Annotated in this window: 49 protein-coding genes and 5 tRNA genes (1 of these 54 only partly in view); 24 read left to right on the forward strand and 30 right to left on the reverse strand. The window is 58.9% G+C overall.

What is annotated here, in order from left to right; genetic code table 11:
- From ACT7DV_RS14185 to tkt, 14 genes are all read right to left on the reverse strand, one after another.
- Positions 1-547 carry the 5' portion of a potassium channel family protein gene (locus ACT7DV_RS14185; RefSeq protein WP_444663504.1) on the reverse strand. Its footprint begins 149 nt before the window's first position, so the window shows 547 of its 696 coding nt (coding positions 1-547); it begins with the start codon at positions 545-547; its stop codon lies beyond the left edge, outside the window.
- On the reverse strand, positions 540-1,907 hold the full coding sequence (locus tag ACT7DV_RS14190; protein ID WP_444663506.1) for a TrkH family potassium uptake protein: 1,368 nt from the start codon (positions 1,905-1,907) through the stop codon (positions 540-542). Before ACT7DV_RS14190 ends, ACT7DV_RS14185 begins: the two co-directional genes overlap by 8 nt.
- 304 nt (positions 1,908-2,211) lie before the next feature.
- Entirely contained in the window at positions 2,212-4,308 is a 2,097-nt protein-coding gene (gene glgX, locus ACT7DV_RS14195) for a glycogen debranching protein GlgX (protein WP_444663508.1), read from the reverse strand.
- Positions 4,308-5,753: a glycogen synthase GlgA gene (gene glgA, locus ACT7DV_RS14200; protein WP_444663510.1), complete on the reverse strand. Its 1,446-nt coding sequence runs from the start codon at positions 5,751-5,753 to the stop codon at positions 4,308-4,310. The genes glgX and glgA overlap by 1 nt, the downstream gene beginning before the upstream one ends.
- Complete coding sequence (gene glgC / locus ACT7DV_RS14205; RefSeq protein ID WP_444663512.1) at positions 5,746-7,095, reverse strand: glucose-1-phosphate adenylyltransferase; 1,350 nt, start codon at positions 7,093-7,095, stop codon at positions 5,746-5,748. Before glgC ends, glgA begins: the two co-directional genes overlap by 8 nt.
- A complete protein-coding gene (gene glgB / locus ACT7DV_RS14210) occupies positions 7,092-9,284 on the reverse strand; it encodes a 1,4-alpha-glucan branching protein GlgB (RefSeq protein ID WP_444663514.1) in 2,193 nt (730 codons plus the stop codon). The genes glgC and glgB overlap by 4 nt, the downstream gene beginning before the upstream one ends.
- A gap of 110 nt (positions 9,285-9,394) precedes the next feature.
- Positions 9,395-11,833, reverse strand: coding sequence for a glycogen/starch/alpha-glucan phosphorylase (locus tag ACT7DV_RS14215; protein ID WP_444663516.1), 2,439 nt, complete (start codon positions 11,831-11,833; stop codon positions 9,395-9,397).
- Between the two features lie 235 nt (positions 11,834-12,068).
- Entirely contained in the window at positions 12,069-13,055 is a 987-nt protein-coding gene (locus ACT7DV_RS14220) for an NAD(P)/FAD-dependent oxidoreductase (protein WP_444663518.1), read from the reverse strand.
- A gap of 81 nt (positions 13,056-13,136) precedes the next feature.
- On the reverse strand, positions 13,137-13,877 hold the full coding sequence (gene pgl, locus ACT7DV_RS14225; RefSeq protein WP_444663520.1) for a 6-phosphogluconolactonase: 741 nt from the start codon (positions 13,875-13,877) through the stop codon (positions 13,137-13,139).
- On the reverse strand, positions 13,867-14,808 hold the full coding sequence (locus tag ACT7DV_RS14230) for a glucose-6-phosphate dehydrogenase assembly protein OpcA (protein WP_444663522.1): 942 nt from the start codon (positions 14,806-14,808) through the stop codon (positions 13,867-13,869). Before ACT7DV_RS14230 ends, pgl begins: the two co-directional genes overlap by 11 nt.
- Positions 14,805-16,325, reverse strand: coding sequence for a glucose-6-phosphate dehydrogenase (gene zwf, locus ACT7DV_RS14235; protein ID WP_060701834.1), 1,521 nt, complete (start codon positions 16,323-16,325; stop codon positions 14,805-14,807). Before zwf ends, ACT7DV_RS14230 begins: the two co-directional genes overlap by 4 nt.
- A gap of 7 nt (positions 16,326-16,332) precedes the next feature.
- Positions 16,333-17,907: a glucose-6-phosphate isomerase gene (locus ACT7DV_RS14240; RefSeq protein WP_444663524.1), complete on the reverse strand. Its 1,575-nt coding sequence runs from the start codon at positions 17,905-17,907 to the stop codon at positions 16,333-16,335.
- Positions 17,908-19,011 carry a transaldolase gene (tal, locus tag ACT7DV_RS14245; protein WP_444663526.1) on the reverse strand — a complete coding sequence of 368 codons (1,104 nt, stop codon included), beginning with the start codon at positions 19,009-19,011 and terminating at the stop codon, positions 17,908-17,910.
- 18 nt (positions 19,012-19,029) lie between these two features.
- Positions 19,030-21,144 carry a transketolase gene (tkt, locus tag ACT7DV_RS14250; protein WP_444663528.1) on the reverse strand — a complete coding sequence of 705 codons (2,115 nt, stop codon included), beginning with the start codon at positions 21,142-21,144 and terminating at the stop codon, positions 19,030-19,032.
- A gap of 785 nt (positions 21,145-21,929) precedes the next feature.
- Between tkt and ACT7DV_RS14255 the strand changes: the two genes are divergently transcribed.
- Positions 21,930-22,877 carry a heme o synthase gene (locus ACT7DV_RS14255; RefSeq protein WP_444664860.1) on the forward strand — a complete coding sequence of 316 codons (948 nt, stop codon included), beginning with the start codon at positions 21,930-21,932 and terminating at the stop codon, positions 22,875-22,877.
- A 481-nt stretch (positions 22,878-23,358) separates the two neighbouring features.
- Here ACT7DV_RS14255 and ACT7DV_RS14260 read toward each other — a convergent pair whose 3' ends face one another.
- From ACT7DV_RS14260 to ACT7DV_RS14270, 3 genes are read right to left on the reverse strand one after another with little or no spacing between them, the layout of a single operon-like run.
- Positions 23,359-24,297 carry a COX15/CtaA family protein gene (locus ACT7DV_RS14260; protein WP_444663530.1) on the reverse strand — a complete coding sequence of 313 codons (939 nt, stop codon included), beginning with the start codon at positions 24,295-24,297 and terminating at the stop codon, positions 23,359-23,361.
- A 30-nt stretch (positions 24,298-24,327) separates the two neighbouring features.
- A complete protein-coding gene (locus ACT7DV_RS14265; RefSeq protein WP_444663532.1) occupies positions 24,328-25,089 on the reverse strand; it encodes an ABC transporter permease in 762 nt (253 codons plus the stop codon).
- Positions 25,086-26,042, reverse strand: coding sequence for an ABC transporter ATP-binding protein (locus ACT7DV_RS14270; RefSeq protein ID WP_444663534.1), 957 nt, complete (start codon positions 26,040-26,042; stop codon positions 25,086-25,088). The genes ACT7DV_RS14265 and ACT7DV_RS14270 overlap by 4 nt, the downstream gene beginning before the upstream one ends.
- 189 nt (positions 26,043-26,231) lie before the next feature.
- Between ACT7DV_RS14270 and ACT7DV_RS14275 the strand changes: the two genes are divergently transcribed.
- The 6 genes from ACT7DV_RS14275 to ACT7DV_RS14300 all read left to right on the forward strand — a co-directional run bounded on the left by ACT7DV_RS14275 (position 26,232) and on the right by ACT7DV_RS14300 (position 31,505).
- Positions 26,232-27,017 (forward strand): helix-turn-helix transcriptional regulator, encoded by a 786-nt coding sequence (locus ACT7DV_RS14275; protein WP_444663536.1) that lies wholly within the window; start codon positions 26,232-26,234, stop codon positions 27,015-27,017.
- Positions 27,014-28,474, forward strand: coding sequence for a Fe-S cluster assembly protein SufB (sufB, locus tag ACT7DV_RS14280; RefSeq protein ID WP_060701825.1), 1,461 nt, complete (start codon positions 27,014-27,016; stop codon positions 28,472-28,474). The genes ACT7DV_RS14275 and sufB overlap by 4 nt, the downstream gene beginning before the upstream one ends.
- A gap of 2 nt (positions 28,475-28,476) precedes the next feature.
- Positions 28,477-29,757 (forward strand): Fe-S cluster assembly protein SufD, encoded by a 1,281-nt coding sequence (gene sufD, locus ACT7DV_RS14285; RefSeq protein WP_444663538.1) that lies wholly within the window; start codon positions 28,477-28,479, stop codon positions 29,755-29,757.
- Positions 29,758-29,818: 61 nt separating this feature from the next.
- Entirely contained in the window at positions 29,819-30,577 is a 759-nt protein-coding gene (gene sufC / locus ACT7DV_RS14290) for a Fe-S cluster assembly ATPase SufC (RefSeq protein ID WP_060701824.1), read from the forward strand.
- A 10-nt stretch (positions 30,578-30,587) separates the two neighbouring features.
- A complete protein-coding gene (locus ACT7DV_RS14295) occupies positions 30,588-30,932 on the forward strand; it encodes a metal-sulfur cluster assembly factor (RefSeq protein ID WP_060701823.1) in 345 nt (114 codons plus the stop codon).
- A gap of 228 nt (positions 30,933-31,160) precedes the next feature.
- A complete protein-coding gene (locus ACT7DV_RS14300) occupies positions 31,161-31,505 on the forward strand; it encodes a metal-sulfur cluster assembly factor (RefSeq protein WP_444663541.1) in 345 nt (114 codons plus the stop codon).
- Between the two features lie 18 nt (positions 31,506-31,523).
- On the opposite strand, the gene ACT7DV_RS14305 is transcribed toward ACT7DV_RS14300, so the two are convergent.
- The 6 genes from ACT7DV_RS14305 to ACT7DV_RS14330 form a co-directional block, all read right to left on the reverse strand.
- The gene (locus ACT7DV_RS14305; RefSeq protein ID WP_444663543.1) at positions 31,524-32,687 is read right to left on the reverse strand and encodes a thiolase family protein; all 1,164 of its coding nucleotides are present in this window, start codon (positions 32,685-32,687) and stop codon (positions 31,524-31,526) included.
- The gene (locus tag ACT7DV_RS14310) at positions 32,684-34,120 is read right to left on the reverse strand and encodes a class I adenylate-forming enzyme family protein (RefSeq protein ID WP_444663545.1); all 1,437 of its coding nucleotides are present in this window, start codon (positions 34,118-34,120) and stop codon (positions 32,684-32,686) included. The genes ACT7DV_RS14305 and ACT7DV_RS14310 overlap by 4 nt, the downstream gene beginning before the upstream one ends.
- Positions 34,121-34,124: 4 nt before the next feature.
- Entirely contained in the window at positions 34,125-34,700 is a 576-nt protein-coding gene (locus tag ACT7DV_RS14315; RefSeq protein WP_444663547.1) for a biotin transporter BioY, read from the reverse strand.
- A 39-nt stretch (positions 34,701-34,739) separates the two neighbouring features.
- Positions 34,740-35,363 carry an energy-coupling factor transporter transmembrane component T gene (locus ACT7DV_RS14320; protein ID WP_084793208.1) on the reverse strand — a complete coding sequence of 208 codons (624 nt, stop codon included), beginning with the start codon at positions 35,361-35,363 and terminating at the stop codon, positions 34,740-34,742.
- Entirely contained in the window at positions 35,348-36,037 is a 690-nt protein-coding gene (locus ACT7DV_RS14325; RefSeq protein ID WP_257745205.1) for an energy-coupling factor ABC transporter ATP-binding protein, read from the reverse strand. The genes ACT7DV_RS14320 and ACT7DV_RS14325 overlap by 16 nt, the downstream gene beginning before the upstream one ends.
- A 149-nt stretch (positions 36,038-36,186) precedes the next feature.
- Positions 36,187-36,909: a LysE family translocator gene (locus tag ACT7DV_RS14330; RefSeq protein WP_146275284.1), complete on the reverse strand. Its 723-nt coding sequence runs from the start codon at positions 36,907-36,909 to the stop codon at positions 36,187-36,189.
- Positions 36,910-37,065: 156 nt separating this feature from the next.
- Between ACT7DV_RS14330 and ACT7DV_RS14335 the strand changes: the two genes are divergently transcribed.
- Positions 37,066-37,512, forward strand: a complete 447-nt coding sequence (locus ACT7DV_RS14335; protein ID WP_060703400.1) for an Lrp/AsnC family transcriptional regulator — start codon at positions 37,066-37,068, stop codon at positions 37,510-37,512.
- An 11-nt stretch (positions 37,513-37,523) separates the two neighbouring features.
- On the opposite strand, the gene ACT7DV_RS14340 is transcribed toward ACT7DV_RS14335, so the two are convergent.
- The gene (locus ACT7DV_RS14340) at positions 37,524-38,555 is read right to left on the reverse strand and encodes an MFS transporter (protein ID WP_444663551.1); all 1,032 of its coding nucleotides are present in this window, start codon (positions 38,553-38,555) and stop codon (positions 37,524-37,526) included.
- A 1,195-nt stretch (positions 38,556-39,750) separates the two neighbouring features.
- Positions 39,751-39,824, reverse strand: a tRNA-Arg gene (locus ACT7DV_RS14345).
- Positions 39,825-40,001: 177 nt separating this feature from the next.
- On the opposite strand from ACT7DV_RS14345, the gene ACT7DV_RS14350 reads away from it, so the two are divergent.
- The 3 genes from ACT7DV_RS14350 (at position 40,002) to ettA (ending at position 43,159) form a co-directional block, all read left to right on the forward strand.
- A complete protein-coding gene (locus tag ACT7DV_RS14350) occupies positions 40,002-40,838 on the forward strand; it encodes a lysostaphin resistance A-like protein (RefSeq protein WP_444663553.1) in 837 nt (278 codons plus the stop codon).
- Between the two features lie 76 nt (positions 40,839-40,914).
- The gene (locus tag ACT7DV_RS14355; RefSeq protein ID WP_444663555.1) at positions 40,915-41,364 is read left to right on the forward strand and encodes a single-stranded DNA-binding protein; all 450 of its coding nucleotides are present in this window, start codon (positions 40,915-40,917) and stop codon (positions 41,362-41,364) included.
- 112 nt (positions 41,365-41,476) lie between these two features.
- Positions 41,477-43,159: an energy-dependent translational throttle protein EttA gene (gene ettA / locus ACT7DV_RS14360; RefSeq protein WP_060701813.1), complete on the forward strand. Its 1,683-nt coding sequence runs from the start codon at positions 41,477-41,479 to the stop codon at positions 43,157-43,159.
- Positions 43,160-43,230: 71 nt separating this feature from the next.
- Here the strand turns inward: ettA and ACT7DV_RS14365 are convergent, their stop codons facing one another.
- The gene (locus tag ACT7DV_RS14365) at positions 43,231-43,734 is read right to left on the reverse strand and encodes a flavin reductase family protein (protein WP_444663557.1); all 504 of its coding nucleotides are present in this window, start codon (positions 43,732-43,734) and stop codon (positions 43,231-43,233) included.
- Between the two features lie 135 nt (positions 43,735-43,869).
- Between ACT7DV_RS14365 and soxR the strand changes: the two genes are divergently transcribed.
- Positions 43,870-44,355 (forward strand): redox-sensitive transcriptional activator SoxR, encoded by a 486-nt coding sequence (gene soxR, locus ACT7DV_RS14370; RefSeq protein ID WP_444663559.1) that lies wholly within the window; start codon positions 43,870-43,872, stop codon positions 44,353-44,355.
- A gap of 93 nt (positions 44,356-44,448) precedes the next feature.
- Positions 44,449-46,185, forward strand: a complete 1,737-nt coding sequence (locus tag ACT7DV_RS14375) for an MOSC domain-containing protein (RefSeq protein WP_444663561.1) — start codon at positions 44,449-44,451, stop codon at positions 46,183-46,185.
- Between the two features lie 35 nt (positions 46,186-46,220).
- Here ACT7DV_RS14375 and ACT7DV_RS14380 read toward each other — a convergent pair whose 3' ends face one another.
- Positions 46,221-47,111: an acyl-CoA thioesterase gene (locus ACT7DV_RS14380; protein ID WP_444663563.1), complete on the reverse strand. Its 891-nt coding sequence runs from the start codon at positions 47,109-47,111 to the stop codon at positions 46,221-46,223.
- Positions 47,112-47,284: 173 nt separating this feature from the next.
- Here ACT7DV_RS14380 and ACT7DV_RS14385 point away from each other — a divergent pair, with 173 nt between their 5' ends.
- Positions 47,285-47,944 carry a hypothetical protein gene (locus ACT7DV_RS14385; protein ID WP_444663565.1) on the forward strand — a complete coding sequence of 220 codons (660 nt, stop codon included), beginning with the start codon at positions 47,285-47,287 and terminating at the stop codon, positions 47,942-47,944.
- Positions 47,945-48,007: 63 nt separating this feature from the next.
- Here ACT7DV_RS14385 and ACT7DV_RS14390 read toward each other — a convergent pair whose 3' ends face one another.
- The 3 genes from ACT7DV_RS14390 to pepN all read right to left on the reverse strand — a co-directional run bounded on the left by ACT7DV_RS14390 (position 48,008) and on the right by pepN (position 51,634).
- Positions 48,008-48,508 carry a globin gene (locus ACT7DV_RS14390; protein WP_444663567.1) on the reverse strand — a complete coding sequence of 167 codons (501 nt, stop codon included), beginning with the start codon at positions 48,506-48,508 and terminating at the stop codon, positions 48,008-48,010.
- Positions 48,501-48,995, reverse strand: a complete 495-nt coding sequence (locus ACT7DV_RS14395) for an OsmC family protein (RefSeq protein ID WP_444663569.1) — start codon at positions 48,993-48,995, stop codon at positions 48,501-48,503. Before ACT7DV_RS14395 ends, ACT7DV_RS14390 begins: the two co-directional genes overlap by 8 nt.
- A gap of 98 nt (positions 48,996-49,093) precedes the next feature.
- Positions 49,094-51,634, reverse strand: a complete 2,541-nt coding sequence (gene pepN, locus ACT7DV_RS14400; RefSeq protein ID WP_444663570.1) for an aminopeptidase N — start codon at positions 51,632-51,634, stop codon at positions 49,094-49,096.
- On the opposite strand from pepN, the gene ACT7DV_RS14405 reads away from it, so the two are divergent.
- The 10 genes from ACT7DV_RS14405 (at position 51,633) to ACT7DV_RS14450 (ending at position 57,567) form a co-directional block, all read left to right on the forward strand.
- The gene (locus tag ACT7DV_RS14405) at positions 51,633-51,959 is read left to right on the forward strand and encodes a hypothetical protein (protein ID WP_444663572.1); all 327 of its coding nucleotides are present in this window, start codon (positions 51,633-51,635) and stop codon (positions 51,957-51,959) included. The two genes, pepN and ACT7DV_RS14405, sit on opposite strands and share 2 nt — an antisense overlap.
- Positions 51,922-52,395, forward strand: coding sequence for a ribose-5-phosphate isomerase (locus tag ACT7DV_RS14410; protein WP_060701806.1), 474 nt, complete (start codon positions 51,922-51,924; stop codon positions 52,393-52,395). Before ACT7DV_RS14405 ends, ACT7DV_RS14410 begins: the two co-directional genes overlap by 38 nt.
- A 2-nt stretch (positions 52,396-52,397) precedes the next feature.
- Positions 52,398-53,381, forward strand: coding sequence for an Fpg/Nei family DNA glycosylase (locus ACT7DV_RS14415; protein ID WP_444663574.1), 984 nt, complete (start codon positions 52,398-52,400; stop codon positions 53,379-53,381).
- Positions 53,382-53,551: 170 nt separating this feature from the next.
- Positions 53,552-53,625: transfer RNA gene (locus tag ACT7DV_RS14420), tRNA-Gly, on the forward strand.
- A 448-nt stretch (positions 53,626-54,073) separates the two neighbouring features.
- Positions 54,074-54,148: transfer RNA gene (locus tag ACT7DV_RS14425), tRNA-Pro, on the forward strand.
- A gap of 143 nt (positions 54,149-54,291) precedes the next feature.
- Positions 54,292-54,366: transfer RNA gene (locus ACT7DV_RS14430), tRNA-Pro, on the forward strand.
- Positions 54,367-54,523: 157 nt separating this feature from the next.
- Positions 54,524-54,598: transfer RNA gene (locus ACT7DV_RS14435), tRNA-Pro, on the forward strand.
- A gap of 87 nt (positions 54,599-54,685) precedes the next feature.
- Positions 54,686-56,017 (forward strand): trigger factor, encoded by a 1,332-nt coding sequence (gene tig / locus ACT7DV_RS14440; protein ID WP_444663576.1) that lies wholly within the window; start codon positions 54,686-54,688, stop codon positions 56,015-56,017.
- A 247-nt stretch (positions 56,018-56,264) separates the two neighbouring features.
- Positions 56,265-56,861 (forward strand): ATP-dependent Clp protease proteolytic subunit, encoded by a 597-nt coding sequence (locus tag ACT7DV_RS14445; protein ID WP_060701803.1) that lies wholly within the window; start codon positions 56,265-56,267, stop codon positions 56,859-56,861.
- Positions 56,862-56,907: 46 nt separating this feature from the next.
- Entirely contained in the window at positions 56,908-57,567 is a 660-nt protein-coding gene (locus tag ACT7DV_RS14450; RefSeq protein ID WP_146275271.1) for an ATP-dependent Clp protease proteolytic subunit, read from the forward strand.
- Positions 57,568-57,671 lie beyond the last annotated feature (104 nt).

A 57,671-nucleotide genomic window follows, 5' to 3' on the forward strand; every position in this document is an offset into this window, starting at 1 on the left:
GCACCCCGGCATCGCTGAGCTTGACGCCGTGCAGCTGCGCGGGCGCAGTCATCTTCACCATGGCATACCCCGGATCAACCTCCAAATAATCCATCAGCGAGCCGCGGACCAGGTGGGCCACCCGCTTGCCCATGTCCTTTTCCGGATACACGATGTGGTGGATGCCCAGCTGCTCCAGGATCAACCCATGCCGGTCATCCTGCGCCTTCGCCCAGATCTGCGGAATGCCCATGCTCACCAATAGCGAGCAGCACAGGATGGATGATTGCAGGTGGCTGCCCACGGCTACCACTACGCAGTCAAATTCCTGGATGGACAGCTGTTCCAGTGTTTCGCGATTGGATGCGTCGGCACGCACCACTTGGGTCAGCTCCCCGTTCAGGGCCTGGACATTCTGTTCCAGCGTATCGATGCCCAGCACGTTCGTGCCGGATTTCATCAGTTCCAAGGCCAGGGACTCGCCGAAGCGGCCCAAGCCGATCACCGCAACGGAATCGGCGTTGGCCAGTCCTCTGGTGTCATTGCGAAAATTCAGTAGCTTAGCCAATGGCTGGCCTTTCCTTAGGTAGTTCGAATAGGGCCTTGCGGTCGCGCAGGGCCAGGGCCGACCCGAGCAATAGCACGCCGACGCGGCCCAGGTACATCAGGGCGATAAGAATCCCCTTGGCGGCATCGGGCAGGTCTGGGGTGATTCCGGTGGACAGTCCCACTGTGGCGAAAGCGGAGGTGGCCTCGAAGAGGCAGCGATCCAGCGTGTACCCGGTGAGCAGCAGCAGCCCCATGGTTCCGGTGAACACCGCTGCCACGCCCATCAGGGCCACGGTGATTGCCTGGCGGTGCACCGAACGAGACAGCCTCTTGCCCAGCACATTCACGGCCGTCTCGCCGCGCAACTCGGTGATGATGATGAACAGCAGAACGGCCGCGGTGGTGATCTTGATGCCGCCGGCGGTGCCGGCCGGACCGCCTCCGATGAACATCAGGACATCCATCCCCAGCCATGAGGCAGGGTGCATGGCACCGATGTCGATGGAGTTGAATCCGGCCGTACGGGTCTGCACGGATTGGAAGAAGCCAGCCAGGATCCGCTCCTGCGGGTCGAGCCGTCCGAGGGTGTCCTGGTTGTTCCATTCCATGGCCGTGATGAACACGGTGCCCAGGACCAGCAACAGGACCGTCATCAGCAGCACCAGTCTGGTATTCATGCTCCACTTCAAGGAGTTGTTCCAATGGCGCCTGAGCTGGACGAGCACCGGGAATCCCAGCCCGCCGAGGATAATGGCCAGGCTGATCGGCAGGCACAGCCAGGGGTCCGCAACAAAATCCATCAGGTTATTCGAATACAGCGCGAAACCGGCGTTGTTGAACGAGGAGACCGCATGGAAGGCGCCGTGCCATAAGGCCTTGAGCGGGTCATAGCCGTATCCGGCCCAGAACCTCACCCCGAGGAGCAGGGCCACAATCGACTCGATGATCAGGGATACCTTGATGATGACCATGGCGGCGGAACGGACGTCTGAGCCGCTGACCGCATTGCTTTCACGCTGGGTTGAGAGCCTGGTCAGGTACCCGATGCGCCCCATGACCAGCATGCTGAGCAAGGAGGCAATCAGCATCAAGCCGAGCCCGCCGACCTGAATCAGCAGCAGAATGACGATCTGGCCGAAGGGCGTGAAGTCGGTAGCGGTGTCAAGCACGGTCAGGCCGGTCACGCAGACTGCCGAGGTGGTGGTGAAGATGCCGTCGATCAGCGGGGTGAACTCGCCGTTGGCGTTGGACAGCGGCGAGGAAAGCAGCAGGCCGCCGAGGAGAATTGCGGCAGCAAACATGAATGCGACCAAGCGCGCAGGCTTGGCCGAGGCGTTGTGGCCCAGCGGAGCCAGGGGCCGAAGTTTGGTGAAGGGCATTTACGTCGCAATGATAGAAGCAGCGTCTCGCGAAAGTGCGGGATGCGTAGTGCGAATTGAAATACTACGCCCACGCAAAGACCAGTCAATGGTGATGTCCCGCACATTTTGTGTTCGATCTCGCGTTTTTGCGGACGCAGGCGGCGCAACTGCCCAGCTTCCGCAAGCTGGGGCGGGGTGGCATGGCAAGCAGCTTCATGGATCTGGGCACGTCTTGAGCAACGCGTATCCGGACCAGGCGGGAATGACCGGGGGAGTTGCGCCAGGGGGATGCCCCACTCGGATCCAGTTCTAATCCTGTGCGCTACCCGCCGCAGCTGAGCACCACAACAGATTGGGCCTTGGCGGCATATCGTTCTGATACGGTGCCTGCTGGCTGTCCGGGCGCGGCGCTATCAAATTCGAGCTGCCAGGGGGCTGCGCCGCCAGTGCCGGGCAATTGGAATTCGCAGTCCCCGCCGAGGTTGAAAATGATCAGGACGCTTCCGTCGTGGGCTTCACCGCGCGGGTCGCGGGCGCCGCCGCGCAGCTGGAGGGCCAGCGAACGAAAGCCCGGATTCTGCCAGTGCTCGGCATCAGGTGTGGATCCATCCGGGCACAACCAAGCCACATCGGGCAGACCGTCGGCGCGCACCTGCCCATGCAGGAAGCCGCGCTGGCGCAGCAGCGGGAGGCGGCGGCGCACATCAACGAGCCGACGCACATAGTCCATCAGCTCCCGATCCGGGGCCGACCAGTCGAGCCAGCCCAATTCATTGTCCTGGGCATAGGCGTTGTTGTTGCCGCGCTGGCTGTTGCCCAGTTCATCGCCGGCCAAAAGCATGGGGACGCCCTGGGCAAGGAGCAGCGTGGCGAGCATGCCGCGGACGCGCAGGCCGCGGGCCTCAGCGATGGCTGGGTCGTTGGCGGGGCCTTCCACCCCGAAATTATCGGAGTGGTTTTCATCGTGGCCGTCCCGGTTGTCCTCGCCATTGGCCTCATTGTGCTTGCGCGAGTAGGTGACCGTGTCGTGCAGCGTGAACCCGTCATGGGCGCTGATGAAGTTGATACCTGCCGCGGTGCTGCGCCCGGAGTTCTCGAAGAGGTTCGCGGATCCAAGCAGCAACGCACCGAAATTGGCTTGTCCCAGCACATCGCCGCGCCAGGCCCGGCGCACCCCGTCACGGAACTGGTCGTTCCACTGGGCAAAAGGGGCAGGGAAATTCCCCAGCTGGTAGCCGCCCGGGCCCAGATCCCAGGGTTCGGCGATCAGCTTGAGCGTGGCGAGCACCGGATCCTGGGCGATGGCCTGCAGGAAGGCGCCTTGCGCGTCGAAGCCCTGCCGGCCGCGGGCGACCGCTGTGGCCAAATCAAAGCGGAAGCCGTCGACGCCGAAAGTCTGCGCCCAATAGCGAAGGCTGTCCAGCACCATGCGCAGCACCATGGGGGAATGGACTGCCAGGGTATTGCCCGTGCCGCTGTCGTTGGCATAGTGGCCTTTGTCCTCGAGTAGGCGGTAATACCCGGTGTTATCAAGGCCGCGCAGGTTCAGGGTAGGACCATCGGCCCCGCCTTCGCCGCTATGGTTGTAGACCACGTCGAGAATGACCTCGATGCCGGCTTCATGGAGGGCATGAACCAGTTGGCGAAGCTCGGCCACGGCATCGTGCTGGGCGTAGCGCGGTTCCGGGGCGAACCAGGCCACCGGCTGATATCCCCAGTAGTTGTGCAGATCCTTCTCCACAATATGCTCGTCGTCGAAGAAGGCCTGCACCGGCAGAAGCTCAACGGCCGTGACCCCCAGGCGGCGGAGGTGCTCGATCACCGCCTGATGGCCCATGCCGGCATAGGTTCCGCGCAGCTGGACCGGAACCCCGGGATGCGCCGCCGAGATCCCTTTCAGATGGGTTTCGTAGATCACCAGATCAGGCAGGTCGTGTCCGGGTCGGTTGCTCGCTGGGTCCGGCCCTGCCGGCGGTCCGGCAACGATGCCCTTGGGCACCACCGCTGCACTGTCGCGCAGGTCCGGCTGGGAGCCGGGGTCCTCGTTGTCTGCGCGCTGGGTGCCTTTCATCAGCTCGTGATAGCGCACCGGGCGGTCCAAGGCCCGGGCGTAGGGGTCGATGAGCAGCTTGTTGACGTTGAAGCGCAGTCCATCGGTGGGGCGGAACTCGCCGTCGGCGCGCAGCCCATAGCGAGTCCCAGCGCCCAGGCCGGAAAAATGGGCGTGCCAAATGCCGTCCTGGCGATAGGGGATGGCAAGGCGCTGTTCGGATTGCGGGTCCCCTTCCGGGAACAGGCAAAAGTACAGGGCGCTGGCCGCGGGAGCATAGACGGCAACGTTCACCCCGGCAGAATCCACGGTGACACCCAGCGGCCAGGGACGGCCGGCGGAAGTCGCCCCCGCCGGGGCTCCGGCCATCAGATGAGCTCCGTGAACAGCTGGGCATAGATGGCCGCCGACGTGCCCCAGTCCACCGGGGTATGCAGCGCTTGGGCGCGCAGCCGCTCCCACGCGTCGCGATCCGCATACAGGTCCACCGAACGGCCGAGGGCAAATCCCAAGCCGCCCGCGTCAATGTCACTGAAGGTGAAGCCCGTGGCGGATCCGTCGGCCAGATGCTCCGGCGTAGCGTCCACCACGGTGTCGCGCAGACCGCCTGTGGCGGCCACCAGGGGGATGGCGCCGTAGCGCAGCCCGATCAGCTGGGTCAGCCCGCAAGGCTCAAACCGCGAGGGCACCAGCACCAAATCCGCGCCGGCATATAACCGGTGGCTCATTGGCTCGTCGTAGCCGATGTGCAGGCCCACGGATTGCGGATAGCGGGCCGCCAGCTCGCCCAGCGCGTACTCGTAGCCGGGGTCCCCGGAGCCGAGCACCACCACAGCGCCACCGGATTCGATGAACGCCGGCAGCTTCTCCAGGAGCAGGTCCACGCCCTTTTGATGGGTGAGCCTGGTGACCACGACCGCCAGCGGGCCGGCAGGTTCTTCAAGGCCGAATTCCTCGATGAGCGCTTGCCGGTTTGCGGCCTTGGCGCCAGGATCTGCCGCGGAATAATTGGCTATCGCCGGATCAGTGGCAGGGTTCCAGACCTCGGTGTCGATGCCGTTGAGGATCCCGCTCAGTTCCCCGCGTTCGCCGCGCATGGACACGACCCCCTGGAGCCCGAAGCCAAACTCCTCGCGGGTCAGCTCCTGGGCATAGCTCGGGCTCACGGTACTCACCTTCGAGGCATGGACGAGGCCCGCCTTCAGGGTGCTGACCAGCCCGTGGTACTCCAAGGCGTCCGGATGGAAATCCCATGTCGGAAGGTGCAAAGCATCCAGCTGGTCAGGGCCGAAGATTCCCTGGAAGGCGATATTGTGGATGGTCAGCAGGCTGGGCGTCTGGGCGCCGGCGTACTTCAGGTACGAGGGCACCAGCCCGGCCTGCCAATCGTGGGCATGCACCACATCCGGCCGCCAGCGGTCGGAAGTCCCTTCGATGGCCAGGCGGGCACCCACCCAGGACAGCGCCGCAAAACGCACGTGGTTGTCGTGGTGGTCGTGCCCATCGACCATATATGGTCCGCCGGGCCGGTCGTAGAGATGCGGGGCATCCAGCAGCAGGAGGTCCAGCCCCTCGTAGCGGCAGGAACGGACCGAGGCCGGGCCGCCGAAAAGGTTCTCCTCGCGCCAAATCCGCCGGGTGCGGCCCACCCGCTCGAGCAGGCCCGGATAGGCAGGCATCAGGATGCGGCTGCGCCATCCCAGCGGTTCCAGTGCCGCCGGCAGGGCGCCAACCACATCGGCGAGGCCGCCGGTTTTCACCAGCGGAGCGCATTCCGAGGCGACAGACAGCACGCGGAGCTGTCGTTTAGCCATTGGGTTCCCACTTTCCCTCCAGCGCATCGGCGCCCAATTCCAGGCGGCCGTCGAGCACTGCGGCCCGGCGGTCGAGCATGGGCTGCGTAATGAGCACCACGCCGGAATCCGTGCGGCGGAACCATTTCGAATCCTCGACCGGGTCCTGGCCGACGATCAGGCCCTCGGGAATGCGCACCCGGCTGTCGATCACGCACTTGGCCAGCTCGGCATTGCGCCCCACATCGACGTTCGGCAGCGACACGACCTGGTCCAGCTTCGAGAAGGAGTGGGCCCGGTTGCCGGTGAACAACAGCGATTTGTGGACTTCGGCACCGGAAAGGATGCAGTTGCCCGAGATCAGCGATTCGATCGCATGCCCTCGCCGGGCCTCGTCATCGTGGATGAATTTTGCCGGAGGCGTCAACTCCGCGTAGGTCCAGATGGGCCAGCTGTTGTCGTACAGATCCAGCGAGGGGACGACCTCGGTCAGGTCAAGATTCGCCCGCCAGAACGAATCGATGGTGCCCACATCGCGCCAGTACGGCTCGGTCTCCAGCCCGCTCATCACGCAGGAGTCGGTGAACTTGTGGGCGTAGGCGCTGCCGTTCTTCACGATGGCGGGGATGAGATCGTGGCCGAAGTCGTGGCTTGAGCTCGGGTCTGCGGCATCGTCCAGCAGCAACTCGCGCAGGAACTTCCAGTTGAATACGTAGATGCCCATGGAGGCCAGTGCCATCTCCGGATCGCCGGGCATCCCGGGAGGATCCGCCGGCTTTTCCAGGAAGTCGACGATTCGGCCGTTCCCGTTCACGTGCATGACGCCAAAGCCGGTGGCCTCGGCGCGGGGAACGGTCAGGCAGCCGATGGTCACATCAGCCTGCGTGTTCACATGCTGGCGCAGCATGATCTCGTAGTCCATCTTGTAGACGTGGTCCCCGGCCAGGATGATCACGTACTCGATGTCGTAGTCGTCGACGATATCGATATTCTGCGTGACAGCATCCGCGGTGCCCAGGTACCACTTGTTTTCCTGGACGCGCTGGCTGGCAGGAAGAATGTCGAGGTACTCGTTGCGCTCGGCCCGGAAGAAGCCCCAGCCGCGCTGCATATGGCGGATCAGCGAGTGCGCCTTGTACTGGGTGGCCACCGCCATCTTGCGAACCCCTGAATTCAGGGCGTTCGAGAGCGGGAAATCGATAATGCGCGACTTGCCGCCGAAGTGGACCGCCGGTTTTGCACGGCGGTCGGTGAGCTCTTCGAGCCGGCTGCCTCGGCCGCCGGCCAGAACAAAGGCCATCGCCTGGCTGGAGAGGCGCGGCGGCGCCCCGATCAGGTGGCGGGTATCGGGAGCAGTATTCATGAGCGTTCCTCCACAAAATAGATTGCCGATAAAGGTGGGAGCGTAAGTAGTGCTGACTGTGCCTCGCCGCCAGCGGGGACAGCTTCGGTTTCGATGGCTCCGCCGTGGCCGCGATTGGACCCGTGATAGCACTCGGAATCGGTGTTCAAGGCCTCGACCCAGCGTCCAGCCACCGGGAACCCGATGCGGAATCCGGTGCGTTCAACCGGGGTCAGGTTCAGGACGATGACCACATGGGGGTCGCCAGGCTCGCCGCGGCGCAGCCAGGCGAAGACCTGGTGCTCCACGTCGTCGACGAGCAGCCACTGGAATCCTTCGGATTGGGTGTCGCGCCGGTGCAGGGCGGGCTGTTCGCGGTAGAGCCGGTTCAGGTCGCGCACCAGTGCGAGCACCCCCGCATGGCCGGGATCATCGAGCACGCCCCAGTCGAGTTCGCCCTGGTAGTTCCATTCGCTGTGCTGCCCGAATTCTTGGCCCATGAACAGCAGCTTCTTGCCGGGGTAGCCCCACATGTAGCCATAGAAGGCCTTGAGGTTGCCGAGCTTGTCGGCATGGCTTCCGGGCATCCGCGAGTACATCGACCCCTTGCCATGCACCACCTCGTCATGGCTGATCGGCAGCAGGAAATTCTCGCTGAAGGCGTAGGTGATGCCAAAGGTCAGCTGGTTATGGTGGTGCTTGCGGTAGACCGGATCCTTGCCGAAGTACTCCAGCGAATCATTCATCCAGCCCAGGTTCCACTTGTAGCCAAAGCCCAGGCCCCCGGCATCCACCGGGCGGGTGACCCCGGGATAGGCGGTGGAGTCTTCTGCAATCATGGCGATGCCCGGATGCTGCCCGTAGCTGGCCATGTTGGTCTGCTTGAGGAAGTCGAGCGCCTCGTAGTTCTCGTTGCCGCCGTCCTTGTTGGCGATCCACTGGCCCTCGGCACGCGAGTAGTCGCGGTTGATCATCGAGGCGACCGCGTCCACGCGCAACCCGTCGAGGTGGTATTCCCCGAGCCAGTACAGCGCGTTGGCCACCAGGAAGTTGCGCACCTCGGGCCGTCCGTAGTTGTAGATCAGCGTGTTCCAGTCCGGATGGAACCCCTCGCGCGGATCGAGGTGCTCGTAGAGGGCGGTGCCGTCAAAACGGCCTAGGCCGTGCTGGTCGGTGGGGAAGTGCCCGGGCACCCAGTCGGCGATCACCCCGAGCCCGCGGGCGTGCGCGGCGTCGACAAAAGCGGCGAAGTCCTGCGGGGTACCGTAGCGGATGGTCGGAGCGAAGAGCCCTATGGGCTGGTAGCCCCAGGACCCGTCAAAGGGGTGTTCGCTGACCGGCATGACCTCGATATGGGTGAAACCCAGATCCGCGGCGTAGTCCACGAGCTGCGAAGCCAGCTGCAGGTAGCTCAGCGATTCGTTGTCGCTGCCGCTGCGGCGCCAGGAACCCAGATGCACCTCGTAGATGCTGATCGGGGCGTCGACGGAGTTGATTTCCGCGCGCCGCTTCACCCACTGCTGGTCCTGCCACTGGTGGGCGCCCAGATGCCGCACCACCGAACCGGTGGCTGGCGGGTGCTCGGAGCCGAAGCCGACGGGGTCCGCCTTCAGCGGCATCAGCGTGCCTTCTGGGCCGAGGATTTCGTACTTGTAGACCACGCCTTCATCCAGCCCGGGAAGGAAGAGCTCCCAGACGCCGGTGGCGCCGCGCGACCGCATCGGGTGCGCGGTGCCGTTCCAGGCGTTGAAATCGCCTACTACCGAGACCCTTTGGGCGTTGGGTGCCCAGAGCGCAAAGTGGACGCCGGTTACCTTTTCGTGGGTAACCAGGTGAGCGCCGAGCGCGTTCCACAAGCTCTGGTGCTCGCCCTCGCCGATGAGATGCTCATCGAGCTGGCCCATGACTGGGCCAAAGCGGTAGGGGTCGTCGCGTTCTTCCAGCTGCCCCGAAGCCCAGCGGATGCGCAACCGGTAATACGGCAAGGCCGGACCGGTGAACAGCGCCGGGTCGGTTGCATCTGCAAGAACCTGGATTTCATCGGTGGCGTTGAACAGCCATAGCTGCTCGGCTCCCGGAAGGCGCACGACCACATTTTTGCCGTCGTCGGTGGGGCCGAGCGCAGCGAAGGGATCCGGGTGCCGCCCCTGGGCCAACAGGCGTACCTGCTGGGCGTCGAGCACCGAAAGCGTCTTGTCCTCGTCTGTCACTGGGACTCCTTGCTGTTTCGAATGCTCTCATCCAAGCACAACCGGGGCACCCTGACCTCAAGATGACGCAGGTCAAAGCTGTATGACTTGCCGTGACCGAATGTGCCGGGCTAAAGAGCGGATTCCACGTTCCAAATTTGCGACATATACTCGCGAATTGAGCGATCGGAGCTGAAATATCCCATGCGGGCGATGTTGAGGATGGCCATCCGCTGCCAGCGTGCAGGGTCGCCGTAGCAGGCGGCCACTTCGCTTTGCGCACGGTCGTAGTCCTCGAAGTCCGAGGCCACCAGGAACCAGTCGCTGTTCCACATCGCATCAAGCAATCCATCGTAGCGATGGCGGTCATCGGGGCTGAATACGCCCTCCGCAATGGCTTGGAGCACATCGCGCAGGGTTTGGCTGGCTTCCAGCGCGGTGCGTGCGTGACCGGGCTGGGCACGGCGCTCGGCGACCTGTTCGGTCGTGAGCCCGAAGAGGAAGAAGTTCTCCGCTCCGACGTGCTCGCGGATTTCGACATTGGCCCCGTCCAGGGTGCCGATGGTCAGCGCGCCGTTGAGCGCAAACTTCATGTTGCCGGTGCCCGAAGCCTCCATTCCGGCCGTGGAAATCTGCTCGGAGAGATCCGCTGCGGGGATCAGCTTCTCCGCCATGGAAACGCCGTAGTTCGGCGGGTAGACCACGCGCAGCAAATGGCTGGTCTCCGGGTCGTTATTGACCAGCTCGGCGACGTCGTTGATCAGCTGGATGATCAGCTTGGCCATATGGTAGCTCGGGGCGGCTTTGCCGCCGAAGATCTTGACGCGCGGAGCCCAGCCGGCCTGCGGGTCGCGCTTGATCCGCTGCCAGTGCGCAATGGTCCACAGGATATTGAGCAGCTGGCGCTTGTATTCGTGCAGCCGCTTCACCTGGGCGTCGAATAGCGCGTCGGCAGGCAGCTCGATTCCGTGCTCCTGGGCAAGCCAGCCGGTGAAATGCTCCTTGGCCTGGCGCTTGCTGCGTCCGAAGGCATCGCGGAAGGCCGGATCATCGGCATGAGGCTCCAATTCGCGAAGCCGCTCCAGGTCGGTTTCCCAGCCTGCGCCTATGGTGCCGGTGATCAGCGAGGCCAGCGACGGGTTGGCCTGCTTGAGCCAGCGGCGCGGGGTGATGCCGTTGGTGATGTTCACGATGCGCCCCGGATGGAGCTCGTTGTGCACCGGGAACAAGTCCTTGCTGACCAGCTCGGTATGCAGGGCCGAGACCCCGTTGACCTTGTGGCTGGTGGCGAAGGCCAGATCGCCCATGCTGACCTGGTCGTTGCTGACCAGGCGCACCGGGTTGGGGACAGAGCCCTGCAATTCGATGAACTGGGTGTCCAGGGTTTCGATGATCTGCAGGTGGCGCGGGAGGACCTTGCGCATCAAGCCCACGCTCCAGCGTTCCAGGGCCTCGGGCAGCAGGGTGTGGTTGGTGTAGCCCAGCACTCCGGTCACGGTCTGCACTGCCGTGTCGAAGTTGACGCCGTGCTCGTCGACCAGCAGGCGGATCAGTTCGGGGCCGGCGATGGCCGGGTGGGTGTCGTTCATCTGGATGGCAACAAACTCGGGCAGCTTGAGCAGATCCTGATGGGCCGCGAGGTAGCGGCGCAGGATGTCCTGCACGGAAGCAGAGGTCAGGAAGTATTCCTGGGAGAGCCGCAGCTCCTTGCCGCCGTCGGTGGTGTCATTCGGGTAGAGCACCCGGCTCAGGCTGCGCGCCAGCGCCTCCGGCTCGGAGGCCGCGGCGAAGTCCCCGGCATTGAAGCGGTTCAGATCGAACAGGTCGGCGCTGGGCATGGCCGCCCAAAGCCGCAAAGTGTTGGCCCATTTCCCGCCGTAGCCGACAACTGGAGTGTCATGGGCAGAAGCGAGCACCTGGGAGCCCGGCGACCAGATCCATGCGCCGTTGTGCTCGGTCAGCGCGCCGCCGAAGCCCACCGGGTAGGCGACCTCGGGGCGGGTGAAATCCCAGGGGTTGTCCGTGGCCAGCCAGTTTTCCGGGGTTTCGATCTGCCGCCCATTTTCGAAGTGCTGGCGGAACAGCCCATGCTCGTAGCGCAGGCCGTACCCGTAGGCCGGGCATCCCATGGTGGCCATGGATTCCAGATAGCAGGCGGCCAAGCGGCCCAAACCGCCATTGCCCAAGGCTGCGTCAGGCTCGCCCTCGGCCACTTCGGCAAAGCTCAAGCCGAATTCGCCCAGCACTTGCACCACGACCTCGCGCAGTCCCAAATTGATGGCTTGGTCCTCCAGTAGCCGGCCGATCAGGAATTCCATCGACAGGTAGTAGACCCGTTTGCGGTCTTCGTCCCAGGTGCGCCGGGTGGCGTTGAACCACGGGTCGACCGCGTGGTCGCGCACCGCGTGGGACAAGGCGATCCGCCAGTCGAAGAGCGAAGCTTTTTGCGGGCTCTTGCCGACCGTGTACTGCAGATGGCGCAGCAGGGCTTGGCGAAACTGTACAGGCGTTGGCGCAGTCTGTGCGGCTGCAGCATCGCGGAGTTCGAAGGCGTCGATGGGGTGCGACATGTGCTGCTCTCCTGGTCTTCGGACGGATATGGATTTCCACTGGTGGTGCGTGAAAGGTGACATTACTCCAAGGAAGGCTATCTGTCGCCGCCGATGACGTTGAAGCGTCATCGAAAATCCCATGCACCACTGGTGCTGGTGTTTTGCCTCGTGGATGCATCGGGCCAGCCGCTGCGCTGAGCCGAATATATCCTGCGATGGAAAACGGGGTGTTGATAGGGTGTGAAGTCCAGGTTTACTGATGCGTGCCTTGCACCGTGGCATCGAGCAATTCCACCACGCGTTGCGCTGTGCCCCAGGAGAGGGTGACCCCGCCGCCCCCGTGGCCATAGGCCGCGATCACCGTCATATCCTGGCCGGAAACCCGTTCCAGGCGGATCGTTTCCCGCGCAGGGCGCAGTCCGACCTTATGCTCCAGAACCTCGCAGTGGGCCAGCTGCGGGACCAGGCTGATGGCTCGGGCGAGCATGTCGGAAGCTATTTGCGCATCAACTTCGAGGTTGGTGTCGTGGGCGGCATCGGTGCCGCCCACTATGATGTCATCGCGGCGCGGAATGATGTAGGAGACGCCCCCGGGATGGTCGTCGTCGCTGAGCCAGTCTTGCAGTCCCGCGGAATTGGCCAGCCGGATCACCTGGCCGCGAATCGGATACACGCTGTGGTCATCGCCCAGCAGCTCGCCTGAACGCATCCCGCCGGCAAGCACCACCGCATCGGCGCCGGCCCGCAGATCGCCAATGGCACTCACAGTACGCTGCTCGAATTCCACGCCGTGACGCCGGCACTGGTCCTGCAGCCAGGAAAGGTAGGTGGGCATCGTGATGACCGGGACCGTGCCGCTGGTGGCGCTGAGCGCGCCTTCGGGCAGCAAGGCGGCGTCGACCACGGCGGAGTCGGCCACATGCTTGGCCCAGGAACGATCAGCGTCCGCGCGGCGTTCGATATCCATGCCGAAGCGCAGGTCGACGCCGGTCTCTGGAATCAGGGAAAGGGCCTTGAAGCGGGCCAGGGTTCGAGCCAGCAGCACGTCGGCGGCTGGAGAATTCTCCGAATGATACGGGAACCAAATGGCAGCTGAGATGGCCGAGACGGTTTGCAGCGGTTCCTGGTCGCTGATCACGCGCACCTTGTGGCCGTGCGAGGCCAGCTCGTGTGCGGTGGACAGGCCGATGACGCCGGAGCCAATGACCGTGACGTTGAGCGGGGAGGGCAATTCTGGCATGGAGATCCTTGATGACGGTGTTTAGCGCAAAGGCCGGCCCCGGGAACCAGGGGGTTCCAGGAGCCGGCCTCGCGGTGCGCTTTAGAGCAGTGTTGATGCGGCGCGATCCACAATCCAGCGGGTTGCTTCCGTGCCATGCACGGCGCTGGCCGGGACGGCCGCCTCGTTGATTTCATGGGAGGCCGCGGCCAAGGCCGGAGCCTTGTCGGCGCCGGCAACCACCAGCCACACCTCGCGGGCGGTGTTGATGGTCCCCATGGTCAGGGTAACCCGATGCGGTGGCGGCTTGGGGGAGTCGTGGACCGCGATGGCCCCGAGCTCCTCCGAGCGCGTGTGGTTGGGGAACAGCGAAGCCACATGCGAATCCGGCCCCATGCCCAGCATCAGCACGTCGAAGGCGGGCGAGGCCGATCCTTCCGGTGCTTCTTGCGCCAGCAGCTGCGTGTACGCGGCGGCAGCCTGCTCAGCGCTGTCGTATTGGTCGCTGGCGCCCATGGCGTGCACGGTGCCGCGGTCCAGGCCCAGCTCATCCAAGGCAGCAAAGAGCGGCTCGGCCTGCAGCACGTTGCGATCGGCGCTGTCGCTGGCGACAAAGCGCTCGTCACCCCACCAGAAGTGCACCCGGGACCAGTTCACCGAAGTCCTGGCCGGGTTCTGCGCGAGAGCCACGAGGGAAGCGATGCCCAGGGTGCCGCCGGTGACGACAACATGCGCGACTCCACGGGCTGCGATCGCGTCGGTGATCGAGGTGATCAGCCGGGCGGCGATGGCGTGCGCAGTGGAGGCGACATCGTCATGGATGGTGATTTGCCTAGCGATCACTGGGGACAACGCTCCTGAGGTTGGTGAGGTTCAGGCCCTTGGTGATGACTTCGCCGAAGACGTCGTCGGCATCCAGCCGGCGCATTTCCTCGGCAAGGCATTCGGCCACCGAGCGCCGCGGCAGGGAGATCCGCTGTGGGGCGGAACCGGGCAGGTACAGGTGGGCCACCGCGCCGGAAGGGCGCGAGAGCTCCACGTCCCCGTCTTCGCGGGTCAGCCGCACGCTGGACAGGCCACCGGTGGTCTTGTCCGCGGCAATGGTCACCGGAACATCCAGGCACATGGTCAGCCAGGCGGCCAGCAGCGTGGTGGAGGGAGAATTCTCCGAGCCCTTCACGGTGATGCCGGTCAGGCCCTCGGTGCCCACCAGGTCGATGATGCTTGCCAGCTGGGCGCGCCAGAAGGTCAGGCGGGTCCAGGCCAGGTCGGTATCGCCGGCCTGGTAGGTGTCGATGCGGCCAAAGAGCGAGGCGGTAGGGTCGTCCATCTCGGCGGAGTCGGTGATCCGCCGGTGGGCGAGCTTGCCCAAGGCCGTGCCATAGGGATCCTTCGGCACGCCATGCGGCCACCAGGCCACAATCGGGGCGTCGGGCAGCAGCAGGGCCGAGATCAGCGCCTCGTCGGCGACCACATCCGGGCCGTAGGTGCGCATGACGATGACCTCGGAAGCGCCGGCGTCGCCGCCCACGCGGATCTGCACATCCAGGCGGTTTTTCTCGCTGGCATTGCCGCGCACCACCACGATGATGCGGCAGGGGTGCTCGCGGCTGGCCAGGTTGGCGGCCTCGATGGCGTTCTCCGCAAATCCCTCGCGGGTGATGACCACCAGGGTCAACACGCGGGAGAGGGCAACCACGCCGTGGGTGCGGCGCGAGGAGATCAGCTTCTTGGCCACCTTGGAGGTGGTGGTGTTGGGAAGATCGATCATCATGGCCGTCGCCACGTCCTTCCATCTTTGGCCATCAGCTCATCGCTGCTGGCTGGGCCCCAGGATCCCGGAGCATAGGGATCAGGCTGGGTTGGCTGCGCTGCCCAGTATTCCTCGAACGGATCCAGGATGCGCCAGGACTGCTCCACCTCTTCATGGCGCGGGAACAGTGGCGGCTCACCGAGCAGCACGTCAAGGATCAAGCGCTCGTAGGCTTCCGGGGAGGATTCGGTGAAGGCGTTGCCGTAGCCGAAGTCCATGGTGACATCGCGGATCTCCATCTGGGTGCCAGGCACCTTGGAGGAGAAGCGGATGGTCGCGCCCTCATCGGGCTGAACCCGGATCACAAACGCGTTCTGGCCGAACTCGTCATCCTCGTGATCGGTGAACAGCAGGTTCGGAGCCTTCTTGAAGACCACCGCAATCTCGGTGACACGTCGTCCCAGACGCTTTCCGGCGCGCAGGTAGAAGGGCACGCCGTCCCAGCGGCGGGTGTTGATGTTCAAGCGCACCGCAGCGTAGGTTTCGGTCTTGGACTTCGGGTTGAAGCCTTCCTCATCGAGGAAGCCGACGACTTCCTCGGCGCCCTGCCAGCCGGAGGTGTATTGGCCGCGCGCGCTGGCGGCGCCCAGATCCTCAGGCAGCTGGACGGCGGTGAGCACCTTCTCCTTTTCGCTGCGCAGGTGATCGGCATTGAAGGAGATGGGCTCCTCCATGGCGGTCAGCGCCAGCAGCTGGAGCAGGTGGTTCTGGATGACGTCGCGGGCCGCGCCCACCCCGTCGTAGTAGCTGGCGCGCCCGCCGATGCCGATGTCCTCGGCCATGGTGATCTGCACGTGGTCCACGTACTTGTTGTTCCACAGCGGCTCGAACATCTGGTTGCCGAAGCGCAGGGCCAGCAAGTTCTGCACGGTTTCCTTGCCCAGATAGTGGTCGATGCGGAACACCTGATCTGCGGGGAAGACGGATTCCACGATCTGGTTCAGCTCGCGGGCGCTTTGCAGGTTGTGGCCGAAGGGCTTTTCGATGACCACTCGTTCCCAGCCCGGGTTTGAATCGTTGGCCAGGTGGTGCTCGGAGAGCTTCTGGCAGACGATTTCGAACCAGCTGGGCGGGATCGAGAGGTAGAAGGCGTGGTTGCGCCCGGTGGAACGGGACTCCGCCAGCTCGTCGAGGGTTTCGGCGAGCTTCTGGTAGGCGTCGTCATCGTCGAATGCGCCCGAAATGAAGCGCATGCCGGAAGCCAGCTGGGCGAACACCGTTTCATTGAACGGGGTTCGGGAACTGGCCAGGATCCATTCACGGGCCTGGTTCGCGAAGTCCTCGGCGCTCCAGTCGCGGCGGCCGAAGCCGACGATGGCAAAGTTTGGGGGGAGCAGCCCGCGGTTGGCCAGGTCATAGACCGCTGGCATCAATTTCTTGCGGGCAAGGTCGCCGGTGATTCCGAAGAACACCAGCGCGCCCGGACCGGCAATGCGGTTAAGCCGCCGGTCGCGGGCATCGCGTAGTGGATTACTCATTGGTGCCTTACTTCGCTGCCTCAAGCAGGGCAGCGATTCCGGCTGCGCGGTCCGTGAGGTTCACGCGCAGCACTGGGCGGTTGTGCTCGGCATCCGAAAGCACTGCGCCATCGCCGATGGCCTGGGCAGTGATCAGGGAGCCGAAGGAGTACGGACGATCCGGGATGTCCAGGTCGTCCTGGTGATCGGCGGTAATCTGCAGGAACACGCCCTGGGCCGGGCCGCCCTTGTGGTACTGGCCGGTGGAGTGCAGGAAGCGCGGGCCCCAGCCGAAGGTGACCGGGCGTCCGGTCTTTTCGGCGAAGAGGTCGCGCAAGGCCTGCAGCTGGCTCTCCGAGGTGCGGTTCAGGTACGCCTGGATGGCCAGGTAGCCATCTTCCGGCAGCTGTGCGGTCAGCTCATCCAGGGCTGTATCCAGCGTGCTGGCGGTGGTGCCGAACAGCTGCACCGATCCGTCAACAGCATCAGGCTCGGCGGCTGCCGGGGCCTCCAGCATCGAGCGGGCTGCCACCTTAGCGGCCTCGACATCGGGCTGGTCGAAGGGGCTGATGCCCAGCAGGTAGCCGGCCACGGCGGTGGCGTACTCGAAGATCATGAACGCGGTGCCCAGCGGCGCGCTGAAATGCACCGCGGTGGCTTCCTCGTCGATCTCTTCGGGAAGTTCGTCGTAGACGAACAGCGGCACCACGTCGGCAGGCAGGTTCTTCAGCTCCGGTGCATCAACATGGGCGGCTACGGGCAGCACGCCCTTGCCGTCCTTGCCAGTGGACTCGGCGATGAGCTGCTCGGCCCAGTCGCCAAAGCCTGGCAGCGCGTCGCCAACACAGGCGATCAGCAGCTTGTCGCGGCCTGCGGTCGCCATGGCGGCACCCAGGTGCAATGCCAGGTTGTCCTCGTCGTCCGAGGCCAACACGTCATTGACCAGCCCGGATTCTTCCACCAGGGCTTCGATGTCCGCGCCGGCCAGGCCCGAAGGCACCAGGCCGAAGGCGGTCAGCGCCGAGTAGCGCCCGCCGACATGCGGGTCGGCGTTGAAGACCGCGCGAACACCCTCGGGGTTGTCCATTGGCGATCCCGGATCGGTCACCAGCACCAGGCGGGTGGCCGGGTCGATCCCGGCAGCCTGGAAGGCGGCGGTGAAGGCGCGTCGCTGCGAGTCGGTTTCCACGGTGGAACCGGACTTGGAGGAAACGACCACTACGGTGCGCTCCAAGTCGGTCTCGACGATCTGCTTGACCATCGATGGATCGGTGGTGTCGCAGATGACCAGATCCACTTCGTCGTGCGCGGCAATGACCTCGGGGGCCAGGGAGGATCCGCCCATGCCGCACAAAACGATGCGGGTCAGGTTCTCCTGCTGCAGTTCTTCGCGCAGTTCCAGAATGGCTGGAATCAGCTTGCCAGCTGCCTCGAAGGGGTTGACCCAGCCCAGGCGGATAGCGGATTCAGCCTCGGCCGCAGGTCCCCAGACAGTGGGGTCCTGGGCTGCGATGCGGCTGCCAACTTTTGCTTCAATGAGCTTTGGAAGCAGCGCATCCACCGAGGCCAGTGCCTCGCCTGAGGTCACCAAACCTAGTTCCATTTACTTTGCTCCCTTCAGTGCGACCGACATGTCTTCGAGCAGCTCGTTCCAAGCGACCTCGAACTTGTCAACGCCCTCGACCTCAAGCAGGTTGACGATCTCGTTGTAGTCGATGCCCTGGGCTGCGAGCTTGTCCAGCACGCGGTTGGCGGCATCGTAGCTGCCAGCGATTGCATTGCCGCGGATTTCTGCCTCGGCTGCGGTGGCATCCAGGGTCTTTTCCGGCATGGTGTTCACGGTCTGCGGTGCCACCAGCTCGGTGACGTACAGGGTGGATGGGTAGGCAGGATCCTTGACGCCGGTCGAAGCCCACAGCGGACGCTGCACGTTGGCGCCGGCGGCTGCCAGCACTTCGAAGCGTGCCGAGGCGAAGGACTCCTCGAAGACCTGGTAGGCGAGGCGGGCGTTGGCCACGCCGGCCTGGCCGCGCAATGCGGCGGCTTCCTCGGTGCCGATGGCAGCCAGGCGCTTGTCGATCTCGGTGTCCACGCGGGAGACGAAGAAGGAGGCGACCGAGTGGATCTTGGACAGGTCCAGCCCCTTGGCGTGGGCCTTCTCCAAGCCGATCAGGTAGGCGTTGATCACTTCGCGGTAGCGTTCCAGCGAGAAGATCAGGGTCACGTTGACGGAAATGCCTTCGGCAATGGTCTCGGTGATCGCTTCCAGGCCCTCAAGGGTGGCTGGGATCTTGATCAGCACGTTTTCGCGGTTCACGCGCTCGTACAGGGCCTTGGCCTGGGCGATGGTTGGTGCGGTTTCGTGGGCCAGTCGGGGATCAACCTCGATGGACACGCGGCCGTCGAAGCCCTTGGAGGACTCGTAGATGCCCTTGAACAGGTCGCAGGCTGCGGCCACGTCGTCGCTGGTGATTGCGGTGATCGCATCTTCAACGGACTTGTCGCGCTGTTCGGCGATCGCTTCGCCGTACACCTCGGCCTTGGAGAGCGATGCGGCGAAGATGGCAGGGTTGGTGGTCACGCCAACAACGTTCTTCTCTTCGATCAGCTTGGCCAGCGAGCCGCTGGTCAGTCGTTCGCGGGAGAGGTCATCGAGCCAGATTGAAACGCCGGCGTCGGAGAGGGCCTGGGTATTTGGGTTGCTCATGATATTTGCTTCGGTTCCTTACTTTGCGGCGTTCTGCACGGAGGTTTCGGCGGCTGCGACAACGGCCGCGGTGGTGATGCCGAATTCCGAGTACAGCTTCTTGTAATCGGCGGAAGCGCCGAAGTGATCCAGGGAGATGATCTCGCCGTTGGCGCCAACCAGCTCGCGCCAGCCCTGGGCTACGCCTGCCTCTACGGACACGCGGGCGGTGATGGCTGCCGGGAGCACCTCTTCACGGTAGGCGGCATCCTGCTTGGCGAACCATTCCAGCGATGGCAGCGAGACCACGCGGGCGGCGATGTTCTTGGCAGCCAGTTCCTCGCGAGCCTCAACTGCCAGCTCCACCTCGGAGCCGGTAGCCAGCAGGATCACGTCTGGGGTGACCTCTGCGCCGTCGCGAACAGCTTCGGCAAGAATGTAGCCGCCCTTCAGGGTGCCCTCGGCACCGCGGAAGCCGGTTGCCGCGCGGTCGTAGATTGGCAGGTTCTGGCGGGAGAGCACGATGCCCGATGGGGTATCGGTCAGTTCCAGCATGCCGCGCCATGCGTAGGCAACTTCATTGGCGTCCGCCGGGCGGACCACGTCGAAGTTCGGGATGATGCGCAAACTGGCGAGCTGCTCTACTGGCTGGTGGGTCGGGCCGTCTTCGCCCAGGCCGATCGAGTCGTGGGTCCATACGAAGATCGATGGAACGCCCATCAGCGCAGCCAACCGGATCGCTGGGCGCTGGTAGTCCGAGAAGATCAGGAAGGTGCCGGAGAAGGCGCGGGTCGGGCTGGAGAGCACGATGCCGTTGACGATCGACGCTGCGGCGTGCTCGCGGATGCCGAAGTGCAGGACGCGGCCGTACGGGCTGGCGTCCCACGAAGCGGTGGAGCGGCGCTCCGGCGCGAAGGACTTGGCGGTGTCGATGGTGGTGTTGTTCGAACCGGCGAGGTCGGCAGAGCCGCCCCAGAGTTCTGGCAGTTCATCGGCAATGGCGTTGATGACCTTGCCCGAAGCCGAGCGGGTGGCCATGGTGGATCCTGGCTCGAAGACTGGAAGCTTTTCGGTCCAGCCCTCAGGAAGCTTGCCCGACTCAAGGCGCTCCAGCAGGGCAGCCTGTTCAGGGTTGGCCGCCTTCCACGAGTCGAAGTCCTTGTTCCACGAGGCGTGCAGCTCTGCACCGCGGGTGACGACTTCGCGAGCGTGATCCAGGACTTCCTGGTCGATGTGGAAGTTCTTTGCTGGATCGAAGCCTAGGACCTCCTTGAGGCCTGCAACTTCTTCGGTACCCAGCTTCGAGCCGTGGATGCCGCCGGTGTTCTGCTTGGTTGGCGCTGGCCAGCCAATGACGGTGCGCAGGGCGATGATCGACGGGCGGGAGGTCTCGGCCTTGGCTGCGCGGATAGCTGCATCCAGGGCTGCCATGTCCTCGACGTATTCGCCGGTGACGGTCCAGTCAACGCGCTGGGTGTGCCAGCCGTAGGAGTCGTAGCGACCCAGCACATCTTCGGTGAAGGCGATGTCGGTGTCGTTCTCGATGGAGATCTTGTTGTCATCGTAGATCACTACAAGGTTGCCAAGTTCCTGGTGGCCGGCGAGCGAGGAGGCCTCGGAGGTGACGCCTTCCTGCAAGTCGCCATCGGAAGCGATGACGTAGACGGTGTGGTCGAATGGGCTGGTTCCGGCCTCAGCAGCTGGATCCAGCAGGCCACGCATGCGGCGCTGCGAGTAGGCGAAGCCCACGGCGGAGGCCAGGCCCTGGCCCAGCGGGCCGGTGGTGATCTCGACGCCGGCGGTGTGGCCGTACTCCGGGTGGCCCGGGGTCTTGGCGCCCCAGGTGCGCAGTGCTTCGATGTCTTCCATTTCCAAGCCGTAGCCGGAGAGGAACAGCTGCAGGTACAAGGTCAATGACGTGTGACCAGGGGAGAGGACGAAACGGTCGCGACCGATCCAGTTCGGATCCTTCGGATCGTGGCGCAGGTGCTTCTGGAAAATCAGGTAGGCAGCCGGGGCCAAGCTCATGGCGGTACCGGGGTGGCCATTGCCAACTTTTTCAACAGCGTCGGCTGCCAGGACACGGGTGGTGTCGATGGCCTTACGATCCAACTCGGTCAGTGAAAACTCTTCTACTAAGGATTCAGTCGCCACAGCGGCGTTCCTTCCATTCAGGCTCGGACGGGAGATATCTCCCGCTGACACGCAATACGCCGTCGCCTCCTATATGTTCCTGAGCTCGTTGAAGACCAGAAAGATGTAGGTTGCGACGGCGCAATCTCGTCCAACTCTATCGCGAAAACGATGTGTGAGGTGATGGTTATAGCAAGATGACGCGCAAGTTTATTTCCGCCATGTAACGCTTGATTCGTTCCGGAGAGAAAGCCAACGGCTACTGGCTGTAAAAACGTGCATCGTGCGGTGTGTGGCTCAGCGTCAAGATCCATTGATCAGAAACCTCTTGAGACCTGCGGCACATGGGTGCCACTGCGTGTTTGAACAAATCAGCAAATTTGTAAGGATGCGATAAATCAAATTCAAGTGCTGTTGTTTCGGTACTGAGCGTTGCGGTGGAAATCTCTCGTCGACTCGAAATCAGTGGGGAGGGTATTGTTCAGCCTTCAATTATTTGATGCTGAAAAGGGAATGGTTCAGGTGTCCAAATGTTGATATCAGATGACGGTGTTCGCTGTTAGGTGAGTAGTTGGTCGTGGCCCCGGAGGTCGACGGTGCACAAGTCATTTTCGACTGGCTGGGGAATTTTCGATGTTGCGGAATGGGAATTATGGGGTTGACCAAGGTCACGAACTTTTGCCGATGAACTATACGCGGGGGAGTTTCAAAGAATTTCTATCAGGCGTAGAATGATTCTGTCTGTCTTGTACCCGTGAAGAACTGAGTGCGTTTAATTGAAGACTCAAAGTGTCGCCGGAGCATCAGTGCCACGCGCCTCGCGTCAGCCTGGTGAAAGCACCGGAGACTATATGAAGCGCAAGGCCAGCGCCTACGTGGCGTTGACCAAGCCTCGTGTTATCGAGTTGCTGTTGGTGAGCACCTTCCCGACCATGATTTTTGCCCAGCGCGGATTCCCTTCGTTGTGGCTGATGATTTCCACCCTTGTGGGTGGTGCAATGGCTGCTGGGGCGTCAGGCGCTTTTAACTGCTATATCGATCGCGATATGGACAAGTTGATGAAGCGCACCAAGGGGCGTCCGCTGGTCACCGGCGACTTGACTCCCAAGGAAGCGCTGATCTTCTCCTGGGCACTGGCGATTGCTTCGCTGGTGGTGCTTTGGGTTGGAACAAACCCACTGACCACCGTCCTCGGTCTGGCAGCAATCCTTCTGTACGTGGTCTTCTACACGATCATCCTGAAGCGACGCACGGCCCAGAATATTGTCTGGGGCGGTATCGCAGGCTGCATGCCGGTGCTAATCGCCTGGGCTGCTGTCAAAGAGACCATTGAATGGCCGGCGATCATCCTGTTCCTGGTCATCTTCCTGTGGACGCCACCGCACTACTGGCCGCTGTCCATGAAATATGCAGACGACTACAACGCCGCATCGGTGCCGATGCTCGGGGCAATTGCCAACGCCCGCCGCGTATCTGTTCAGGTTGTCCTCTATGCCTGGGCCACCGTAGTCTGCTCGCTTCTGCTGGTGCCACTGGGCCACGCAGGCATCGTCTACACGGCCATTGCTGGCGGTGCTGGCATTTGGTTCATCTACGAATCGCACGTCCTATACCGCGAAGCTCAGGGCGACCACAAGCCGGCGGTAGTCAACCGCAAGGCAATGAAGGTCTTCCATATCTCCATCACGTACTTGTCGATTGTCTTCTTGGCTCTCGCCATTGATCCTTTTGTGGGAAGCCCGCTCTTCGGTTAACCACCGAATAATTCACAGAAGTCTTAACCTGCCCGGCCACTCGATCCCTTGGATCGGGTGGCCGGGTTTTTTGGTGCCGGTGGCAACTAAACCGAACACTGCAGGTCGGCTATTGGGAATCTTCGAAAGTCTATTATTCCTCGTGGGCGTTGCATCCTCTTGAGCTAGCAAAGGCAGGGGACAGCGGGAGGCAATTGGAAATTCCCGTTAGTGACGCGTGAACATGACGACCTTTTGCTCCCCAAACTGCGTCAAGTTCTCATGATGGAGGTCCGCGCCGAGTTCGTGCTACTAGGTTTCTCTTTCAACCGAGGGCATCAAAGCAGCAGAGCCTCGTAGCACCGCTGTTCAGCGCCCTGGCAAATACTGCCTGCGGATAATATTGCCCCATATCTCAGCTGATATCAGCTGCGTGCGGGCGCTAAAAAGCACGCGTGGCCAGGCAATGAAAATGTCTGGCCGCGCGTGCTCTAATTTGTGACTAGTTATCGACTCGCTGGTACTTGGGAAGAAGCGTAGCTCTATCCCAGGCATCAGTACTGGATACCAGCAGCAGGCTGGCCCCAAGCATGTGCAGTAGTACCAAACCGATTGGCAGTCCGGTGAAGTGCTGGGTATATCCGATAGCTGCTTGGATAAGAATGACGGCCACGAGCCACCAGGCGGATGCGCGCAAGCGGTCATTGCCACCGGTCTTGTAGGCCAAGACCAGCAAGGCGACGGTAGCGATGATCAGCAGGTAAACCGGAGCGGTGTGCATGCGGGTGACCAGGAGTGGATCAAACATGTGCCGCGGAGTCGTCGCGTCACCTGCATGCGGTCCTGTTCCGGTGACGATTGTGCCCATGATGACTGCCAATATGCCGAAGATCCACGCAGCCGTCGCAGTCTGGCGAATGGTCTTGGTCGTTGGCGGATTCTCCTGGGCCTTGATTTCTGTGCGTGTGCGGTTGACCAGCAAGGTAGCCAGGATCACCAGAGTTCCAGAAAGCAGGAAGTGCAAGGACACGACCCAAGGGTTCAGCCCGGTCCATACCGTGATGCCACCGATGACACCCTGTGCTGGAATGCCCAGCAGAAGAACCAGTCCCAGCTTGAAAACGGTCGAGTGCGTGCGCCGCATGGACCAAACCGAGAGCAGGAACCCGATGGCGATCGCCAAGAGCACAAACGTCAAAGTGCGGTTGCCGAACTCGATGATGCCGTGGATTCCCATCGCAGGAACCGGCGTCATGGAACCGGGGACACAATTAGGCCAATGCGAGCAACCGAGGCCGGACTCGGTGAGGCGAACTGCGCCACCGGTCACGATGATGCCCACCTGGGAGATCAGCGAAGCAATCGCGAGGCCGTGCACAAGGCGGGTGACCTTCGTTGGCAGCTTGTCGGCCCAGCTTCTAGTGGCCAGGTCTGAAGACATGGAAATCTCCCTTGAGGATGTGTGTGGTGGTTAGTTCCATTTGAAGAGCTTGATGGCGGCAAATGAGCCAGCAGCCGACCAGAGAACCAGGAAAATAAGTCCAGCGATGCTGAAGTGGCCCGAGATTAGTGCCTCGCGCATGGCATCTCCAAGCGCTGCTGATGGCAAAGCGTTGAGTGTTGGCTGAATCCATGCTGGCGCCATGCTCAGCGGATACAGCACGCCCCCTGCACCGGCCAGGAGGATCCAAGCCAGGTTGGTAATGGCCAGCGTTGCTTCTGGGCGGACAGTGCCCGCGATGAGCAGGCCGAGCGAGGTAAATGCTGCCGCGCCGAGCAGCAGGAAGAGGATTGCAGGAGCAATGCCCCAAGGATTCGGTTGCCAGCCCATGAAGAGTGCGACCACCGTAATGAGCACTACTTGAATCAGCAAGACCGTCAGCACTGCAATGACCTTGCCGAAAATCAGGCCAGTCTTGCCCAATGGCGTTGTGGAGAACATTTTCAGTACGCCGTAGCGCCGATCAAATCCGGTGCCAATTCCTTGGCCGGTAAACGCCGTTGAAATCACGCACAATGCCAGTACACCTGGAACTGCAGCATCAATGCTTCGCTCGGCTACTCCGTCGAGAAGATCGGTGAGCGTGAGTACCACTAGCGCGATCATCGGCATGACCACCGCGAGGATCAGCTGTTCCCCGTTGCTCAGCATTTGCAAAGACTCATACTTACCTTGGATGAGAATGCGTTTAAGTGGCGACACGGCGTTGCTTGCTGTTACTTGTTCGCTCATGCGCGTTCCTCCTTTTGTGCGAATTCGAGGAATACGTCTTCGAGGCTTCGTGACTGCAGGCTCAGTTGTGATGGCAGGATGCCTTCTCGGAGCCACCAGCTCGTAAGCCAATGCAGGTGATCGGGGGAGCTGACACCGTCCAATCGATATTCACCGGCTGAGGTCTCTGAGAGATATAACCCGGCTGGCGGTTCAGGCAGAACCAGATTGGCCGGAGCTGCGAAGGATATCGGGCGAGCATCCTGGTCTTCGGCGGCACGAGCGGTCAGTTCGGCCACCGTTCCCTGCGCTACCGTGCAGCCCTTGTCGATGATGTACACGTAGTCGCTGAGGCGCTGCGCGTCATCCATAAGGTGCGTGGTGAGGATGATGGCCTTGCCGGCGTCGCGCAATTCGGCGATCAAGTCGAAGACGACTTGGCGCGATTGCGGGTCGAGGCCGGCGCTTGGTTCATCGAGGAAGACGACTTCGGGGTCCCCGGCGAGAGCCAGGGCCAGTGCGACCCGCTGCTTTTGGCCGCCGGAGAGCCGGCGGATGGTGCGCGTCCCAAAGGATTCGAGGTCCAGGCGGGTGATCAGCGCATCGATGTCAATGGGGCTTCGGTACAGGGATGCGACGTGCCGCAAGAGCGGGACGGGTCGCATCGATGGCGGCAATCCGCCATCTTGGAGCATGACGCCGACGCGCGAGCGAAGTTCGGGGTTGTCGCCGTAGGGGTTTTGACCCAGCAGCTCAATGGTGCCGCCTTCTGGCTGCAGAAGGCCCTGGGCGCAGGCCAAGGTTGTCGATTTGCCGGCGCCATTGGCCCCGAGAAGAGTGGTGACTTGGCCTGGATAAGCCTTCAGGGACACCGACTCCAGGACGCGCAGCATGCGGTTGTCCAAGGCAGGAACTGGCCCTAAATCTTTGGCCAGTTCATTGATGATGAGACTGGGGGTTACGGAAGACACCAAAACATTCTACGACATGTCGAACTCCTGTTTTTGAGGACTGTGTCACCAACACTCGCCACCGTTGCGCGTGAGCGAGAGAATAAAAAGGTGCCAATGGTTAATAAGGGGTAGATCGATAAGTGGGCAAGCTCTCCCTTAGTAAGTCCTTCCTTACTAGACCTGGCGCAAAAATTTACGCATGATTGTGTTGTGTATTCATCAAATTTAGACTCACCTAGTGGCTCCACTGCCGACACGGTTGGTGCAGTTGGGGATACCGAGGAACGCACGCGCGATCGCGTCCTTTACGCAGTACTAGAGGACGGGCCGGTCAGTGCCGCCGAGCTTGGCAACAAGCTGGGTTTCACGCCAGCTGCGGTTCGCCGTCACCTTGATGCGCTGTCAAAATCCGGGCTCGTTGAGGTGAAACTGGTAGCAAACCAGAAGTCGGGCGCCGGGCGCCCGTCTCGTCGCTACGTGCTCTCGCACCGCGGCCAGACGAAGCTTGGCAACGACTATTTGGAAATTGCTACCGATGCATTGAAGATGCTTGGCGATGCTGCCGGTGACGATGCGATCCGAAAGTTCGCGCGTAATCGATTCGCCGAAATGGAAACCCGGTACGCCAAGGCGATGGCCGGGGTTGAAGGGCTGGAAGCACGAGCCGAAGTGCTAAGCAACTTGCTTAGTTCCGATGGGTTCGTGGGGTACACCCGAAAAGTTGATACGAAAGTGGCAACGGCCTTGATGCACAGCGTTCAGCTGTGCCAGGGACACTGCCCGATACAAGACTTGGCACGAGAGTTTCCGGTGTTTTGCGACACCGAAACTGAAATGTTCGCCCGGTTGCTGGGTGTCGATGTTCGACGATTGTCGACCTTGGCCGGCGGCGGACACGTGTGCACGACCCACATCCCTGTGGGACGTGGAAAGGCGCCAATGCGCGCCGAGAAGAGAACTCGAATTCAGTTCACGAAGCAGGAGAGGCCGCGATGACGGATCAGATTGCACAGGAGTCTGCCGACCCAGGTGTAATTTCCGAAATTCTGGAGAAGAACCCCGAACTCCACGGAATCGGCAATTACGAATATGGCTGGTCAGATAAGAACGACGCGGGTGCAAACGCTCGCCGCGGCGTCGACAAGGACGTTGTGGCGAATATTTCCGCCCTCAAGTCCGAGCCAGAATGGATGCTGGAGCGCCGCCAGAAGGCGCTGAAGTACTTCGATCGCAAGCCAATGCCAACCTGGGGTCCAGACCTCTCGGGCATTGATTTCGATAACATCAAGTACTTCGTTCGCTCCACTGAAAAGCAGGCTGCGACGTGGGATGAACTTCCTGAAGACATCAAGAACACCTACGACAAGCTGGGTATTCCCGAGGCTGAAAAGCAGCGCCTGGTTTCCGGCGTGGCTGCCCAGTACGAGTCCGAGGTTGTCTACCACCAGCTGCGCGAAGACCTCGAAGCCCAGGGCGTCATCTTCCTCGACACCGACACCGGTTTGAAGGAACACCCGGAGATCTTCGAAGAGTACTTCGGCTCGGTTATTCCAGCAGGCGACAACAAGTTCGCTTCGCTGAACACCGCTGTGTGGTCCGGCGGTTCCTTCGTCTACGTTCCCAAGGGCGTACACGTGGAGATCCCGCTGCAGGCCTACTTCCGAATCAACACGGAAAACATGGGCCAGTTCGAGCGCACCCTGATCATCGCCGATGAGGGCTCGTACGTTCACTACATCGAAGGTTGCACCGCCCCGATCTACCAGTCGGACTCGCTGCACTCCGCGGTTGTGGAAATCATCGTGAAGAAGGACGCCCGCGTTCGCTACACGACCATCCAGAACTGGTCGAACAACGTATACAACCTGGTGACCAAGCGTGCCGTCTGTGAAGAGGGCGCAACCATGGAATGGGTCGATGGCAACATCGGTTCCAAGGTCACCATGAAGTACCCTGCGGTTTACCTCGTTGGCGAACGCGCCAAGGGCGAGACCCTGTCCATCGCCTTCGCCGGCGAAGGCCAGCACCAGGACACCGGATCCAAGATGGTTCACATCGCTCCGAACACCTCCTCGGCCATTGTGGCCAAGTCGGTGGCCCGTAACGGCGGGCGCTCGGCCTACCGCGGCCTGGTCCAGGTTCAGGAAGGCGCCAAGGGCACCAAGAACTCGGTGGTCTGCGACGCGTTGCTGGTTGACCAGATCTCGCGCTCGGACACCTACCCATACATCGACGTTCGCGAGGACGACGTGACCATGGGCCACGAGGCGACCGTCTCGCGCGTTTCCGAAGAGCAGCTGTTCTACCTGATGTCCCGCGGCATGGCCGAGGACGAGGCGATGGCAATGATCGTGCGTGGCTTTGTTGAGCCAATCGCCCGTGAGCTCCCCATGGAATACGCGCTCGAACTGAACCGCCTTATTGAACTTCAGATGGAAGGATCGGTCGGCTAAGAATGTCGGAGACCACCACCCATATCCCAGATGAGAAGGTGCGCATCGGCGCTCCGTCCATCCCTGGTTTCACCGAAGAGGGCGAAGACCTTTCGCCGATCAACGACAACGACAATTCGCCCCTGGGCGGAGCGTCGGCCAAGGCGCACAGCCATGGCGGCGGCGTTGGCGTGCCGGATTCCTCGCGTGCCGGTCGCTTGACCAGCACCAACGTTGAGGATTTCGCCAAGCTGACCGGTCGCGAAGAAGATTGGCGCTTCACCCCGCTCAAGCGGCTGAAGGGCCTGCACAGTGACGAGCTCACTGGCGCAGCTCCCAAGGTCGAGCTGACCGGCAACGGCATCGCTACTTTGTCTGTCGTGTCGGCAGATGACGCGCTGAACGGCGTTGCGCACACCCCGGACGACCGTGTTTCGGCCAACGCTTGGAAGTTCGCTTCCGAGACCCAGGTGCTGACCATTCCCAAGAACGCCGAGGGTGCCAACGCCAGCGTTCGCATCACCGGTGATTCGCTGGCTCCAGCAGCTCAGCACCTGATCGTTGTGGCTGAGGAAAACTCGGAAGCCACCGTGGTCCTGGACCATGTTGGTTCGGCAGTACTGGCCCAGAACGTTGAATTCGACGTTCGTGCCAACGCTCGCTTGACCGTCGTGTCCCTGCAGGCTTGGGAAGATGACGCAGTGCATGCGTCCTCGCAGCAGGCTCTTGTCGCCCAGGGCGCATCGTTCAAGCACATCGCAGTTTCCTTCGGTGGCGACCTGGTTCGCGTGAACCCATCGGCTCGCTTCACCGGCGAACGCGCGGAAATCGAGCTGTACGGCCTGTACTTCGCCGACGCTGGGCAGCACCTGGAGCACCGCTTGTTCGTTGACCACGCCGTGGCCAACTGCAAGTCGAATGTTCTGTACAAGGGCGCGCTGCAGGGCAAGGACGCGCACACCGTCTGGGTTGGCGATGTGCTGATCCAGAAGGACGCTGTTGGCACCGATTCCTACGAAGCTAACCGCAACCTGGTGCTGACTGACGGCGCACGCGCCGATTCGGTTCCAAACCTTGAAATCGAAACCGGCCTGATTGATGGTGCCGGACACGCATCGACCACCGGTCGTTTCGACGATGAGCACCTGTTCTACCTGATGGCTCGCGGTATCGATGAAAAGACCGCCCGCCGCTTGGTAGTCCGCGGCTTCCTGAACGAGATCGTTCAGCAAATCGGCGACGAAGCTCTGCAGGAGCGACTGACCGACACCATCGAAGAAGAATTGGCTGCTACCGAGAACTAGGTAGTGCTCGCTTCACCAGCTTTTTAGCCTCAGAGCTTTTTAGAAAGAAACGGATCGACGTATGTCTACTCTGGAAATCAAGGACCTGCACGTCTCGATTGAAACCGAGCAGGGCGAGAAGGAAATTCTCAAGGGTGTAACTCTCACCATCAACACCGGCGAGACCCACGCAATCATGGGCCCCAACGGTTCGGGCAAGTCGACCTTGGCTTCGACCATCGCTGGCCACCCGCGCTACACCGTCACCTCCGGCAGCATCACCCTCGATGGTGAAGATGTTCTGGAGATGAGCGTTGACGAGCGTGCCAAGGCCGGCCTGTTCCTGGCTATGCAGTACCCAGTCGAGGTGCCAGGCGTAACCATGACCAACTTCCTGCGCACCGCCAAGACCGCAATCGACGGAGAAGCTCCGAAGCTACGCACCTGGACCAAGGACGTCAAGGAAGCCATGGGCAAGCTGAAGATCGATGCCGACTTCGCTGGCCGTAACGTCAACGAAGGTTTCTCGGGCGGCGAGAAGAAGCGTGTTGAGATCCTTCAGCTCGAATTGTTCAAGCCAAAGTTCGCGGTTCTCGACGAGACCGACTCCGGCCTGGACGTTGACGCGCTGAAGGTCGTCTCCGAGGGCGTTAACCGCGCCCAGGCCGAGAACGACATGGGCACCTTGCTGATCACCCACTACACCCGCATCCTGCGCTACATCAAGCCAGAGTTCGTGCACGTGTTCGTTGACGGCCGTGTCGCTGAACAGGGCGGCCCGGAACTGGCTGACCGCCTGGAAGAAGAAGGCTACGACCGCTACTTGAACGTCAAGGCCTAAAGGTAATTTCATGAGTGAATCAACCGAACAGAGCCAGGGAGCCGTCTCGACTCCGCTGGAAGATGTTGAGGAAGCGCTAAAGGACGTTATCGACCCGGAGCTCGGCGTCAACATCGTCGACTTGGGGCTGCTCTACGGCTTGAAGTACGCAGAAGACGGCGTACTGCTGCTGGACCTCACCCTGACCACCGCGGCTTGCCCACTCACCGATATTATCGAGGAGCAGGTAGCCAAGGCGTTGGAGAGCGTCGTGGATGACCACCGCCTGAATTGGGTCTGGATGCCGCCATGGGGTCCGGAACGCATTACCGACGATGGCCGCGATCAGATGCGAGCCCTCGGCTTCAACATCTAAGCTCGACAAATCAACACGAATGGCTGCTTTCATCCGCCCTGGATGGAGGTGGCCTTTCGTGTTTTAAATTATCCGGTCTTGGCCCGCCAAGGCTGAGCCAACATGAACGATCACACCTGGCCGGTTTCCCAACGCAACGAGACTCCGATTGGCGTTAGAAGCAAAAACGTGACTGTAGTTTCGTTTAATAGAATTAGGGGAACCTTAGAACGATAGGTGGAGTCGTTGATGAGCGAAACAGCAGCAACTGCAAACAGTAAGATCGCACGCCCCATAGGCGAGATAGCGGAGGCACTCAAGGACGTTATCGACCCAGAACTTGGTGTCAATATCGTTGACCTGGGACTCGTTTATGCCTTGCGTTTCGTTGAAGGTGCCGTGCTTGAAATCGATATGACACTGACAACGCCAGCGTGCCCGCTCACGGACATCCTCGAAGAGCAAATCAGCCAAGCCCTGAAAAATCTTGTCACCGTACATCACATAAATTGGGTGTGGAGCCCGCCATGGGGCCCAGAACGCATCACCGGCGAAGGGCGTGAGCAGATGCGGGCACTAGGTTTTAATATCTAGGGTCGAAACCGCTCGACGTCAAGAAACAACGGACTCGAAGGCGATGGCGCTTCCGGTTCCGCCAGCAGCTGCCATCAGCGCCAGGGCCCGCTGGCCAGGAAGGCGAAGTTTGCTTGCCTGCCAATACAGCCTTGTGGTCAATATGGCGCCACTTGCCCCATAGGGATGACCCAGCGCCAGTGCACCACCTTGACGATTCACTGTGGTTGAATCGATGCCCAGCTCTTCGAGGCAAGCCAACGCCTGCACGGCGAAAGCTTCATTGAATTCAATCAAGGGCTCATGAACTGGCTGGTCGCTGCCCAGCATCCTTGTCAGCTTCTGATAGGCCGGTACGGCGGCCATGCCAAGAATCTCGGGATCGCACGCGCCAGATGCCGAAGACAGGTACCTCAACGCGAATGCCGGGTTCATACCCTGCAGCACCTTTTCGCTCACAATCAGCACAGCGGCAGCACCATCGTTGACAGGGCATGAATTTCCCGCTGTGACGCTCCCGCCCTCCACAAAAGCTGGCTTGAGGGCCGCCAGCTTTCTTGGGGTGAGCGAAGGTCGAGGGCAGGTGTCCTGGGCAATGAGTCCCGTTGACGTGTTTACCGGCAGCAACTCATCGTGGAACAGTCCTTCTGCCTGGGCCCCTATGGCTCTTGTGTGGCTTTGCAAAGCGAAGGCATCTTGGCGTTCCCGGCTGATTCCGAGTCGGGCAGCGATGTTTTCTGCCGCGACACCCATATCGGGATCGGCGTCGGGAGCTGGAGTGAACCTTGCACGCGAATACAGCCTGGGCGGACTTGTGACCGATTCTTGCTTCTCAACCCTCCAGGGAGCGGTGCTGACCGACTCGACTCCGCCAGCTAGAACGATGTCTGCCTCACCACAGCGAATCATTCGGGCACCAGCAGCGATGGCCTCCAGCCCACTGGCACACTGGGCATCCATGCTGGTAGCGCTCACCGTTTGAGGCAATGCTGATGCAAGTGCCGCAACGCGGGCAATGTTTCCTCCAGGCCCGGCAGCATTGCCCAGATACACATGATCGACTTTGTCCGGGCTTAGCCCTGTCCTTTCCAATAGGGCTGTGAGCAAGGGGGCGAGAAGCTTGTCGGCGCTGATCCGTGCGTATTCCTTGCCGGCTCGCACAATTGGCGTGCGAAGCGCACCATTCACATAGGCGTTATTCATCGTAATCGTATTCTCTTGACTATTTCTGGGGCATCATCCGCCAAGTGCGCGACAGACGTTTTGCCGCTAAAGGCCTGGGGCCAGTCTTCCAAAAAGATGACCTCGTGTGGCATCTTGAAAATCGGCAGTTGCTTAGCAAAGGCATTTTGGAGAATTTCACGCTCGAGAACGGGGGAGCGGACGTACGCGACCAGGCGCAGTTCACCCATTATGCTTTCGACACGAATTTTTGCTTCATGAACATTCAACTTCGAGAGTACATCGTGCAGTTCCGATGGGTGAATGTTGTTGCCATGCAGATTCAGCATGCCATCGTCGCGGCGGATGAAGGTAGTGCGTTGATCGGCGGATTGGATGGCCCGGTCCAGAATGCTGGTCGAATTGTTGCACCGGGCGATGGGTGGTGCCGTTTGCGGGTCATAGCCGGTCGCGTTAAAAGGGCTGTCCACGTAGACGGTGCCAATTCCCGTATCCGGATCGACGTCATGCAGGTGAATTGAAACGCCTGGGAAAAGCCGGCCTGAAAAACTGCCCCCGTTTTTTTCATCGGGTTCTCGATAAGAGTAGGCGATGAGGCTATGTTCGCTGCTACCGAAGTACTCGACGCAGGAGTCAAGCGCGGGCAAGGCATGAAGGCGTGCAACGAGCGGCGCAGCTAGTGATTCACCGCCACTGACGACCCAGCGGATCGTCGATAGCAGTTCGGCTTCAACATGGGCAAGGAGCCGGTCAAGTATGGTCGGCACGCTGACTACTCGGTTGCACCTAACGCGTCCTAGCAGGGATCTGGTGTCTTGAGCGCTCCATCGTCCGGTGCCCACAAATGTTCCACCGGTATGAATGGACTCGATCAGCGAGTAGAGGCCAAGACCGTGCGAAATTGGCCCGGGGGACAAGGTAGTGGCTTCTTCCGTGGCTTTCAGGACGCAGGCTCCGCTTGCCACGGAGTCCTGCCATGATGCCGCGTTCCTGATGATGGCTTTGGGCCGGGAGGTGGTTCCCGAAGTGCAGATGATGAGAAGTTCCCGGTCATCGGATTGCTGGTGCGCAACCCATGGCCCTGCATCGGATGTATCCGAGATCCTTAGGGTAGTCGCCGGGATTCGCGGGGCGAGTTCGAGGACATCATTTGCCATCACGTGGCTGCAATTGAGGGTTCTGATCATCGAATGAAGCAAGGCTGCCGGCCATGCTGGATCCAGGACAACTAAGGTCTTTCCCGCCAGGGCTGCGCCGTGAAAGGCAACAGCCATCGTGATCGGGTCGCTGGTCAGAATGCCAACGCGCTGCTGCGCTAGTTGGTGCAAAGTACCAGCAAGATGCTGGGCGCGCCCTGCGAGCTGGGCATAGTACAACTCGCCACGGGGAGAGATCACCGCAGGCTTGTTTGGCCAGCGATCTGCCCAGCTCGCAAGGGTATGCCAAAAGTCCATGCTGCTAGCTCATTAGCCCGCGGTAACTGCGGTGAACGGTGAGAGCGACAAGCGTCGTAACAACAGCCTTGAACAAGTCTCCAGGGAGGAAAGCGGCTGATCCAATGAGTGACGTGCCAAGGTCAAGACCCGTAACCGCCGCGGTCCAAGGGACGCCACATAAGTAGATAACACCGATTCCGCCGATGACGACGGAAGCAAGTCCTGCAAGCAATCGCGTTGCATTTCCACTCCTGCGAAGAACCCAGTACTTGAAGAGCAGGCCAATAACCAGTGAACCGAATACCCAGCCGACGAGGTAACCACCGGTGGGGCCGAGCAACACTCCCAGCCCGCCGCGTCCACCTGAAAGCAAGGGCAGGCCGGCAACGGCAAGGACCACGACGACCAGCGAGGACATGGCCCCGCGCCACGGTCCCAGAAGCGCTCCGGCCAGCATGACGCCCAGTGTTTGCAGGGTAATTGGCACAGGAATGATGCCCACGGTGATAGGGGGAAGCAGGCCCATTGCTGCGATCATTGCGGCGAAGAGGGCAACGTAAACCGTGTTTTTGGTTTGCGAAGAAGAATTCCGAGACATTGGGGTTCCTTGATGTTGCGAGTGTGATGCTGGTGAGGTTCAGCGCTGATGGGGTGCTGGGTCTGAATCATAGCCACGGGCATCTAATGCCTCGGCTGTTTCTTCAGCAATTTTCAATGACCTGATGACCAGCGGCACGGTCACCGCCAGTGGATTGTTGGCCAATCCGCGAGCGTGCTGGGCTTCGCGAACTTCTACGTACACCTTTTTAAGTTCTGGAATGAAGCGAATGGTCATCGAAAAAGCCAAGGCAATTTGCGCTGGATTCCCGCCCACGAAACGAATGGGAGAAGCGACTTGCTGAAAGAGCTCCAGCATGGCTTCAAATTTTGTCGTGAGGCTGACCGAGTACGCAAGAAGGCACATGGTCAGCAGCCGCAGGACCGAGCGCAACGCGTTAAGCCAGTCGGTTTGAATCCCGAGCAGAACAAAAACAATACCGAGGATGACGGTGATCGAGATCAGCGGCAAACGAAGCTGTTTTGGGTCAACGCGAGCTGAGAGCAACAACCCGGCACTTGCGATGAACAGCGCCAACAGAACTATCCACGAAGTGATCAGATACAGCGCTATGCTCAGAACCAGCAGGGCACCGAACTTCCATCCGGGCTTGATTCGTGCAAGGTACGACGAGTTATTGGCGGCGATCATGCGTGGCTCCATTGCCGGTAATGAGCTATCGCTTCGGCGGGATCCCCATCAAACGCGATCGTTCCATCGGTGATCACGAGGACGCGTTCGAAATCCTCAAGAATTTCCAAGTCGTGTGTCACGACGATCGCACGTTGGGATAGCCTGGCGATTTCACGCTGAAAGGCCAGCCGATTGCGCAGATCCAGCATCGTTGTTGGTTCGTCGAAGACGATAGTGCGCGGCTGCATTGCCAATACCGAAGCGAGTGCCACCATTTGCTGTTCGCCACCCGAGAGCGTATGGCTCTCGCGATCCGCCAGATGCGAAATATTCAATTCGTCCAGAGTCTCGGCAACGCGTTGTTGCCGCTCGGATTTGGGCAGAGACAAGTTCTTCAGGCCAAACGCGATATCGTCGGAAACGATGGGCATGATGATCTGATTGGCAGGATTCTGGAAGACAAACCCAACTTCCCGCCTGATCTGCTTGGAATGCTGCCTGGTGTTCAGCCCTCCGACATGGACGGCCCCGTCGGTTGGCAGCACAAGCCCATTGAGCAAACGGGACAAGGTGCTTTTGCCTGCCCCGTTGGCGCCAATCACGCCAATGCGTTGTTCGTCGAGACTGATGCTGACGTCCCGGAGTACTGCCCGATCGTCGTAGCGAACGGAGACGTTCTCCAATCGGATTGACGGTAGATCCACAAGTGCTCCAGCGCGATGCTCAGGGCTCATTATTGCTCAGCAACGAAAACTGCCTCGCCTAGGCCAACTCTATCGATGGTTGAATCGCCATCGGTTAAGAGCATACTTGATCACTGTTCAATTGTCTTGATCGGTGTTCAATGAAGTAGCTATGCGGCGAAAAATTGATCGAACATCAAACCGAGAGACAGCAGCACCATGATGATCCCGGAAAGCAACGTCACAATGCGAGCTGCAAGAGGCCTTGATCGGAGCAAGGCGCGAGCGGCCAAGGCAACCGCGAAGTATACGGCAATGGATACGCCAAAGTGGGTCAATCCGAGGATGCCCGTTTGAACTGGCATCGGCATGGGCAGCGATGCATCCAGATATTGGGGGATGAGCGCGACGTACAACAACAGGGCTTTGGGGTTTGTTCCGCTGGTTAGTAGGCCCTTGAAAAACGAGGTGCGAGCCGGGATCGTTTGCTCGGCCATAGGGAGCAGGGCGACACCTGCGCTCGCAGCGCTCCGTGTTTCGGTTGTCGCGTCCAGCTCTCGGTGGGAGATCTCATCGGCGGATGGGCCTGCAGGTTCGCTGAAGAATGTCGCCTTCTTGCAGGACCGAAGCGTGGAAATTCCAAGCCAGAGCAAGTAGATGGATCCTGCCGCGGTCAGCCACATCAGCATAGTTGGCGAACTGGCCACGAGCGCGGCGATCCCGCATACCAGCAACGCTGTATGGACGAGATAGCCCGAAAGCAGTCCCCAGACGGCGGGCTGGTAGGTTTGCTTCCTCAAGGCAGAGGAAATGATGTACGCCCAATCAGCTCCTGGCGTGCACGCCAAGGTGACTGAGATCAGGAGAAAAGATGTGAGCTGGGCGAAATCCATTATCCAACCTTCTGTGGAACAAGTTGCGTTACCTCAAGCCTAGGAAAAATAACCCCAAATGTGTTTGTCTGTTTTTGGCTAAAAGTGGAGATGGGCGCAAAATAATTATGCACTTCTCGAAAACAGCGCAATATATTTGTGCTGTACGCTAAGTTCATGGATGACTTGGACCGTGCAATACTTGCTGAATTGCAACTTGACGGACGCATCAGCGCTACAGCTCTGGCAGCCAAAATTGGCTTGTCCGTGGCTCCGTGCCATCGGCGTATCCGCGAACTTGAGCGCTCGGGCGTGATTGCTGGATATCAAGCTGTGATCGCCCCTGAGCGAATCGGGCTCGGCTTTGAAGCCTTGGTTTTCGCTACGCTCAAGGACCGCGCCCAGCTCAAAGAGTTCGAGATGGCAGTCGAACGTGAAGAATTGATTGTCGATGCGCAGCGGCTATTTGGCGAACCCGACTTCCTGTTGCGGGTTTTTGCCGAGGATTTGAGCCACTACCAGCGTGTTTATGATGAAGTGCTGGTCGAACTGCCGGGCGTGGAGAAGCTCACCAGCACCATCGTCATGCGCAACATCAAAGAGCGAGCTGTACTACCGGTCTAGAGCGGGTGTGCTTATGGCCGTGGGCGACGGCTAACTCGCGGTGTTAGCAGCAGGGACACTACGAGGACTGCAGCGCAAATCCACAAGGCCCGGGGGAGCCCGACTTCATCAACGATAAAACCAATCAGCGGTGGGCCGCCGAGCATTGCTCCGTAGCCGAAAGCGCTGATGATACTCACTGCCTTGGGTCCCAGCCTCACCGAACGGGATGCTGCAATGCTCATTCCCACAGGGAACCCAAGTGAACTGCCCAGCCCCCACATCGCAGAGCCCAGCCCGATGGAAAACGGGGTTGAACCAATGATGAACAATGTGACACCCAGCAACCCTATCGAGCCCATGAGCAAGAGGGTGTACTTGTGCCCCATCATGTCAACCAGATGGCCCCCAAGGAAGCGTCCGACGGTCATGGCTCCCACGAAGAGGGTGAACATCAGCGCGCCCGTCTCGTGTTCCAGCCCATGACCGCTTACCGAGGCTACCGCGATCCAATCGTTGGCCGCGCCTTCGGTGAAGCTGAGGCCGGCCACCATCAGGCCAAGCAGCAGCAGTAGTCCAAGGTTGCGCAGTCCCTGCGGTCGCTCTTCCGCAGCGGCCTTGGCTCTCTCAGTGAAGTTTTCGTTGTCCCAGTCCGAAAGGCCAAGGTGGGCGATAAAGGCAAGGGCGATGATCAGTACTGAAACGAACGCAAAGTGCCAGATGCTGCGTACTTGCATAGCGATCGTAGCTGTAGCCAATCCTGCGCCTAACAGCGATCCCAAGCTGAAAAAGCCGTGCAGGGATGGCATGATGCTACGCCCGAATTGGCGTTCGATCCGGGCGCCGCTGACGTTCATCATGATGTCCAGGCATCCGAAAATGATTCCGTTGATGAAGAGCGCCAGATAGGCAAGCCAAGTGCTCTCCGCAAATGAAATCGCTACGCCAAGGACCGGCAGGCAAAGAGCAAGCCCGAGCGGCAGAATGCAAAGGAGGCGCTTGGTTGGGATGTATTTGCTAATCAGCGGAATCACCGACAAGCCGATCAAGGTACCCAAAGTCATGCAGAGGAGAAATGAACCGAGGCCGAGACCCGAGAATCCGAGGACATCATCAATGATCGACAGCCTCCCTGCCCAGGAAGCGAACGATAATCCCGCAAGCAGGAATATTAAATTTATACTGGTGCGTTCTGTGGGCAGGTGTCGCGCTCTAATGGCGACCGGTTGGGTCATCTGACAGTATTCCCTGTTTTCCCTTGGTTTCTATATTTCCTAGAGTTTATCGCAATCTCGTCAACCAAGTTACTAGTCAGTTAACCTTGGGTGACATTCAGCGGTGATGTGTCGGTCTTACTCAGGTCGCGCATAGGAAATGGGATCCGAAGAGCATTTCTCACCAGACGTGCCCGTGTCGAGGGCTCTGAATCTGAACCGAGGGCACCGGCGGCCGGACTCAGCCAATGGGGCATTGTTTGAAGGCTGCCGTTGCTGCCTTGAAAACAACGTCTTCATCCGAATGGGTAGGGGGATGTCCGCTGTATCCGCGCCAGGATTCAACCATTGCAAATCGGAGAAAAGCGCCATCTACGAGCAAGAGCAGGCAAGCAGCGGTTCTTGAAATATCGCTCCGGAGGGAATCCTGCACCCTAACTGGGAGGGCGCAGTTCCATGTCAGCATGGTTGCGTTTCGGGCGCCGGCTGCGGGCGCCTGGGCAGTTCGACTTGCCATTCAACGTGTACCAGCGGATTCTTTACCAGTTTTTGACGAGCCCAGGAGGCATGCGTAGTGCGTCGATTCAGATCAGTTGCCGTCGCCCGGATGCCCGATCGATTGATTACCGGCATGGCCGGCAGCCATGGAAGAGTTTCAGTCCTGGTCTGGTGTTCCGGTGGGGCGATCTCACGGTAGTAGGCATACGGCAGCAGCGAGGCTGCTTTTGCTCGGACCTGAATCGCGGGTGGCCATGGAGAGCATCGGATGGTCCCACGTGGCAGTGCTTTCGAAGCGGCAACAGATGCTGGGCGATATGCATGATGATGCGGCGACGAAGCTCACTGATCATTGATTGCCTGATCCGGAGCCGGAATTCAATATCATCTCGCCGGCAGGGAAGCGGAAGGGGCGCCTGAGCCGGGGAGCCTGAAACAAAAAATGTGGTGTTGTTGTGGTGTAAACGCTTGAAATCTCGCGAGAACCGGCATAAAAAAGAACCGCCATTCACTTATTTTACCAAGTGAACAGCGGTTTTTGTTTTCGTGCCCCCGGCGGGATTCGAACCCACGACCTAGAGATTAGAAGGCTCTTGCTCTATCCAGCTGAGCTACGGAGGCATAACCGAAAATAGTTTAGCTTATCGCTCGCCGAAAATTCGACTTGAAGTCGGTAGGGTGGAAGCATCCTTCAACATAGAACGCTGGCTAGGGGTACTTAGGTTGCTGAGATTGAAATATGGCAGTCGCCTGAGTGTCGTATGCTTCGTTGGACTGAGCCTAATACTCGCCTGGTGTGTGGCGACTCCCTTGTGGTTGGGCAAAGGGCTCAACGAACCGAGCTTCACCATGATCGCATCCCTCATGATGTTCACTCCTGCCGCAGCTGCTTTGGTTATATCTCTCCTCGAACGTCGCGGGTCCAAGTTCCTGCGTGACACAGGCATATGGCCGTTAAAGCGGTCGATACGATTTCTCGTGTCAGTCCTTCTTGCGTTGCTGATTCCCATTGCATTGGTTGTTCAAGCGCCCATCGTCGGTACGTGGCTGGGGGTCTTTCCTGGCGATCTCCAGAACTTCACACTCCTGAATTTCGTCGCCGGGACTAAAGGCCCAGTGCTCTATCTTGCAGATCAAGCCTTACTCATTGTCCTTGCAGGGCTGGCCAACGCACTCCTTGCGATAGGCGAAGAAGTCGGCTGGCGCGGTTGGCTTTGGCCGCGGCTGGTGCCGTCGGGAAAATTGGTGGCAATTGTTTTGTCGGGTGTTATTTGGGGTTTCTGGCACGCACCTCTGATCCTTCTTGGCTATAACTACCCAATGTCCCCTGGATGGGGAGTCATTGCAATGTGCGGAGTCTGCATAGTGCTCGGCGCATTCCTCGGCTGGATTCGTTCGTACAGCGAGTCGGTTTGGCCAGCCGCATTGGCGCACGGTGTGTTTAACGCCAGTGTAGGTTTGACCTCACTTTTTATGACCCTCGGCGCATCGATGGACTCAACGGAATCGTCAATCCTGGGATGGACTGGCTGGATTCTCCCAGGAGTAGTCATTGCAGTGATCCTACTGGGAGGCGCGATTCGATCACAGGTTCCAGAATCAATCTCCACAGTTCGTCAGAACCTCGAAAACTAGCTCTGAGTCTCGCTGCAATATGGGAACCAACGCCGAGAAGAGTCCTCGGCGTAGGGAATCTAAGGAGTAGGTACTCGTGAGTGATCAGGTGACTATCCGTGCAATTGTCGGCACGGATCCACAATTAAGCGTGACTTCAAAGGGTGTGTCCGTATTAAAATTTCGCGTTGCAACACATGAGCGAAAGAGGGACCAGGAGTCGGGTCAATGGGTCGATGGGCCCACGAATTGGTACTCCATCAGCGCATTTCGTGGATTGGCTGAAAACACCATGGAGTCACTGGTGCAAGGTGACCATGTCATGATTTTCGGAAAGCTCCAGATCCGTGAATTTGAACGCGCGGATGGAACGAAGGGCAATAGTGCGGATATTGAGGCCTATAGCATCGGTCATGATTTACGATTCGGCATAAGCTCCTTCACCCGGGTTCGCACTGACATGGCAGAGGTGGACCGTAAAGTTCACCAAGAGGGTTCAACGGAGTCCGATGCAAGTTGGCCAAAAGGCACCGATCAGGCGGCTTGATTTTGAGATGGTTGATGATGTTCGGCTCATTCATATGAAACCGGACACCGCCAACCAAAATAGTTAGCTGAGAATTCGGAATTGACCCCTGTCACCGACTAGCCTTAAGAGCATGGCGGAATTCATTTATACGATGACCAAGGCTCGTAAGGCCGTTGGTGACAAAGTCATCCTTGACAATGTCAGTATGTCGTTCTTCCCAGGCGCCAAAATTGGTGTTGTGGGACCGAACGGTGCTGGTAAGTCAACGATCTTAAAGATCATGGCGGGTCTCGATACCCCGTCCAACGGCGAGGCACGACTCTCGCCAGGATATTCGGTAGGCATCCTGATGCAGGAGCCACCGCTGAACGAAGAAAAGACCGTCTTGGGCAATGTCCAGGAAGGCGTTGGCGAGATCTACGAGAAGATCACGCGCTTTAACGAGATTTCAGAAGAGATGGCTCAAGAAGGAGCCGACTTCGACGCTCTGCTTGACGAGATGGGCAAGCTTCAGGAAGCTATTGACGCGGCTGACGCTTGGGACATCGACAATCAGCTTGAACAGGCGATGGACGCATTGCGCTGTCCACCAGGCGACGAAATGGTCACGCACCTATCCGGTGGTGAACGTCGACGCGTTGCCTTGTGCAAGCTGTTGCTGCAGAAACCAGATTTGCTGCTTCTTGACGAACCAACCAACCACTTGGACGCAGAATCTGTGCTCTGGTTGGAGCAGCACCTAGCTGCCTACCCAGGCGCAGTCCTTGCTGTTACCCACGACCGCTACTTCTTGGACCACGTCGCCGAATGGATCTGTGAAGTTGACCGCGGTCGCCTCCACCCATACGAAGGCAACTACTCCACCTACCTGGAGAAGAAGCGCGAACGCATGGAGGTTCAAGGCAAGAAGGACCAGAAGCTTGCCAAGCGACTGGCTGAAGAACTCGAATGGGTTCGTTCGAATGCCAAGGGCCGTCAGACCAAGTCGAAGGCTCGTCTGGCTCGTTACGAAGAGATGGCAGCGGAAGCAGAGCGCACCCGCAAGTTGGACTTCGAAGAAATCCAGATTCCGCCAGGTCCTCGTCTGGGCCAGGTCGTTATCGAAGCTGACAACCTGAAGAAGGGCTTCGGCGATCGCGTTCTGATTGACGGACTGTCCTTCTCGCTGCCACGAAACGGCATCGTTGGCGTAATTGGCCCGAACGGTGTCGGTAAGTCGACGCTCTTCAAGACCATTGTTGGCATGGAAGATCTGAATGGGGGTTCGCTGAAGATCGGCGAAACCGTCAAGATCTCATACGTTGACCAGAACCGCGAGAACATCGACCCCAACAAGTCGTTGTGGGAAGTAGTTTCCGACGGACTGGACTACATCAACGTTGGTCAGGTTGAAATGCCGTCGCGTGCTTATGTTTCAGCGTTCGGCTTCAAGGGACCAGATCAGCAAAAGAAGGCTGGCGTGCTTTCCGGTGGTGAGCGTAACCGCTTGAACCTGGCATTAACCCTGAAGCAGGGTGGCAACCTGTTGCTTCTCGATGAGCCAACTAATGACTTGGACGTTGAGACCCTGTCATCACTGGAAAATGCTTTGCTTGATTTCCCGGGTTGCGCTGTCGTGGTCTCCCACGATCGCTGGTTCCTGGATCGAGTTGCAACGCACATTTTGGCCTACGAGGGCACCGAGGAGAACCCTTCGAACTGGTACTGGTTCGAAGGCAACTTCGAGTCCTACGAAGCGAACAAGATTGAGCGCTTGGGCGCTGATGCTGCGAAGCCGCATCGCGTAACCCACCGCCGTCTAACCCGCGACTAGGACTAGATACAGCTATGGCCGCCACTTGTGGCGGCCATAGCTGTATCCGGGGTCAATTCTGATCTGAAAATTCAGTCCTGATGGATGGCAGCGAACAGCCCGGAGAGCTTTAGATACTCCCTGTTCTGGTGCAGCAGATGCTGCTGCTCTTCACCGCGAAGAATGTCGTGAACTTCTGCCGCTATCAATCGCGAGCCACCGACGCTCACCGAAGAATGAATTGTAGACCTGAAAGCAACGGGCGCATCTGCGAAGTACGGTTCACCGGTAGGCAGCAAATGGAAGTTCTGATCTGGCGTGAAACGGGGAGCGCCGGGCCGTGCAAAATTATTCGCCAGAGCTTCATGTTTTTCACCGAGCATGTGGATAAGGAAACTTGGTGCTGCCAGTACGGCGCCCGCGGCTCCCGATTCTTTTGCAAGAGAAAATGAGACGGCAACAGGATCTATCGACAAGGAAGCCAACGATGAAATCGTCAATCCGTACGGTATTTCGTCCACTGATGCGGTAATGAGTGCAACGCCAGCTGGATGATGACGGAATGCGGCACGGAATTCATCTGACAATTGGCTCATCAAGTAGCTCCTTTAAGCTGAGGTGAAATGCGTTGCTCAGCGGGCGACGCGGAAGATTTTGATCTCCCGCCAACGATACTGAATACCTCAAGGCTAAGACCTCAAGTAACCTTGAGGTCAAGGAGAGGATGGGTGATGATTCACACGTCAAGTCAAGACGAAGGCCCAAAAGATGTTCCGGCCGAGGAACTTTTGTCCATTGGCCAAGTTAGTGAACGCACCGGTGTGGCCCGCTCTGCGCTTCATTACTATGAAGAGGTCGGACTAATTGCTTCATTGCGTACGGCAGGAAACCAGCGACGTTATCCTCGGCACCTGCTTCGCCGAATTTCACTGATTACTGTTGGCAAGCAATTGGGCATTGCTCTCAGCGACATTAAGAGTGCACTAGCTCCCGTGCCGATGGATCGATTGCCCTCCGAAGAGGACTGGATTCGGGCTACCGCGCAGTGGAAGCTTGTCCTTGAAGCGCGCAGGCGAGCGATCGAAGAACTAGAAAATCGCCTCATGGGCTGCATTGGTTGTGGCTGCTTATCCATGCAGGCATGCAGCCTCTTGAACCCGGCAGATCAACTTTCCCGTCTAGGATCTGGAGCCCGAAGACTTGATACCGAAGACTGAGAAGAATAGGCGTCTTGAACTGGTGAGCCGCGAGTCGAATCGCAGATAATCATCTTGTCGCTTCCTACCTTGACTAGTAATTAGACTGGGATCATGAGAATTGATCAGATGTTCCGTTTTCCCATCAAGGGCCTGCCGGGAGAACCGATTGCTTCTGCGCCAGTTGAGGTTGGCAGCGGAATACTGGGCGATCGAAGCGTGGCCTTCTCAAATGGCACCGTGGAGGTCGCGGACGGAGAATGGAACAGCTGCCTTAGCTTCACTATTCTCAAAAACAACAAGAGCCTGCAAAAGTGGTCGGTGAAGTCTGAGCCGCCTTTCATTACTGTATCGGCGCCTCGGGAAGTCGATGGCGATGCTCTGACTTTCGATTCGTCGCACGTGGACGGACGTCGTGGGCTACGGGAGTATTTATCCGTGCATCTTCCCACGCAAGGACCTTATCGGCGAGATGTCATTTCTACGCCCAATGGGATGTTCGACTCGCAGCTATCGGGGATTTCAATTATTAATCCAAATACCGTGAGACAGCTGTCCAAAGCTGGAGGACTTGACCTAGACCCTCGCAGATATCGTGGCAATATTCTCGTCGAAGGCCTTCCCGCATTTGCTGAATTCGGACTGATCGGGAAAGTGCTGCGAATCGGTGACGCCAGGATTGCGATCACCAAGTCCATCGAACGGTGCTCGGCTACCTCTGTTAATCCAGAGACAACGGAAGTCGATACAAACGGACCCCGATTACTTGCCACTCATTTTGGCCATCTCCACTGCGGAATCTATGGGACCGTCCTCACCTCCGGCCCTTTGGACGTTGGCTCGGAGATAGAAGTTGAAGAGATGCGCGAGGAAGAATCCCATCTTGTGCCCGCTAAACGTTCGCCGAGATTTGCCACCGTGCTGAGTACCACCGCGCACAGCCCAGAAATTGTCGGGCTCACCCTGAGCGACCCGTTTGGCTGGTTCAGCGAACATGATGAAGCAGGCAAATATCTTCGGGTTCACCTCCCAGACCCATTGTGGCGCAACTATACAATCACCTCGGCAAACGACGGTACTGTCACCATCGCGATAAAGGTGCAAGGTGATGTCTCTCGGCGTCTGGCAAAACTGCAGGCCGGCGACGAACTATTGGTTTCCGGTCCTTATGGCACAATGACTGCACCGAATGTGCTGCGCCGCCGAACCGCCTTCGTGACTGCCGGGATCGGAATCACCCCGGCTATTGGTTTGCTGCGGGACCCCAAGGCAGCTTCCCGCGTTGAGGAGCTTCGATTGCTGCATGTCGAACGCGGTCGGCCGAGCCGATTGTCCGTGCAAGTGCGGGAGCTTTCGAGCCTCGTGGATGCCAATGCTGAATATCAACGATTCGACAGTTCAGAGAGGCGTCCTACTCGTGAAGAGATCACGGGCGTTGTCGACGGTTGCGACAGCATCGTGATTTGTGGACCTGAGGGATTTACTCGAGAGGTCCATGAACTTTGTCTGGAACAGGGGATTCTGCCAGAGAAAATCCATGGGGAGACCTTCGTTTCGCCACAAACTGATCTAGCAAAACTCTTCCAGGGGCTACCCGCGGCGAGTGTCCGCTGCCAGAGCTCAGGGACAGAACTTATTTGGAAGCCCGAAGACGGTGTCCTGTTGGATTCGCTGGAAGCAGAAGGACTGGACGCACCCAGCTTGTGCAGGGCAGGGTCATGCGGGCAATGCGCGGTGAAACTGCTCAAGGGCAGTGTGACGTATCCGATGGAACCGAGCGCCGCAGTTCCCACTGGGCAGATACTTACGTGTGTTTCTGTCCCCGCGGAAAATGTCGAGCTCGATCTCTGATTTGGATATTGGCCGGAATCGAAAAAAGGCTGTTCTTATTTTTTTCCGAATTCTGGCAATCTGATCATTCCTTCTTGGGCCACAGTTGCTACGAGCTGCCCGTCGCGATTAAAGAACTGTCCAGTTCCGAGACCACGCGCTGATGAGGCGGAAGGCGAATGAAGAACGTACAGAAGCCACTCATCGACTCTAAAGTCTTGGTGCCACCACATCGCGTGATCGAGACTGGCAATACTCAGCCCCTGGTGCACCCAGGCCAAGCCATGCGCGCGCAACACTGGTTCCAAAAGGACGTAATCGCTGGCGTATGCCAACGCAGCACGGTGCAGAGCCAAGTCATCGGGCATGGCGGAAGTCGTGCGCAGCCATACGGCGCTCTCGGCAACCTTGTTTTTGTCGCCTTCTAAATAAATCGGCTCGGTGACGTGGCGTACGTCGAAGGGGCGCTCAAAGGCCCACTCTTTTGCCACGGGATGGTTCAGGTGCCCTACGAGCTCCGCAGTTGTTGGCAGCGATTCAGGATCAGGCGCTTGGAACGGCATGGGATCGTGATGTTCCAAGCCCTCGGCTGGCTCCTGGAAGGAAGCGATCATCGAAAGAATCGGCTCACCATTCTGGTAGGCATGAACACGCCGGGCCGAGAAAGACCGGCCGTCTCTAAGCCGCTGCACGCCGAATGTAATGTTTTGGTTAGGGTCCCCGGGCCTCAAGAAATATCCGTGTATTGAGTGCACTGAACGAGTGGTATCTACAGTTCGGGTCGCCGCCATGATCGATTGGGCCAGCACCTGGCCGCCGAAAACCCGATTGCGGTTTTGCCTTGGTGTCTGGCCGACAAATATGTCTTCATCAGTTCGCGCCTGATGGTTGCCGTCCAGATCCAGAAGGTCTAGCAATATCTGAGTGGTACCTAGGTCTCCGGTCACGTTCTAAACTCCTTGCAGTGCGGTGGGACAGAACCAAAACCAATATTACTTTAAAGTAATATTGACATCTGGTTTTCCCTGCTCGTAGGTAATCTATACGATTTTTCGGGTGTGCTTCACGCCATCAGCTAATTCAACGACTCCGAAGTGATTGAGCGTGAGAATATTAATCCATGGCAAGCGATGTATTGATTTTTGACGACGTTAACTCTGTAGGCGACCTCGCGAACTTTGTGAGTCGGGCAAAAACTATTGAGGATGATGCTGCACTATTTGTTGCCAGAGGCACTGCCTTAGCCGTCTACGTCCCTGTTTTGGTCCCGGCCGAGCTGGGCCAAGGCCAGTACACAATTTTAGGCATGCGAGTGCATCGACTTGCTCAGCCGGCCGAGATCAATGCCAGTTATTCTCTGTCGTCGATTCAGGATCGATTAGCTCGAATGGGGGATTCTTCCGTCGAGTTCACTTTGCCTCCCGTAGAGGCCACGGCCCGATGGGCTGGAATTTCTGTTCCGCTTTCAGGCTGGGAAGATTCAGGCACGATCCCCGATCACGCACTGTCAACAGCTGCACAGACGGGAATTGATGCCGTGGCTCAAGCGTTGCCAGAAAACCCTGGCAAGCCGGTCTTATCCCAGATCCGTCAACGAATTTGGTCCTCCGAAATCGCTGGCCAGGAACCGCCGCTTCCTATGGGCGCAGCGTTCGCGATGCATGCATTGGGGTTCCTATCGCCAAACGGCGACAGCAGAGTGCTGCGACAGGGGACGTGGCGCAGGATTAGCAACGGTCGTGGACATGCAGTCCTTCGGCAATCCTCGCTGCTCGGTTAGATGAGTATTAAAACAATGTGCTGGAACCAAATTTGGTTCCAGCACATCTGATTTTTCTCCAGATTAATCGGGAGTGTTTAGCATCGAGTGAGCTGCTCGCTCGAAGTAATCCCTGAGCGTCTCGGCTTGGAGCGGTGGCAACTCGAGCTGGTCAATTGCGTTGTTCATATGGCCTAGCCACACATCGCGGTAATGCGAGTTCACAGTGAAATTACCGTGGCGCATACGCAATCTAGGATGACCGCGGTGTTCGGAATATGTGGTTGGCCCGCCCCAATATTGTTCAAGGAACAACTGCAACCGTACTTGCGCCGGATGCAGATCCTTCTCGGGGTACATTGCGCGGAAATCCTGATCTTCGGCAACCGAAGCATAAAAATTCTTGGTTAGCTGAGCAAAGATTTCGCGGCCGCCTACCTCGTGGTAGAAGGTCCCGGGGAATTGGGAAGCATCGACAGATTCTTCCGCCAGGTCCAGGAATTCTTGGCTGGAAGGACCCAGAACGAGGGGTTTGCTGAACGGATCCTGCTTGACGCTATGCGGGATCTGGGGGTGTTCACTCATTATTGATTCCTCGGGAAAGGTTTGGAAGGACAGGTTCATGAAGGACCGGGAAGTTCACGGATCTGGCGATAAAGCAGACTTTGTTCGCTTGCTCATGCAGCGAGTCGGCAAGTTCTCGTTGTGCTTCGTCGGCAAGGACAACCGCCGGACGCAGGACAGCTTGGACGAATTCGCCGCTATGATCACGGTTGAGCTGGAGCAGGCCATGAGCGGAGTCGCTGTAGCCGGTAACGACGACACCGTGTGTCACGGCGACGTGCAGATACGACAACATGTGGCATTGACTCAACGCCGCGAGCAGTAGCTGCTCCGGATTCCACCGGTCCTTGTCTCCATGAAAAGTCGGGTCAGCAGTTCCTGGAAGGTCTGGCAAGCCTACTGAACGCACCACGTGGTCTCTACCGTAGCCACGGTAGCTCTCGGTGCCGGTACCGCGATTTCCAGTCCATTCCAGACTGATGTGATATTCATGCCGCGACAGATCCATACGTTCATTCTTACATCTTTAAACCATGAGGGTGCACTCAAGGACCTGGTGGGCTCTGAGTGCACCCTGAGGTGAGATGTATCTGCTACCGCTGGGTTTTAGGCATCCGCTAGGCGCGCAGCCAGGGCTCGTCGAACATCAGCGGCAGACTCGGTCAACAAGCGACGTAGTGCCGGGTGCTTGTCACCGAGGGATTCGAGGAATGCCTCGGTCTGGTCCAAAGTCTGCTGGGAGACCTGGGAATTCGGGTAGAAGCCAAGCACGATTTGCTTGGCCATTTCGTGGGAGAAGGTTTCCCACGCATTGATCAACAGGCCGAAGTACTTTTCGGTGTAGCCGGCGATCAACGACTTGTCGTGCACGTTGTTGAACCCTGCAATGATGGCGCTCTGCTGGTCATTGGACAGCGTCGCTGCCGTGGCGGCTTCAAAGGCTTCGTCCTTGGCCTGCGCAGTAGGACGCGAAGCGCGGGCGGTGTACCAGGATGCCTTGCCTTTGGCGGTGTCGTCAGTTTCCAGGAGGGCATCAATTTGTTCATCGGACAGTCGGCCGCCGGCGCTCAAAGCGATCGCCAGGGACCAGCGAAGATCGGTATCGATCACTAGTCCATCTAGGGAGGTCGACCCGTCGAACAGGCCTTGGGCGAGGTCCAGCTGTTCGGCAGTTCGCGAGCGATGTGCGAAGGCTTTGGCCAGCTGCAGCTGCGCGTCCGAACCGGCCTTCGCGTCCGAGGCAAGCTGCCACAACTGGTCTGCGGCTCGAATCGACAATTCTGTGCTGTGCTCGGCTGCAACGTAGCTATCCAGCGAAGTATTCAGCTGGCGCAGCAGAACCATGATGACCGTCGAGTCGGCTTCGTGGCCAATGTTGTTCAAGAGCAGCTGAACGTAGATGCTTGCTGGTGATTCCGCATCGCGCACCGAATCCCAAGCAGCCGACCAGACCAAGGTGCGAGGCAGGGATTCATTGAAATCCTTCAAATGCTCGGTGGCAGTAGCCAAAGATCCTTCATCCAAGCGGATTTTCGCATAGGTCAGATCATCATCATTGAGCAGCACCAGGTCAGGTCGCGGCCGGCCAGCCAAGGCAGATACTTCGGTGGCCTCGCCGGAGATGTCGAGTTCCTCGCGGTGCACGCGCTGCAAGGTTCCTGCCTCATCGAGGCTGTAGAAGCCGACGGCGAGGCGATGCTGTCGTAGCGTTGGGTACTCGGCAATGGCCGACTGGCGAATGGTGAAGGAAGTGATTACACCCGCGGCGTCTGTTTGAATATCGGCGGTGAGGGTGTTCACTCCGGCCGTTTCAAGCCACTGCGCACCCCAACCGCTCAGATCTCGTCCGCTGGAGGCCTCCAATTCGCTGAGCAAGTCTGGCAGTTCAGTATTAGACCAGGCATGCTTGGCGAAGTATTCACGGACTCCGGCCATGAACTCTTCCTGGCCGACAAAGGCTACGAGCTGGCGAAGAACGCTGGCCCCCTTGGCGTAGGTAATGCCATCGAAGTTGACCTCAACGTCTTCGAGGTCATTGATCTCGGCCACGATTGGGTGGGTTGAAGGCAATTGGTCCTGGCGGTAGGCCCAGTTTTTCTCCAGCGTATTGAAGGTGGTCCAGGCGCTGGTGAATTCGGTGTTCTGGGCAGCAGCAAGAGTGGACATGAATTCAGCGAATGATTCGTTGAGCCATAGATCGTTCCACCACTTCATGGTGACCAGATCGCCAAACCACATGTGTGCAAGCTCGTGAAGGACGGTGATGGCGCGGCGTTCCACCATGGCACCGGTAGGGCGGGAACGGAACACATACTCTTCCAGGAAAGTGACTGCACCAGCATTTTCCATGGCGCCGGCATTAAATTCCGGAACGAACAGCTGGTCATACTTTTCGAACGGGTATGGTGCGCCGAAGTTCTTTTCGTAGAATTCGAAGCCTTGACGAGTGATCGTCACGATATTTTCAACGTCCAGGTATTCCATCATGGAGGCGCGAGCGAAGACGCCAAGCTCGATGGTGCGACCGCTGGAGGAAACGAGCGAATCACGGGCAACCTGATACGGTCCGGCGATCAGCGCGGTGATGTAGCAAGAGATGCGCTGGGTGGGTGCAAAGGACCAGGTCGCTGCTTCGCCCTGCTCAACGGGCTGCGGAGTTGGCGCATTGGAAATGACGTTCCAGTACTTAGGAGCGGTGATCGTGAACTGGAAGGTGGCCTTAAGATCTGGCTGTTCGAACACAGCGAACATGCGACGGCAGTCCGCCACCTCGAATTGGGTATAGAGGTAAACCTCGTGATCCACCGGGTCAACGAAGCGGTGAAGCCCTTCGCCAGTGTTCATGTACAGCGCGTCAGCGTCAATGACCAGGACATTGTCCGCGGCGAGGTTTGAAAGCTGAATGCGGATGCCATCCGAGGCTTCTGCCGGATCCAGATCAATTCCATTGAGATTAATGGAACGTACTGAATCCGTGACGGCATCAATGAACGTGGAAGCACCCTCGACAGCAGTGAAGCGCACGGTCGTCTTAGAAGTGAAGACGCGGTCGCCGCGGGTAAGGTCCAGGCTCACCTCATAGCTGTCGACGTTGAGCAGTTCTGCGCGAGTAGAAGCCTCGGCGCGAGTGAGGTTTAAACCTGGCATGGGTTCTCCAGTTCTTCATGAGGTGTGCATCCGCGGCAGTTGTGAAACGGATATTGAATATTTCTATATTGTGTCATTGTCGACGGGGTATAAAGCAAGTCATCTCGGTGATCAATTTACTCAATTTTCAAATATGCGCCGAAAACATGGCGCTTTGGGTCATGAGCCCGCAGGTGGCCTCGTAAAAATGCTGACCATGTACTTCAACATGGCAATGGGTCCGCCTGAAATCGCTAAGCTAGATGAGAAAGTATTTGACCCCTCCCAGATAAACGAGGCTTTAGATTATGCGCGTGCATATCGCTACAGACCATGCCGGACTTGAACTGAGTGACCACTTGGTGAAACACCTGACTGCCAAGGGCTACGAAATGATTAACCATGGTCCCAAAGCCTATGATCCCGAGGATGACTACCCAGCCTTCTGCATCAACGCGGCTAAGGCAGTAGTGGAAGATCAGCGCGCTGGTCTGGACTCATTGGGAATTGTTCTTGGCGGCTCGGGCAACGGCGAACAAATTGCCGCTAACAAGGTGGAAGGCATTCGCGCCGCGCTTGCCTGGAACCTAGACACGGCAAAGCTCGCCCGTGAGCACAACAATGCCAACGTCATTGCTGTCGGCGGACGCCAGCATTCCGTTGAAGAAGCAGCGGAGCTCATCGAAGCCTTCTTGACTGAACCGTTCAGTGACGCAGAGCGTCACGTGCGCCGCATCGGCAAGATCGCTACCTACGAAACCACTGGCGAGGTCATCGACTAGTCGTGCCAGAAGGACATTCCCTTCACCGTCTTGCCCGCCAATTCGACGACGTCTTTGGCGGGCAAGTGGTTCAGGTTTCATCGCCGCAGGGTCGTTTCAGTGAGGACGCTGCCCGTATTGACGGGCAGGAACTTGAATTGGCCTTCGCAAAGGGCAAGCAGCTCTTTTGTCGTTTTTCTAACGACCTCTACTTGCGCGTACATCTAGGGCTGTACGGCGCGTTCAGCTTTGGGGGAGACGGGCATTTTGCCGGCGCATCTTCAATTGGCGCCCCACGGAAAATTGGCGAGAGAGAAGTTGAAGCTGGCGGGAAGCCTGAAGAATATGCAGGCCCGCCCGCTCCTATTGGCGTCGTTCGCGCACGCATAGTCTCAGAACACGGCTGGGCGGATTTACGCGGTCCTACGGCTTGCGAAGTGCTTGATTACGCGCAGGTGCAAGTCCAGCTAAGCAAACTCGGGCCTGACCCGCTAGCTGGAGCCGCGGCCGATTTCCAAGCGGCCAAGTCACATTCTGATCCGAAGCAGGCGCACGCGGTGCTGGAGGAGGGGTGCAAGGAGTTTCGAGATAATCTGTCTCGCACAAAAACTGCCATCGGGATCGCTTTGATGAATCAAAATCTGATCAGTGGTGTTGGAAACATCTACCGGGCCGAGGTGCTTTTCCGCAATCGAATCGCGCCAGAGCTTCCTGCAAATCAACTAACCTCGCAGAAGGTCAAAAAACTCTGGCTGGATATCGTCACTGTCATGGAAGATGGTGTTCGTGACGGAAAGATCATCACTACTTTGCCCGAGGATCGCGAAGACGGATTGCCCCTTTGGCCTGAAAATGCCTACTACGTATATCAGCGCCAGGGTATGGGCTGTCGCCGTTGTACTGGAAAAATTTCTCTAGCCGAGGTCGCCTCAAGAAAACTCTATTGGTGCCCGCGGTGTCAAAAGATGCCGCGATCGAAAAGAGCGGAATGGCATTCGGGGCCATAAATGAGATCAGAGGAATACTTTTAGTCTGATCCTCCGGCGTGTAGGGCTTTGAGTTGCGCAATCTAAATGCTATTCAAGAGGTTCCAAGTGAGACAGGGAATGGCCGATTTGCAAAGCGCATCTTTTATGGTCTAGACTCAATCTTGTTCGAAGCGCAGGAGCTTCGAAACGGGGATGTAGCTTAATGGTAAAGCCTCAGTCTTCCAAACTGATTACGCGGGTTCGATTCCCGTCATCCCCTCCAGAGAAAAGGCTCCGCATAGCGGGGCCTTTTCGCGTATCCGGAGCCCTAAATGCCTGGGACGGGGCAGCTTGTCCTTCGATGTGGATTCTTCTCTAATATTTGTCGTTGCTCCTGAACTGGCATGCGGACCTCGTTCCGCCGGGGCTATCTTTTTGGCCCCCGGGGGAGCAAGGCTTTTGTTCAGTGCGAGGGGCATGGGGGTGCCAGCGATGGAATGTTGCTGTTACTCAACTCACTTATCTCTTCAAACAGTCCCAGATCAACCGTGTGATTGCCGGAATATCAGGGAATTGGGCGCGTTGGGCGTGGCGACATGACGGAGATTCGATTTTGCTTTTGGTTCGAACCCGTGTAACTTAGTTTCTTGTGATCAGCACGGGAAACAATTGATTCCCGAGAAGGTCATGGGACGGAAAGTCCAGATGAGGTTCGGTTTTCTGAACTGAATCGGGGTGTAGCTCAGCTTGGCTAGAGCGCGCGCTTTGGGAGCGTGAGGTCGCAGGTTCGAATCCTGTCACCCCGACTTTATGGATGAAGAAAATTTCAACCATAATTTAAATCCAAGAAATTGGGTTTGATGAAACTGATTGTTAGAAATAACTTCTCAGATTCGCCAATAAACGGTTAGGCGTCATCCGCTGTGAGAACACGGAGCGGCCGGCTAATCGGGGTGTAGCTCAGCTTGGCTAGAGCGCGCGCTTTGGGAGCGTGAGGTCGCAGGTTCGAATCCTGTCACCCCGACTTTATGAGAAGAAATCCTTGGATTTCTGAACATGAAAATTGAGAGCTAAATATTATTTAGATCTTGTGATCACTAAAAACTGTCAAAGGTAACTAGTAAGCATCACAAACGATTAGTGGATACAGGATGACTCGGGTTAGACTGTTCACTGCTAATCGGGGTGTAGCTCAGCTTGGCTAGAGCGCGCGCTTTGGGAGCGTGAGGTCGCAGGTTCGAATCCTGTCACCCCGACTCTGTCGAACAACCCCGCAACGCCACCATGTTGCGGGGTTTTTTGCAGATTAGACCTAATATTAGACAACTCAGGAGTACAACGCTGTGAAGAGCGCCGTCGAAAACGTCAACCCGACCCGGGTTAAGCTGACCGTTGAAGTTCCTTACGAGGAACTGAAGCCCCGCGTCGATGAGGCGTACAAGACCATCGCTCAGCAGATTCAGATCCCAGGCTTCCGTAAGGGCAAAGTGCCTTCCCGCCTGATCGATCAGCGCGTTGGCCGTGGCTACGTCATCGAGACCGCAGTTAACGAAGGTCTGAACGACTTCTACCAGAAGGCCATGGTTGAGAACGAACTCACCCCTCTGTCCCGCCCAGAGGTAGACATCACCGAGCTGCCTTCGATCGAGAAGGAAGGCGAAGGCCAGCTGGTCTTCACCCTCGAGGTTGACATCCGCCCGAAGGTTGAGCTGCCGGATTACAAGGGCATCGAAGTTTCTGTTGAGGCAAAGGAAGTTGCTGACGAGGACATCGAGAAGGCTCTCGACGACCTGCGTGGCCGCTTTGGCACCTTGAAGGAAGTTGAAGCTCCAGCAGCTGCAGATTCCTTCGTCACCATCGACCTCACCGCTTCGGTAGATGGCGAAGAAGTTGACTCGGCTCAGGGCCTGTCCTACCAGATCGGTTCCGGCAACATGCTTGAGGGCATGGACGAGGCTGTTACCGGCCTGTCCGCTGGCGAAGACGCAACCTTTGAAACCACCCTGGCTGGTGGCGAGCACGCTGGCAAGGCAGCAACCGTCAAGGTTGTTATCAACGCCGTCAAGCAGCGCGAGCTGCCAGAAGCAAACGATGACTTCGCTCAGCTTGCTTCGGAATTCGACACCATTGCCGAACTGCGCGAAAACCTCGCAAAGGATGCAGCAGAGGGCAAGATCGTTGAGCAGGGCGTAGAGGCTCGCGAGCTGGTTCTGGACAAGCTGGTTGAACTGGTAGAGGTTCCAGTTCCTGCTTCGGTTATCGATGAGCAGATCGAGCAGCACTTCAACGCTCCAGACGCCGAAGCCGATCACGACACCGAAGAGCACCGTTCAGAGGTTCGCGAGAACACCGAGCGCGCCTTCAAGAATGAGATCATCCTGGACGCTGTCGCAGACGCCGAGGAAGTCGGCGTGGAGCAGTCCGAGCTGATCGACTACATCGTTCAGACCGCTGGCCAGTACGGCATGGAGCCAAACCAGTTCGCTCAGATGCTGGATGGTGCCGGCCAGGTCCCAATGCTGATGGGCGAGGTTCGTCGTCGCAAGGCATTGGCCAAGGTTCTTGAATTCGCTACCGTCACCGATTCCAAAGGTGCGGCTGTTGACCTGACTTCCTTCGTGAAGCCAGCAGGCGAAGAAGAAGCTGCCGAGGCTGAAGTCGAAGAAGCAAAGTAGTCTTTTCTAGACTCCTATGGCCATTGGCCGCCTTGAAAAAGGCGGCCAATGGCCATTTTTGTTCGCTGCAGGCGTGCATCATGCGCCGTGAGCGAAACAGGGGCATGAATCGCCCCATCAAAGCCTTGAAGTAAGTAATCTCAAAGTAACCAGTTGCAGCTTTGGGGTTGGAAATAGAAATCCCAGAATCTGATCTACACGTTTGGAAGAGGTAGAGAACATGTCAAATGATTCGCGCACTCCTACTATGGCAGCCGTCGATCCGGCCAGCCGAGACGACTACATCTACAACCGCTTGCTCAAGGAGCGCATCATCTGGCTGGGCTCCGAAGTCCGCGACGACAATGCGAATGCCATCTGCTCGCAGTTGCTCCTGCTCTCGGCCGAGGATCCTGAGAAGGACATCTACCTGTACATCAACTCGCCTGGCGGTTCGATCACCGCGGGCATGGCCATCTACGACACGATGAACTTCATCCCGAACGATGTTGTCACCGTGGCTACCGGCCTTGCCGCTTCGATGGGCCAGTTCCTGCTCTCCTCGGGTACCCCGGGCAAGCGCTTCGCGACTCCGAACGCTCGCATCCTGATGCACCAGCCATCTGGCGGTATCGGCGGCACTGCTTCGGATATCAAGATCCAGGCTGAGCTGATCATGCATATGAAGAAGGTCATGAGTGACTTGACCGCTGAGCAGACCGGTCAGAGTGTTGAGCAGATCCTGATTGATAACCAGCGAGACAAGTGGTTCACCGCTGAAGAAGGTCTTGCCTACGGCTTCTTCGACCAGATTGCAAAGCACGCCGGGTCTGTCACCGGTGGTGGCGGAGTAGAACGTCAGTAGCCGAACCCACCACTTGATACCCAAAGATTTGTCCTAGGAGATAACCATGAACTTCAATACTGAAGCTGTCAGTGGCCAGATGCCATCGGCTCGCTACATTCTGCCGCAGTTCGAAGAGCGGACCCCTTACGGGTTCAAGCGCCAGGATCCATACGCAAAGCTGTTCGAGGACCGCATCATCTTCCTCGGCGCTCAGGTCGACGACGCATCGGCTGATGACGTCATGGCGCAGTTGCTGGTCCTGGAATCTATGGATCCAGAGCGTGATGTCACCCTGTACATCAACTCGCCGGGTGGATCGTTCACCGCGATGACTGCAATCTACGACACGATCCAGTTCATCCGCCCAGAGGTACAGACCGTTTGCTTGGGCCAGGCCGCATCGGCTGCAGCTGTCCTGTTGGCTGCCGGTACGCCGGGCAAGCGCCTTGCACTGCCAAACGCACGCGTGCTGATCCACCAGCCAGCGATGGGTGGCGGTGAGCGGGGTACCGCTACGGACCTGCAGATCCAGGCCGAAGAAGTTATGCGCATGCGCAGCTGGCTGGAAGACACCCTGGCTTCGCATTCGGGACAGCCAGTTGAAAAGGTTCGCGATGACGTAGAACGCGACCTGTTCATGACTGCAACGGAAGCCAAGGCCTACGGCATTGTTGATGAGGTCCTGACGCCACGCAAGCTGAACCGCGCTCAGCTGGGCAGCTAGCACTAACTCGGAATAATCCCCGATGAATGGCGGTTTACCAAGTGAGGCCACTTCATGACAACTGAAGTGGCGCAACACAGGTAAACCGCCATATTCATCTAATT

The organism is Glutamicibacter sp. TV12E (assembly GCF_052441935.1).
Lineage (GTDB): Bacteria > Actinomycetota > Actinomycetes > Actinomycetales > Micrococcaceae > Glutamicibacter.

Bases quoted from the DNA above. Each gene is read 5' to 3' on its own strand.
- ACT7DV_RS14190 (WP_444663506.1), bottom strand. From the start codon at position 1,907: ATGCCCTTCACCAAACTTCGGCCCCTGGCTCCGCTGGGCCACAACGCC.
- glgX (WP_444663508.1), bottom strand. From the start codon at position 4,308: ATGGCCGGAGCCCCGGCGGGGGCGACTTCCGCCGGCCGTCCCTGGCCG.
- glgA (WP_444663510.1), bottom strand. From the start codon at position 5,753: ATGGCTAAACGACAGCTCCGCGTGCTGTCTGTCGCCTCGGAATGCGCT.
- glgC (WP_444663512.1), bottom strand. From the start codon at position 7,095: ATGAATACTGCTCCCGATACCCGCCACCTGATCGGGGCGCCGCCGCGC.
- ACT7DV_RS14215 (WP_444663516.1), bottom strand. From the start codon at position 11,833: ATGTCGCACCCCATCGACGCCTTCGAACTCCGCGATGCTGCAGCCGCA.
- ACT7DV_RS14220 (WP_444663518.1), bottom strand. From the start codon at position 13,055: ATGCCAGAATTGCCCTCCCCGCTCAACGTCACGGTCATTGGCTCCGGC.
- ACT7DV_RS14230 (WP_444663522.1), bottom strand. From the start codon at position 14,808: ATGATGATCGATCTTCCCAACACCACCACCTCCAAGGTGGCCAAGAAG.
- zwf (WP_060701834.1), bottom strand. From the start codon at position 16,325: ATGAGTAATCCACTACGCGATGCCCGCGACCGGCGGCTTAACCGCATT.
- ACT7DV_RS14240 (WP_444663524.1), bottom strand. From the start codon at position 17,907: ATGGAACTAGGTTTGGTGACCTCAGGCGAGGCACTGGCCTCGGTGGAT.
- tal (WP_444663526.1), bottom strand. From the start codon at position 19,011: ATGAGCAACCCAAATACCCAGGCCCTCTCCGACGCCGGCGTTTCAATC.
- ACT7DV_RS14260 (WP_444663530.1), bottom strand. From the start codon at position 24,297: ATGTCTTCAGACCTGGCCACTAGAAGCTGGGCCGACAAGCTGCCAACG.
- ACT7DV_RS14265 (WP_444663532.1), bottom strand. From the start codon at position 25,089: ATGAGCGAACAAGTAACAGCAAGCAACGCCGTGTCGCCACTTAAACGC.
- sufB (WP_060701825.1), top strand. From the start codon at position 27,014: ATGACGGATCAGATTGCACAGGAGTCTGCCGACCCAGGTGTAATTTCC.
- sufD (WP_444663538.1), top strand. From the start codon at position 28,477: ATGTCGGAGACCACCACCCATATCCCAGATGAGAAGGTGCGCATCGGC.
- sufC (WP_060701824.1), top strand. From the start codon at position 29,819: ATGTCTACTCTGGAAATCAAGGACCTGCACGTCTCGATTGAAACCGAG.
- ACT7DV_RS14295 (WP_060701823.1), top strand. From the start codon at position 30,588: ATGAGTGAATCAACCGAACAGAGCCAGGGAGCCGTCTCGACTCCGCTG.
- ACT7DV_RS14300 (WP_444663541.1), top strand. From the start codon at position 31,161: ATGAGCGAAACAGCAGCAACTGCAAACAGTAAGATCGCACGCCCCATA.
- ACT7DV_RS14305 (WP_444663543.1), bottom strand. From the start codon at position 32,687: ATGAATAACGCCTATGTGAATGGTGCGCTTCGCACGCCAATTGTGCGA.
- ACT7DV_RS14310 (WP_444663545.1), bottom strand. From the start codon at position 34,120: ATGGACTTTTGGCATACCCTTGCGAGCTGGGCAGATCGCTGGCCAAAC.
- ACT7DV_RS14315 (WP_444663547.1), bottom strand. From the start codon at position 34,700: ATGTCTCGGAATTCTTCTTCGCAAACCAAAAACACGGTTTACGTTGCC.
- ACT7DV_RS14320 (WP_084793208.1), bottom strand. From the start codon at position 35,363: ATGGAGCCACGCATGATCGCCGCCAATAACTCGTCGTACCTTGCACGA.
- ACT7DV_RS14330 (WP_146275284.1), bottom strand. From the start codon at position 36,909: ATGGATTTCGCCCAGCTCACATCTTTTCTCCTGATCTCAGTCACCTTG.
- ACT7DV_RS14335 (WP_060703400.1), top strand. From the start codon at position 37,066: ATGGATGACTTGGACCGTGCAATACTTGCTGAATTGCAACTTGACGGA.
- ACT7DV_RS14340 (WP_444663551.1), bottom strand. From the start codon at position 38,555: ATGACTTTGGGTACCTTGATCGGCTTGTCGGTGATTCCGCTGATTAGC.
- ettA (WP_060701813.1), top strand. From the start codon at position 41,477: ATGGCGGAATTCATTTATACGATGACCAAGGCTCGTAAGGCCGTTGGT.
- ACT7DV_RS14365 (WP_444663557.1), bottom strand. From the start codon at position 43,734: ATGAGCCAATTGTCAGATGAATTCCGTGCCGCATTCCGTCATCATCCA.
- soxR (WP_444663559.1), top strand. From the start codon at position 43,870: ATGATTCACACGTCAAGTCAAGACGAAGGCCCAAAAGATGTTCCGGCC.
- ACT7DV_RS14375 (WP_444663561.1), top strand. From the start codon at position 44,449: ATGAGAATTGATCAGATGTTCCGTTTTCCCATCAAGGGCCTGCCGGGA.
- ACT7DV_RS14385 (WP_444663565.1), top strand. From the start codon at position 47,285: ATGGCAAGCGATGTATTGATTTTTGACGACGTTAACTCTGTAGGCGAC.
- ACT7DV_RS14390 (WP_444663567.1), bottom strand. From the start codon at position 48,508: ATGAGTGAACACCCCCAGATCCCGCATAGCGTCAAGCAGGATCCGTTC.
- ACT7DV_RS14395 (WP_444663569.1), bottom strand. From the start codon at position 48,995: ATGGATCTGTCGCGGCATGAATATCACATCAGTCTGGAATGGACTGGA.
- ACT7DV_RS14405 (WP_444663572.1), top strand. From the start codon at position 51,633: ATGGGTTCTCCAGTTCTTCATGAGGTGTGCATCCGCGGCAGTTGTGAA.
- pepN (WP_444663570.1), bottom strand. From the start codon at position 51,634: ATGCCAGGTTTAAACCTCACTCGCGCCGAGGCTTCTACTCGCGCAGAA.
- ACT7DV_RS14410 (WP_060701806.1), top strand. From the start codon at position 51,922: ATGCGCGTGCATATCGCTACAGACCATGCCGGACTTGAACTGAGTGAC.
- ACT7DV_RS14445 (WP_060701803.1), top strand. From the start codon at position 56,265: ATGGCAGCCGTCGATCCGGCCAGCCGAGACGACTACATCTACAACCGC.
- ACT7DV_RS14450 (WP_146275271.1), top strand. From the start codon at position 56,908: ATGAACTTCAATACTGAAGCTGTCAGTGGCCAGATGCCATCGGCTCGC.